Origin of the sequence: Bradyrhizobium betae, from assembly GCF_008932115.1 — a bacterium.
Taxonomy (GTDB): Bacteria; Pseudomonadota; Alphaproteobacteria; order Rhizobiales; family Xanthobacteraceae; genus Bradyrhizobium; species Bradyrhizobium betae.
In genome coordinates, this window is sequence record NZ_CP044543.1 from 1191072 (window position 1) to 1248742 (window position 57671).

Annotated in this window: 52 protein-coding genes (2 of these 52 cut by a window edge); 18 read left to right on the plus strand and 34 right to left on the minus strand. The window is 64.5% G+C overall.

The genetic code is table 11. The features are described from left to right. The 9 genes from F8237_RS05795 to F8237_RS05835 all read right to left on the minus strand — a co-directional run. Positions 1-825, minus strand: the 5' portion of a protein-coding gene (locus F8237_RS05795; RefSeq protein ID WP_151642824.1) for a sugar phosphate isomerase/epimerase family protein. It extends 39 nt beyond the left edge of the window; only the first 825 of its 864 coding nucleotides appear in the window; its start codon is at positions 823-825; the stop codon falls past the left edge of the window. After that, the gene (locus F8237_RS05800) at positions 825-2015 is read right to left on the minus strand and encodes a dihydrodipicolinate synthase family protein (protein ID WP_151642825.1); all 1191 of its coding nucleotides are present in this window, start codon (positions 2013-2015) and stop codon (positions 825-827) included. The genes F8237_RS05795 and F8237_RS05800 overlap by 1 nt, the downstream gene beginning before the upstream one ends. Before the next feature lie 10 nt (positions 2016-2025). Next, positions 2026-3177, minus strand: coding sequence for a Gfo/Idh/MocA family protein (locus F8237_RS05805; RefSeq protein ID WP_151642826.1), 1152 nt, complete (start codon positions 3175-3177; stop codon positions 2026-2028). Continuing rightward, entirely contained in the window at positions 3174-4523 is a 1350-nt protein-coding gene (locus F8237_RS05810; protein WP_244626078.1) for an enolase-like domain-containing protein, read from the minus strand. The genes F8237_RS05805 and F8237_RS05810 overlap by 4 nt, the downstream gene beginning before the upstream one ends. 51 nt (positions 4524-4574) lie before the next feature. Continuing rightward, on the minus strand, positions 4575-5420 hold the full coding sequence (locus tag F8237_RS05815; protein ID WP_151642828.1) for an ABC transporter ATP-binding protein: 846 nt from the start codon (positions 5418-5420) through the stop codon (positions 4575-4577). A 151-nt stretch (positions 5421-5571) separates the two neighbouring features. Continuing rightward, on the minus strand, positions 5572-6564 hold the full coding sequence (locus tag F8237_RS05820; RefSeq protein WP_162005887.1) for an ABC transporter substrate-binding protein: 993 nt from the start codon (positions 6562-6564) through the stop codon (positions 5572-5574). Positions 6565-6616: 52 nt separating this feature from the next. Further along, positions 6617-7426, minus strand: coding sequence for an ABC transporter permease (locus tag F8237_RS05825; RefSeq protein WP_151642830.1), 810 nt, complete (start codon positions 7424-7426; stop codon positions 6617-6619). A gap of 313 nt (positions 7427-7739) precedes the next feature. Beyond that, positions 7740-8399 (minus strand): TetR/AcrR family transcriptional regulator, encoded by a 660-nt coding sequence (locus F8237_RS05830; RefSeq protein WP_151642831.1) that lies wholly within the window; start codon positions 8397-8399, stop codon positions 7740-7742. 271 nt (positions 8400-8670) lie between these two features. Beyond that, positions 8671-9519 (minus strand): VOC family protein, encoded by an 849-nt coding sequence (locus F8237_RS05835; protein WP_162005888.1) that lies wholly within the window; start codon positions 9517-9519, stop codon positions 8671-8673. A gap of 202 nt (positions 9520-9721) precedes the next feature. Between F8237_RS05835 and F8237_RS05840 the strand changes: the two genes are divergently transcribed. Then, on the plus strand, positions 9722-10615 hold the full coding sequence (locus F8237_RS05840) for a sugar kinase (protein WP_151642832.1): 894 nt from the start codon (positions 9722-9724) through the stop codon (positions 10613-10615). Between the two features lie 18 nt (positions 10616-10633). Next, positions 10634-11551, plus strand: coding sequence for a ribokinase (rbsK, locus tag F8237_RS05845; protein ID WP_151642833.1), 918 nt, complete (start codon positions 10634-10636; stop codon positions 11549-11551). Here rbsK and F8237_RS05850 read toward each other — a convergent pair whose 3' ends face one another. Beyond that, positions 11552-12772: an NAD(P)/FAD-dependent oxidoreductase gene (locus tag F8237_RS05850; protein ID WP_151642834.1), complete on the minus strand. Its 1221-nt coding sequence runs from the start codon at positions 12770-12772 to the stop codon at positions 11552-11554. It lies immediately after the preceding gene. Positions 12773-13024: 252 nt separating this feature from the next. On the opposite strand from F8237_RS05850, the gene F8237_RS05855 reads away from it, so the two are divergent. Both F8237_RS05855 and F8237_RS05860 read left to right on the plus strand, forming a co-directional pair. Beyond that, on the plus strand, positions 13025-13819 hold the full coding sequence (locus tag F8237_RS05855) for an enoyl-CoA hydratase/isomerase family protein (RefSeq protein WP_151642835.1): 795 nt from the start codon (positions 13025-13027) through the stop codon (positions 13817-13819). A 5-nt stretch (positions 13820-13824) separates the two neighbouring features. Beyond that, complete coding sequence (locus tag F8237_RS05860; RefSeq protein WP_151650466.1) at positions 13825-14397, plus strand: histidine phosphatase family protein; 573 nt, start codon at positions 13825-13827, stop codon at positions 14395-14397. Positions 14398-14417: 20 nt separating this feature from the next. Here F8237_RS05860 and F8237_RS05865 read toward each other — a convergent pair whose 3' ends face one another. The 4 genes from F8237_RS05865 to F8237_RS05880 all read right to left on the minus strand — a co-directional run bounded on the left by F8237_RS05865 (position 14418) and on the right by F8237_RS05880 (position 19271). Beyond that, positions 14418-15758: a TRAP transporter large permease gene (locus tag F8237_RS05865; protein ID WP_151642836.1), complete on the minus strand. Its 1341-nt coding sequence runs from the start codon at positions 15756-15758 to the stop codon at positions 14418-14420. Then, positions 15755-16333, minus strand: a complete 579-nt coding sequence (locus tag F8237_RS05870; protein WP_151642837.1) for a TRAP transporter small permease — start codon at positions 16331-16333, stop codon at positions 15755-15757. Before F8237_RS05870 ends, F8237_RS05865 begins: the two co-directional genes overlap by 4 nt. A 156-nt stretch (positions 16334-16489) precedes the next feature. Next, positions 16490-17497 (minus strand): TRAP transporter substrate-binding protein, encoded by a 1008-nt coding sequence (locus tag F8237_RS05875; RefSeq protein ID WP_151642838.1) that lies wholly within the window; start codon positions 17495-17497, stop codon positions 16490-16492. Between the two features lie 55 nt (positions 17498-17552). Then, positions 17553-19271, minus strand: coding sequence for an IlvD/Edd family dehydratase (locus tag F8237_RS05880; RefSeq protein ID WP_162005889.1), 1719 nt, complete (start codon positions 19269-19271; stop codon positions 17553-17555). 175 nt (positions 19272-19446) lie between these two features. On the opposite strand from F8237_RS05880, the gene F8237_RS05885 reads away from it, so the two are divergent. Beyond that, positions 19447-20127: a GntR family transcriptional regulator gene (locus F8237_RS05885; protein WP_151642840.1), complete on the plus strand. Its 681-nt coding sequence runs from the start codon at positions 19447-19449 to the stop codon at positions 20125-20127. Positions 20128-20206: 79 nt separating this feature from the next. Beyond that, a complete protein-coding gene (locus F8237_RS05890; protein WP_151642841.1) occupies positions 20207-20890 on the plus strand; it encodes a nitroreductase in 684 nt (227 codons plus the stop codon). Between the two features lie 149 nt (positions 20891-21039). Here F8237_RS05890 and F8237_RS05895 read toward each other — a convergent pair whose 3' ends face one another. Beyond that, the gene (locus F8237_RS05895; protein WP_151642842.1) at positions 21040-21864 is read right to left on the minus strand and encodes an NAD-dependent epimerase/dehydratase family protein; all 825 of its coding nucleotides are present in this window, start codon (positions 21862-21864) and stop codon (positions 21040-21042) included. 89 nt (positions 21865-21953) lie between these two features. On the opposite strand from F8237_RS05895, the gene F8237_RS05900 reads away from it, so the two are divergent. Beyond that, positions 21954-22931, plus strand: coding sequence for an SMP-30/gluconolactonase/LRE family protein (locus tag F8237_RS05900; protein ID WP_151642843.1), 978 nt, complete (start codon positions 21954-21956; stop codon positions 22929-22931). A gap of 193 nt (positions 22932-23124) precedes the next feature. On the opposite strand, the gene F8237_RS05905 is transcribed toward F8237_RS05900, so the two are convergent. Further along, positions 23125-24555 (minus strand): aldehyde dehydrogenase family protein, encoded by a 1431-nt coding sequence (locus tag F8237_RS05905; protein WP_151642844.1) that lies wholly within the window; start codon positions 24553-24555, stop codon positions 23125-23127. Between the two features lie 267 nt (positions 24556-24822). After that, the gene (locus tag F8237_RS05910; protein WP_151642845.1) at positions 24823-27186 is read right to left on the minus strand and encodes a transketolase; all 2364 of its coding nucleotides are present in this window, start codon (positions 27184-27186) and stop codon (positions 24823-24825) included. Between the two features lie 132 nt (positions 27187-27318). Here F8237_RS05910 and F8237_RS05915 point away from each other — a divergent pair, with 132 nt between their 5' ends. Continuing rightward, complete coding sequence (locus F8237_RS05915) at positions 27319-27780, plus strand: Lrp/AsnC family transcriptional regulator (protein ID WP_151642846.1); 462 nt, start codon at positions 27319-27321, stop codon at positions 27778-27780. A 90-nt stretch (positions 27781-27870) separates the two neighbouring features. Continuing rightward, on the plus strand, positions 27871-28791 hold the full coding sequence (gene ppk2 / locus F8237_RS05920; protein ID WP_151642847.1) for a polyphosphate kinase 2: 921 nt from the start codon (positions 27871-27873) through the stop codon (positions 28789-28791). 55 nt (positions 28792-28846) lie between these two features. Here ppk2 and F8237_RS05925 read toward each other — a convergent pair whose 3' ends face one another. The 11 genes from F8237_RS05925 to F8237_RS05975 form a co-directional block, all read right to left on the minus strand. Further along, the gene (locus tag F8237_RS05925; RefSeq protein ID WP_151642848.1) at positions 28847-29926 is read right to left on the minus strand and encodes a zinc-binding dehydrogenase; all 1080 of its coding nucleotides are present in this window, start codon (positions 29924-29926) and stop codon (positions 28847-28849) included. A 60-nt stretch (positions 29927-29986) separates the two neighbouring features. Further along, positions 29987-30928, minus strand: a complete 942-nt coding sequence (locus F8237_RS05930; RefSeq protein WP_162005890.1) for a DMT family transporter — start codon at positions 30926-30928, stop codon at positions 29987-29989. Between the two features lie 199 nt (positions 30929-31127). Then, positions 31128-31967, minus strand: a complete 840-nt coding sequence (locus tag F8237_RS05935; protein ID WP_151642850.1) for an aldo/keto reductase — start codon at positions 31965-31967, stop codon at positions 31128-31130. Between the two features lie 8 nt (positions 31968-31975). Next, entirely contained in the window at positions 31976-32872 is an 897-nt protein-coding gene (locus tag F8237_RS05940; protein WP_151650467.1) for an SMP-30/gluconolactonase/LRE family protein, read from the minus strand. Positions 32873-33104: 232 nt separating this feature from the next. Continuing rightward, positions 33105-35810, minus strand: coding sequence for a nitrate reductase (locus F8237_RS05945; protein ID WP_151642851.1), 2706 nt, complete (start codon positions 35808-35810; stop codon positions 33105-33107). A gap of 1 nt (position 35811) precedes the next feature. Then, positions 35812-37029 (minus strand): NAD(P)/FAD-dependent oxidoreductase, encoded by a 1218-nt coding sequence (locus F8237_RS05950; protein WP_162005891.1) that lies wholly within the window; start codon positions 37027-37029, stop codon positions 35812-35814. Positions 37030-37039: 10 nt separating this feature from the next. Beyond that, on the minus strand, positions 37040-37468 hold the full coding sequence (locus F8237_RS05955; RefSeq protein ID WP_151642853.1) for a globin family protein: 429 nt from the start codon (positions 37466-37468) through the stop codon (positions 37040-37042). Positions 37469-37590: 122 nt separating this feature from the next. Beyond that, positions 37591-38970: an MFS transporter gene (locus tag F8237_RS05960; protein WP_151642854.1), complete on the minus strand. Its 1380-nt coding sequence runs from the start codon at positions 38968-38970 to the stop codon at positions 37591-37593. A gap of 325 nt (positions 38971-39295) precedes the next feature. Continuing rightward, the gene (locus tag F8237_RS05965) at positions 39296-40090 is read right to left on the minus strand and encodes an ABC transporter ATP-binding protein (RefSeq protein WP_151642855.1); all 795 of its coding nucleotides are present in this window, start codon (positions 40088-40090) and stop codon (positions 39296-39298) included. 13 nt (positions 40091-40103) lie between these two features. Further along, positions 40104-41000: a nitrate ABC transporter permease gene (gene ntrB, locus F8237_RS05970; RefSeq protein ID WP_151642856.1), complete on the minus strand. Its 897-nt coding sequence runs from the start codon at positions 40998-41000 to the stop codon at positions 40104-40106. A gap of 60 nt (positions 41001-41060) precedes the next feature. Then, positions 41061-42380, minus strand: coding sequence for a CmpA/NrtA family ABC transporter substrate-binding protein (locus tag F8237_RS05975; protein WP_151642857.1), 1320 nt, complete (start codon positions 42378-42380; stop codon positions 41061-41063). A gap of 674 nt (positions 42381-43054) precedes the next feature. Between F8237_RS05975 and F8237_RS05985 the strand changes: the two genes are divergently transcribed. Both F8237_RS05985 and F8237_RS05990 read left to right on the plus strand, forming a co-directional pair. After that, positions 43055-43894 (plus strand): formate/nitrite transporter family protein, encoded by an 840-nt coding sequence (locus F8237_RS05985; protein WP_151642859.1) that lies wholly within the window; start codon positions 43055-43057, stop codon positions 43892-43894. 60 nt (positions 43895-43954) lie between these two features. Beyond that, on the plus strand, positions 43955-45691 hold the full coding sequence (locus tag F8237_RS05990; protein WP_162005892.1) for a bifunctional protein-serine/threonine kinase/phosphatase: 1737 nt from the start codon (positions 43955-43957) through the stop codon (positions 45689-45691). A gap of 26 nt (positions 45692-45717) precedes the next feature. Here F8237_RS05990 and F8237_RS05995 read toward each other — a convergent pair whose 3' ends face one another. After that, positions 45718-46386, minus strand: coding sequence for an NAD(P)-dependent oxidoreductase (locus F8237_RS05995; protein WP_244626079.1), 669 nt, complete (start codon positions 46384-46386; stop codon positions 45718-45720). 90 nt (positions 46387-46476) lie between these two features. Next, positions 46477-47346: an SDR family oxidoreductase gene (locus tag F8237_RS06000; RefSeq protein ID WP_151642862.1), complete on the minus strand. Its 870-nt coding sequence runs from the start codon at positions 47344-47346 to the stop codon at positions 46477-46479. Positions 47347-47449: 103 nt separating this feature from the next. Between F8237_RS06000 and F8237_RS06005 the strand changes: the two genes are divergently transcribed. Then, positions 47450-48343: a LysR family transcriptional regulator gene (locus F8237_RS06005; RefSeq protein ID WP_151642863.1), complete on the plus strand. Its 894-nt coding sequence runs from the start codon at positions 47450-47452 to the stop codon at positions 48341-48343. A 25-nt stretch (positions 48344-48368) separates the two neighbouring features. Here F8237_RS06005 and F8237_RS06010 read toward each other — a convergent pair whose 3' ends face one another. Continuing rightward, on the minus strand, positions 48369-49286 hold the full coding sequence (locus tag F8237_RS06010) for an intradiol ring-cleavage dioxygenase (RefSeq protein ID WP_151642864.1): 918 nt from the start codon (positions 49284-49286) through the stop codon (positions 48369-48371). A gap of 164 nt (positions 49287-49450) precedes the next feature. Here F8237_RS06010 and F8237_RS06015 point away from each other — a divergent pair, with 164 nt between their 5' ends. Next, the gene (locus tag F8237_RS06015) at positions 49451-50725 is read left to right on the plus strand and encodes a serine hydrolase domain-containing protein (RefSeq protein ID WP_151642865.1); all 1275 of its coding nucleotides are present in this window, start codon (positions 49451-49453) and stop codon (positions 50723-50725) included. 155 nt (positions 50726-50880) lie between these two features. Here the strand turns inward: F8237_RS06015 and F8237_RS06020 are convergent, their stop codons facing one another. Further along, positions 50881-51114, minus strand: a complete 234-nt coding sequence (locus tag F8237_RS06020; protein WP_151642866.1) for a hypothetical protein — start codon at positions 51112-51114, stop codon at positions 50881-50883. Positions 51115-51252: 138 nt separating this feature from the next. Between F8237_RS06020 and F8237_RS06025 the strand changes: the two genes are divergently transcribed. Further along, positions 51253-51597, plus strand: a complete 345-nt coding sequence (locus tag F8237_RS06025) for a DUF1236 domain-containing protein (RefSeq protein WP_151642867.1) — start codon at positions 51253-51255, stop codon at positions 51595-51597. Positions 51598-51891: 294 nt separating this feature from the next. Continuing rightward, the gene (locus F8237_RS06030) at positions 51892-53400 is read left to right on the plus strand and encodes a sensor histidine kinase (protein ID WP_151642868.1); all 1509 of its coding nucleotides are present in this window, start codon (positions 51892-51894) and stop codon (positions 53398-53400) included. A 17-nt stretch (positions 53401-53417) separates the two neighbouring features. On the opposite strand, the gene F8237_RS06035 is transcribed toward F8237_RS06030, so the two are convergent. Both F8237_RS06035 and F8237_RS06040 read right to left on the minus strand, forming a co-directional pair. Beyond that, the gene (locus F8237_RS06035; protein WP_151642869.1) at positions 53418-54149 is read right to left on the minus strand and encodes a cytochrome c biogenesis CcdA family protein; all 732 of its coding nucleotides are present in this window, start codon (positions 54147-54149) and stop codon (positions 53418-53420) included. Between the two features lie 206 nt (positions 54150-54355). Continuing rightward, positions 54356-54703, minus strand: coding sequence for a hypothetical protein (locus F8237_RS06040; protein ID WP_244626080.1), 348 nt, complete (start codon positions 54701-54703; stop codon positions 54356-54358). Between the two features lie 389 nt (positions 54704-55092). On the opposite strand from F8237_RS06040, the gene F8237_RS06050 reads away from it, so the two are divergent. The 3 genes from F8237_RS06050 to F8237_RS06060 all read left to right on the plus strand — a co-directional run. After that, complete coding sequence (locus F8237_RS06050) at positions 55093-56139, plus strand: LysR family transcriptional regulator (protein WP_151642871.1); 1047 nt, start codon at positions 55093-55095, stop codon at positions 56137-56139. 29 nt (positions 56140-56168) lie between these two features. Beyond that, positions 56169-56540, plus strand: coding sequence for a helix-turn-helix domain-containing protein (locus F8237_RS06055; RefSeq protein ID WP_014497036.1), 372 nt, complete (start codon positions 56169-56171; stop codon positions 56538-56540). Positions 56541-56973: 433 nt separating this feature from the next. Continuing rightward, positions 56974-57671, plus strand: partial view of a L,D-transpeptidase family protein gene (locus F8237_RS06060; protein WP_151642872.1) — the 5' portion only. Its footprint extends 652 nt past the window's final position; 698 of the gene's 1350 nt are visible here — the first part of the coding sequence; the start codon lies at positions 56974-56976; its stop codon lies off the right edge, out of view.

Genomic DNA, 57671 nt, shown 5'->3' on the forward strand with positions numbered 1-57671 from the left:
CACTTCGTCCATCGGCTTGCCCCACCAGTCGTTGGAAAAGATCTCGATCTCCGAATAGCCGGCATAGCCCTGCGCTTCGACCGCTTGGCGTACCGATTTGATGTCGATGACGCCGTCACCCATCATGCCGCGGTCGTTGAGGATGTCTTTTGTCGGCACCATCCAGTCGCAGACGTGGAACGCGAGCAGGCGATCCTTTCCGGCACGTGCGATCTGGCTCAGTAGGTCCGGATCCCACCAGATGTGATAGACATCGAGCGCAACGCCGAGCATGCCGCTGCGGCCGGGGTCGAGCCGGTCGCAGATGTCGAGCGCCTGCTTTGTCGTGTTCACGCAGGCACGGTCGGCGGCATAGGCGGGATGCAAGGGCTCGATGGCCAGCGGCAGCTTTGCCTGCTTCGCATAGTCGAGCATGTCGACAAGGGCTTCCTCGACCTGCCCGCGCGCGGCCACGATATCCTTCGACGCCTCGCTGCCCGGCCGCGAATATTGCGGCAGGCCGCCGGCGACCAGCACGATGCAGGACGCGCCGAGCGCCTTGGCTTCGTCCACACAGCGCCGGTTGTCGTCACGCACCTCGCCGCGGCGCGATGCGTCCGAGGTGAACATGCCGCCGCGGCAATAGCCTGACAGATCGAGGCCTGCGTCGCGCACGGCGCGAGCTGCGCGCTCGAGACCAACGCTTGCGACCTGATCGCGCCAGGGGTCGATGGCGCGGACGCCGTGCCGCACGCAGGCGTCAATGATCTCGATGAGATCGCCCTGTTTGCGGACCGTCGCCGTGTTCAGCGATAGCCAGCGATGGTCGGAGGAAAAATCGCGCATCAGGATTCGATTCCGTGCGAGGCCAGCACGATCTTCATCCGCCGCGTCGCCAGCTCTGGATTGGCGAGCAGCCCGGCCCGATCGGCGAGCCGGAATAGTTCGGCCAGATGCAGCATCGATCGCGTGCTCTCCTGGCCACCGACCATGGTGAAATGATCCTGGTGGCCGTTCAGATACGCCATGAACACGACGCCGGTCTTGTAGAAGCGCGTCGGCGCCTTGAAGATGTGGCGCGACAGCGGCACGGTCGGCCCCAGCACGTCGTGGAAGCCGGCTTCATCGCCCGCTGCCAGCCGCGACAGCGCGTAGGATGCCGCCGGCGCGATCGCATCGAAGATGCCGAGCAGCGCGTGGGAAAAGCCCTGTTCGTCGCCGGCGATCAGCTCCGCGTAGTTGAAGTCGTCGCCGGTATACATCCTGATGCGCTTGTCGAGGCGGCGGCGCATGTCGATTTCGCGCTGCTTGTCGAGCAGCGAGACTTTGACGCCGTCGACCTTCGCTGCATTGGCGTTGATGATGGCAACCGCCGTGTCCATCGCCTTGTCGAGGTCCCTGGTGCCCCAATAGCCCGTCAGCGCCGGATCAAACATGTCGCCGAGCCAGTGGATGATGACGGGCTCGCGGACCTGCGACAGCACGCGATCGTAGACCTTGGCGTAGTCATCGGCGTTGCGGCCGAGTTTTGCGAGCGCGCGCGACGCCATCAGGATGATGCGGCCGCCGACCTTCTCGACCGCCGAGATCTGCTCCTCATAGGCGCGGATCACGTCGTCGAGGCTTCTGGCGTCCTCGACGGCCAGGTGATCGGTGCCGGCCCCCGAGAACACCAGCGCGTTGCGTCGCTTGGCGGCACCGACCGAGCGCGTGATCAGGTCCAGCGAGGTCGGCCAGTCCAGGCCCATGCCGCGCTGCGCGGTGTCCATGGCTTCGGCAACACCGAGGCCGAGGTCCCAGACGTGTTCACGGAAGGCGATGGTCTTGTCCCAGTCGACGGCGGCGGAGAGCCAGGGATCGTTGTCGGCGAAGGGATCGACCACCGTGTGCACGGCCGAGAACGCGATGCGGTTCAACGGGCCTTCGAGCTTTTCGGGGAACGTGCGCGACGCCGCGAGCCGGTAAGTCTCGATCGAGCGATCGGCCTTCGGCAGCTTGAGCGACAAGGAGGACATCGGCAGGACGGGTTTGTTCATGTGCCCCTCCTCAGACCTTGATCGGGGCGACGTCGATCCAGCGCCGTTCCTTCCAGCTCTTCAGCGCGCATTCGGCGAGCTGCACGCCCTTGACGCCTTCGAGCAGCGTGAACTTGTAGGGCGCATCCTCGTAAACGTGGCGGATGAACATCTCCCACTGCTCCTTGAAACCGTTGTCGTAGGTGACGTTGTCCGGCAGCTTCTGCCAGTCGCCGTAGAAATCATGCAACCGCTTCTCATCGGGATTCCACACCGGCCTCGGGGTTGCCTGCCGCGCCTGGATCATGCAGTCGGTGAGGCCTGCGACCGCCGAGCCATGGGTGCCGTCGACCTGGAAGGTGACGAGATCATCGCGATAGACGCGGGTGACCCAGGACATGTTGATGTGGGCGATGACGCCACCTTCGAGCTGGAAGGTCGCGTAGGCGGAATCGTCGGCGGTCGCCTTGTACTTCCTGCCCTGCTCGTCGAAGCGCTCGGGAATGTCGGTGTTGCCGATACAGACCACGCTCTGGACGTTGCCGAAGAGATTGTCGAGCACGTAGCGCCAGTGGCAGACCATGTCCAGGATGATGCCGCCGCCGTCCTCGTCGCGATAATTCCAGGATGGCCGCTGCGCTTCCTGCCAGCCGCCTTCGAACACCCAATAGCCGAACTCGCCGCGCACCGAGAGGATGCGGCCGAAGAAACCGGAATCGCGCAGGAAGGCGATCTTCTTCAGGCCGGGCAAGAACAGCTTGTCCTGCACCGTGCCGTGCTTGACGCCCTTGGCGTTGGCGAGCTTGACGACTTCGAGCGCCTCCTCGAAGTTCGTCGCGATCGGCTTTTCGCAATAGACATGCTTGCCGGCATTGATGGCCTGGGTCAGCAGACCGGGCCGGGCCTGCGTGGTCGCCGCATCGAAGAACATGGTGTCGTTCTTGTCGGCGAGCGCGGCGTCGAGATCGGTGATCCAGCGCGTGATGTTGTAGCGCCTGGCGAGTGCCTCGACCTTCTCGGCGCTGCGGCCGACCAGGATCGGATCGGGCATGACGCGGTCGCCGTTCTTCAAGCGGACGCCGCCCTGCTCGCGGATCGCGACGATCGAGCGGATCAGATGCTGATTGAGCCCCATGCGGCCGGTGACGCCGTTCATGATGAGGCCGAGGCGTTGCGTTGTCATGCCAATTGCTCCTGAAGTGATCCTGGCTGTTCGAGCGGGCGCAATGCCGACCAGTCCGGATGGACAGACGTCGCAAAGCCCGCAGCATGAAGCGATCCCGTCAGGAGATCGCCGTCGTGAATGTTGAGCCGGACGCCCTGTCCGGCATCGGCATAGAGATCGGGATGCGCGGCTGCGAAGCCCTGCGCCTCGGCGGCAGGCGTCTCGCCAAAGCCGTCGACATAGTGATGGCCGTTGCGTTCGGCATGGGTGATGCCGAGAAAGGCGCCGAGCGCGAGATCCTGCTGCACCGCAAGGCCGGCCTGGCAGGTCAGGTCCTCGCCGGTCACGAAGAACCGCGCGCCGCCCGCGCTCCATTTCGCCGCGCGCGTCGCGTTGACGATGGACTTGTAGAGCCCCTTGCACGATTTCGACGAGATGCCGCTATAGCCGAGCGCCCGCGCCGACGGGAACGCGTCGTAGGAATCGTCGGCTTCGTCGATGATGAAGCCGCGCGCGGCCAGCGAGCCGAGCGGGGATTGCCGGGTGATGTCGCGCGGCATCGGCTGTTCGACATAGAGCAGACGCGACGCGATCGGTCGCAATGCGGTATCATGATCGAGCCGATCCATCAGCGCGTGCAGTCCGGCGAGATCGGCGTATTGCTCGTTCGCATCGAGCGTCACCTTGGTGGCGCGTCCGATCGCATCGAGCTCCCGGCCGATGCGCGCCAGCCGCGCCGCATCGTGAGCGGGATCGCCCGCCAGCTTCAGCTTGAAATATTTCGCACCGGCGTTCTCGTGCGCATCCGCAACACCGCCCTCGCCTTCGACGGTATCGTCGAGGCCGACGGTATGCCTGATCGCAACGCGCGGCAGCGGCTTTCGACCTGAGAGGAACTGGGCGATATCCGCGTCCATCAGGTCGGGCGACAGTCGCGCATCGATGCCGGCGACATTCCCGGCCATGCCATCGAAGAAATTGGTCTCCACGGCGCGCAGCAGCGCGTCGAGGATCGCCTTGTCGATCTCCGCCGGACCATAGGCTGCGGCAAGCGACGGGATGTTCTTCTTCGCGCAGGTCGCAACCTGGGCACCGATGCAGGATGCATGCAGGTCGAACGCCGTGAGGAATCCGTTCCGCGCCAGATAAAGACCGCGCGCGATCGCCAGCGAGCGGCGCAGGCCGTCGACCGTCTGTGCCGGCGACAGCTCCGGCCGCTTGTCGAACCATTTCGGCACCAGCAGCTCGGCGCTGGCGCCGACGGCGGTGCCCCGCCCCTCGACCTCGATCTCGACCCGCACGAACAGCTGCGGCGTCGCGTTGATGGTAACCGCGCCAAAGCGGAACGGCCGCGCGAAATGCACCGGGCGTTCGAAGAAGGCAATGTCTCGCAGCTTCAGGCGGGGGCCATGGTGTTAGTCCAATGCACCTTGCGAGAAGAAATGCTTGCGGATGCGTTGCACGAGCTCGGTGAAGACGGGGTCGGCCATCACGTCGAGCGAACGCGGGCGCGGCAGCGGCACGTCGTAGATCGCCGCGACCGCACCGGGACGTTCCGTCATCACCAGCACGCGGTCGGCGAGGAACACGGCCTCGGGGATCGAATGTGTGATCAGCAGCACCGTCTTCCTGGTCTCGCGCTGTATCCGCATCAGCTCGACATTCATGCGCTCGCGCGTCAGCGCGTCGAGCGCGCCGAACGGCTCGTCCATCAGCATGATTTTGGGATCGTGCACCAGCGCGCGGCAAATCGAAGCTCGCTGCTGCATGCCACCGGACAACTGCCAGGGCAGCTTGTTCTCAAAACCATCGAGCCCGACCATCTTCAACAGCGCCTTGGCGCGATCGAGATATTTTTGCCGCGGCAGCCGCTTCATGTCGATCGGCAGCATCACGTTGGACAGGATGTTGCGCCACGGCAGCAGCAATGCGTTCTGGAACACGATGCCGACATTGCCGTGCGGCGTCGTCACCTTCTCACCCTCGACCAGGATCTCGCCCGTGCTCGGCGGCAGCAGTCCCGAAATCAGCTTGAGCAGGGTGGACTTGCCGCAGCCGCTGGGGCCGACCACGACGAAGAACTCGCCGTCGTTGATGTGGAAGTCGAGCGGCCGCAGCGACGGCACATCTCCGTCGCGCGTCCGGTAGGTCTTGGAAACGCCCGACAGCTTGATGCCCGACGCGTCGTTGCCGGCCCGGTCGCGCACCAGTCTCAGATGCGCGGCCGGCTGCATGTCGATTGGTCTGGTCGCAGGGTTCATCGCGGCTCTCTCCCCACGTCGTCCCTGCGAACGCAGGGACCCATACGCCGTGCCGGCGCGTTGGAGTACGCGGCTAGAGACCTTCCCGAACAATCAAGGCCGGTGGTTATGGGTCCCTGCGTTCGCAGGGACGACGGCGAATATTTGTCGCTCACGAGCCACTCTTCGGCAGGTAGTCGTTGGTGTAGAACGCCTTCGGGTTGTCCTTGGCCTTGGCGTCCAGCCCGCCATATTCGACCATCAAATTGACGCTGTCGGTCATGTTCTGGTCGGTGACCTGGAACGGGCGCTTGCTCTTGGTCTCGGGCGTCCGGTAGAGCGGAATGGTCAGCTCAAAGCCCTGCGTCAGCGTGTCGATCTTGCCGCCCTTGGGGTTGGCATCGAGGATCGACTGCGCCGCGGCCTTCGGCTCCTTCTCGGCGGCCTCGACCGACTTGGTCGTCGCCGACATGAAGCGGCGGACGAGGTCGGCATTGGCCTTCACGTAATCCGAGTTGGCGATGATGCCCGAGGAGACCATGTTGATGCCGTAGTCGGAGAACTTGATCGGGAACACGTCCTTGCCGGTGGCGTCCTTGATCTTCATCGACTGGTCCATGACGTAGCCGAGCAGCAGATCGGCCTGGCCGTTGATGACCGCGTTGAGCTTGGTCTGGCCGTCACCGGCGACGGTCTGGAAATCGCTTTCCTTCAGGCCGGTCTTCTTCAGGAACAGCGGCCAGATCTGGGTCATGGAATCGGCCGGCGTGATCGCCACCGTCTTGCCCTTGATGTCCTCGGGCTTTTTGATGTTCTTGTCGGCGAAGCCCATGGCGGACATCGGGCTGGTCTGGAGCAGCACGCCGGTCGCAACCACAGGCGCGCCCTTGATCGCTGCGCGCATCATGGTGGGAACGTCGACATAGCCGAAGTCCGCGGTCTTGGCGGCAACGGCCTGCGTGGTCGCCGCCGAGCCGCGGCCTTCCTGGATCTCGAGGTCGATGCCTTCGGCGGCATAGATGCCCTTGGCCTTGCCGTAATAGAACGGCGCGTGCTCGCCATAGACGTACCAGTTGAGCATCAGCACGACCTTGTCGGCGGCTTGCGCCGGCATGGCCGCGAACACCATCAGCGCCGTCGAGACAGCTCCAATCCACCGCTTCATCGTCACTCTCCCTTTGTCGTTATGTCTCGGTCGTTGGTGGCCGTTGCTTAAATTAAGATGCGAAAATCACGTCTTCGCGCTGGCTGACATGCCAGGGAATGACCAGCTTCTCGATCCGGTCCACGATCCAGAACAGGATCACGCCGAGCAGCGCCAGGATGACGAGCGCCGCGAACATGGTCGGCAGGTCGAACGTGCCGATCGAGCGCTGCATGACGTAGCCGATGCCGGAATTGGAGCCGACGAACTCGCCGACGACGGCACCGACCACGGCGAGTGTCACCGACACCTTGAGGCCGGAGAAGATCGCCGGCAGCGCATGCGGCAGGTTCACCGCGAGGAAAACCCGGAACCGGCTGCCCTGCATGGCGCGGGCGAGATCGACCATGTCAGGGTCGACCGATTTGAAGCCCTGTACGGCCGAGACCACCACCGGGAAAAAGCCGAGCAGGAACGCCGATATGACCTTTGGGATAATGCCGAAGCCGAACCAGACCACGAACAGCGGCGCAATCGCGATCTTTGGCACGGACTGCGAGAATACCAGCAGCGGATAGACGTAACTCTCCACCGTCTTCGAACCCGCAATCAGCATCGCGACGGGAATGCCGAACAGCGCCGACAGCAGGAAGCCGCAGACGGTCGCGTAGGTGGTCGGCCAGGACTGACGCAGCAGTTCCGGCCATTCGGTGCGGAGCACGGTGACGACGTCGGCCGGCGCCGGGATCTGGTAGGCGGGAATCCTGAACACACGGATCGCGAGATCCCAGGCCACCACGATGAAGACCAGAAACAAGAACGGCCGGATCCAGGCCGCATTCAGCATCTTGGACACCGCGCCTTGCGGCTTCACTTCAGCCACGTCTCACTCCCGGCATTCTTGTTCTTCGGGGGAGAAATTAACCCGTTGGATAAATACTGTCCAGAGGATTCCCTGTGACGTTTTGTGCCGGTTCCGGTTGGCGAAAGGCATGATGGCGGTGTGGCAGGATCGCCGCGCCCCACCCCCGCTGTCATTCCCCGCGAAAGCGGGGAATCCAGTACGCCGCAGCTTCCCCGAATTTCACCGGCGTCTCTGGAATACTGGATCGCCCGATCAAGTCGGGCGATGACAGCGGAGATTGAGGGGACAGTGTCGTAGCCCGGATGGAGCGAAGCGAAATCCGGGCTACGGACTAAACCACCTGCGCCACCGCGGCTCGCGGCTTCGGAGCCTTCGCGATCTCCAGCAGCTCCGACGACCGCCCCGTCAGCGCGGCCAGCACCAGGCCGGCCATGTGCGCCAGACGCTCGTCCTTGGCTTTCTTGTCCAGGAGGTCGCGACCGAAGATCACGCTGAGCGTGGCCGAGTTGGAGAGATAGAAGAAGCTGAGCGCCGCGATCGAGATGTAGAGCTGAACCGGATCGACCGCGACCTGGAAGTCGCCGCTCTCGACGCCGCGCCGCACCACGGTGCGGATCATCTCGACGAACGGCGAGTGCATCGACTTGACCTTGGCCGAGCGCTTCAAATGCTTTGCGCGCGCGAGGTTCTCGGTCTGGAGCAGCGACAGGAATTCCGGGTTGCGGAGAAAGTAATTCCAGGTGAACTCGATCAGGCGCCGGATCGCCTTGGGCGGATCGAGATGCTCGAGGTCGAGACCCCGCTCCTCGCTGCGGATCTTGTCGTAGGCGCCTTCGAGCACCGCCAGATAGAGCTCGTCCTTGTTGCCGACGTGATAATACAGCATGCGCTTGTTGGCGCCGGCCTTGGCGGCGATGCGATCGACCCGCGCACCGGCGAGCCCGTGGGTCGAAAACTCCTGCTTGGCGGCTTCGAGAATTCGCAGCCGCATCCCCTCGGGGTCACGCTGCCATTTCAGAGTTCGCTTTGCCGTTGCCTTCGCCAATCGGGTGCTCGCTGGAGTGCTGGTAACACGCGTGTATCACGCGGGCGGGCGTTTGAGAACGATCTCGTACCCCGGACGCAGCGCAGCGCTCTTCAGCGGTGCGCTGCAGAGCCGGGGCCCATCTCTCAGAGTGAGAGGTCGCAGCCTTCTGGGTCCCGGCTCCGCGCAGCAGCGCTACGCGCCGCAGCGCGTCCGGGACACGACACTTTATGTGCCTTCACTCCGCCGGCTTCGGCGAGCGCTCCAGCAGCACAGTCTGGATGCCGCAGGTGCCGCTCCGCACCGTCATGATCCGCGTGCCGGGCTTGCGGCCGTTGCGCACTTCGGTGACGTCGAGGCCGGCGGCGATCAGGCGGGCGCGGGTGGCGTCGATGTCGGCGACGCGCCAGCTCAGGCCCCAGAGGCGGTCGTGCAGGGAATCGCCACCCGCCACGGGACGGCGCACCACCTCGACGATGAGGTCGCCGCAGCGGAAGAACATCAGCTGGCCCCAGTCGTGATGGGAGCGGTCGAGTGCGAGATCGAGCCCGAGCCGCGCGCCATAGAGCGCGGCGGCGCGGTCGGAATCCTCGGTGGTGATCACGACGTGGTCGAGCGCGTCGATCGGCGCGATGTCGGTCACGGCCGATTTGGGGCGCTCGTCGGCCAGTTCGAGGAAGAACATCCGCACCCCGCGCGTCAGCTCGGTGGCGGCACGCGTGCGCTTCCAGTGAAGCACCGCACCGGATTCGGCATCGCTGCTTTCGACCTCGGTGACCGGGTCCGGCTTCAAGGCCACCCGGTCCAGCCGCCGGTGCATCTTGCCCATGTCCGCGACGCGAAAGCACAGGCTCGCGAGCACGCCTTCCTGGTCGTCGAGCAGCGCGCGCATGCGGTCGGCGGTCACGCTGAAGCCGCTCGGCGCCATCAACTCGATCGTCATGTTGTCCAGGGTGAAGAGCACGCGGTCGGCGCCCTCGCCGGCATTCTGCCATGCGGGCGCTCGCCCAAGCAGCGTCTGATAGGCCGCCTTGGCCGCACCGATATCCCTGACCAGAGCGACGACGTGATCGAGGCCGGTGATCATGTTCCCTCCCTTCCGAATCCGGAACCGAAACGCCCCTGACAAGCCCTGGGGGTCGTTGGCTCTGCCACGGTCGTATTCCGGCCCCTGATCGACCTCAAGCACCTATCGTCATGGGATTGCGAATATTTTTGGCGTTCCTCCTGCCGAAGCGGTGCTAAGGTAAGCTGCCGGCCGGGACCACCCAGCGCATCACGGACAACCAATGCAGGCTCTCTTTATCGGACAGACCTATATCGACGTCGTCTTCATCACCGACCACATGCCGACCGGCGACGAGAAGCACGTGGCGACCGACTACGCGGTCTCTTTCGGCGGCAATGCGGTTACGGCGGCGTTCTGCTGCGCCAAGCTCGGCATCGTGCCCGATCTGATCGCCACCGCGGCCAATGACTGGCTCGGCCGCATGTTCATGGACATGTGCGCGAAGTACGGAATCTCGCTGCATGGGCGGAAGGTGAATCAGTCCTCGCTGTCCTTCATCATGCCCAAGGACGGCAAGCGGGCCATCGTCCGCTGCCGCGACGACGATCACATCCACCCCTTTCCGATGCTCAATCTCGGCGGCTGCCGCGTGCTGCATGTCGACGGCCATCAGCCGGATGCCGCGCTCCACTACGCAAAAGTCTGCCGCGAGGCCGGTATCCTGACCTCGCTCGACGGCGGCGGCCTGCGCACCAACACGCATGAGCTGCTGGAATTCATCGACGTCGCCATCGTCGCCGAGCGCCTGTGCGAGCAGATGGACCTGACGCCGGAGAAGATGCTCGACTATCTCAAGGGCCGCGGCTGCAAGATCGGCGGCGTCACCATGGGTGAGAAGGGCCTGCTCTGGTACAACGAAACCGGCGCGGTCGAGATCATGCCGGCGATGCCGATCCCGCGCGAGCGCGTGATCGACACCAATGGCGCCGGCGACGTCTTCCACGGCGCCTATGTCTATTCCTACCTCGCCCATCCCGGCAAAAGCTGGCGCGAACATTTCGATTTCGCTCGCGCCGCCTCGACCTTCAAGATCCAGCGGCTTGGCAACGAGGCGGGACTTCCAACCCTTGTGGACATCGCCAAAGTCAGGCACGAGTTCGAAGTCAGGGTCTGAGCTTCGCAAAGGTGGGTCATGGGGCGCGTCTTCGTCGCCGGCAGCATCAACATGGATGTGGTGGCGACCGCCGATCGCCACCCGAAAGTCGGCGAGACCGTCGCAGGCCGGCAGGTATTGTATTTTCCGGGCGGCAAGGGTGCCAACCAGGCGGTGGCCGCGTCGCGGCTCGGCGCGCAGACTACGCTGATCGGCCGGCTGGGCAAGGATTCCTTCGGCGCTGAACTGAAGGCCTTCCTCGGCGATCAGGGCATCGATCTCGGCTATCTCCAGGAGACGGCCGAGGCACATACCGGGACCGCCATCATCACGGTGGCCGCGTCCGACAACACCATCGTCGTCATTCCCGGCACCAATGCGCTGGTCGGCGCCGACGACGTCCGTGTCGTCCCGCTGCTGAAGGGCGACGTCGCGGTCAGCCAGTTCGAAATCCCGCTGCCGACGATTGCCGCGTTCTTCCAGCGCGCGCGCGAGGCCGGCGCCACGACGGTGCTCAACCCGGCGCCGGCGCAGGCCATGTCGCGCGAGCTGCTCGCACTCGTCGACGTCCTCGTACTGAACGAGACCGAGCTCGGCTTCCTCGCCGGTGTGGAGCTTTCGGAGGACGACAGCGCTGCGCGCATCATCGAGGTGGCGCGACAGCTTCAGGCGCGCGCGGACCAGACCATCTGCGTCACGCTCGGCAAGCGCGGCGTGCTGGCGCTGGCTGCCAGCGAGGAATTTGCCGTGCCCGGCCGTGCGGTGAAGGCGGTCGATACCACCGGCGCCGGCGATTGTTTCGTCGGCGCGCTCGCGGCGCAGCTGGCTGACGAGGTTGCTTTGCGCGCCGCCCTCGCCTTCGCCAATGCCGCCGCCTCGATCTCGGTGCAGCGCATGGGCGCCGGGCCGTCGATGCCGACGGCCGCGGAAGTGGCGGCGGTTCTCAACGCAGGCTGATCACGCCAGCGCGCTCTTCAGGTCGAAGCTCTCGTCCGCCGCCTGCTCCGGCGTGATCGAGCGGTCCATGGCCTGCAAGCGGCGGCCGAACATGTGATCGCCGGCCCGGTTGACGGACTCGATGCCGAGCAGTTTTTCACCTTTGTAGCAGAACGCCGAGAACGCCTTGTTCGCTGGATTTCCGCGCAGCACGACGCGGTCGTAGCCGGTGGTGAGCCCGGCCATCTGCAGCTTGTCGTCGCCCTGATCGCTCCAGAACCAGGGATGACCGTCATAGGGCTTCTTGTCGCCGGTCAGCCGCGCCGCCACGCAGCGGGCGTGGTCGGTGGCGTTCTGCACCGATTCCAGCCGCAGCGAACCTCCGAAGCGCGGGCTGGCGAACAGCGCGCAATCGCCGATCGCGGAAATATTGGGATCGGAGGTCGCAAGATATTCGTCGACGATGATGCCGGCGGCGACGGGTAGCCCCGCCTCCGCTGCGAGCTCGATGTTCGGCAGCACGCCGACGCCGACCACGACGAGGTCGGCGGGCAGATGCCGGCCGTCGCTCAGGGAGACGCCGGTCACCTTGCCGTCCGCAGCCTCGATGGACGTTGCCTGCACGCCGAGGTGGATGCGGATGCCGGCCTCGCGATGCCGCTGCTGGAAGTATTCCGAGACCTCCGCCGTCACCGCGCGCGCCATCACGCGCGGTGCGAGCTCGAGCACGTCGACCTCGAGCCCCTTGATGCGCGCGGTGGCCGCGAATTCGAGGCCGATGAAGCCGGCGCCGATCACCACCACCCGTGTCTTCGACGGCATGATCTGGCGCAGCGCCTCGCTCTCGTCGAGGATGCGCAGATATTTCACGTCGGGCAGGTTGGCATTGGGCAGGTCGAGCAGGCGGTTGCGCGCGCCCGTCGCCAGGATCAGGTGGCCGTAGGGCAGCGCCTCGCCCGAGGCGAGCAGCACCTTGCGCGCCGCGCGGTCGATCGACACGGCGTGGCCCGCGATCAGCTCGATGATCTGGTCGTGGTAGAATTTCTCCGGCCGGAACATCAGGCTCTCAGGTCCGGCCGAGCCCTTGATGAAGGCCTTGGACAGCGGCGGCCGCTGATAGGGCAGATGCGCCTCGTCATTGATCAGGCAGATGCGCTCCGAAAAACCCGCCTGGCGCAGCGATGCCGCGACCTGGTAGCCACCATGGCCGGCACCGACAATGATCACCGGACCGTCCGTCATCGGACAGCCCATTTCCGCAAGACACGAGCGTAACCCATGTCGTCTCCTCTCGTACTGATCTCGGCTTGCTTGCCCAGGAGGAGCCGGCGCTCGTGTCCGTCCCTTGGCGAAGGCGCCCTATTTGATCCCATCGTTCCGCCCTGCGCAAGAGTGGTGCGCGGGACACTGGCCGGGGCTGGCGGCCAGGGATTGTCACCCCTCGCCATCTGCGATTTAGTTGCAGCAACCACCTCATGCCGGGGACTTCCAAAAATGCCTGCTCCCGTTTCCCACCCAGATGATCCCGCCCTGCTGCGGATCGACGGCCCGATCGCGACCATCACCCTCAACCGCCCCGCCGCGTTCAACTCGGTCAACCTGGCCATCGCGCAGAAACTCGAGCAGCTCGCGACCTATGTCGAGGCCGACGACGCCATCAGGGTCGTGGTGATCGAAGGCGAAGGCCGCGCCTTCTCGGCCGGCGGCGATCTGCAGACGATCGGCGCTGCCGCCGAAGCCAATACGGTGACGCCGGTCGTCGGCGAGCTCCTCAAGCACTATCACGCCTTCATCGAGATCATCCGGCGCATGCCGAAGCTGTCGCTCTCCAGCGTGCACGGCTCGGCGGCCGGCGCCGGCATGGGCCTCGCCTTCGTCACCGACCTCTGCATCGCCGCAGAGGACGCCAAATTCACGCCCGCCTATGCCAAGATCGGCGTCTCGCCGGATGGCGGCTCGACGGTCGGCATCGTCGGTACGGTCGGCTCCCGCCGCGCGCTGCAGATCTTCCTGGCCGAGGACAATTTTACCGCGCAGCAGGCCCATGAATGGGGCCTCGTCGCCAGGATCGTCCCGGCGACCGAGCTGAAGGCCGCGACACGGCAGCTCGCCGAGCGCCTGGCGCAAAACCCGCCGGCCGCCATCGCAGGCACCAAGTCGCTGGTCTATTCGGCCGCCACCACGCCGGTGAAGCAGCAGCTCGACGCGGAAGAACACAAGATCATCATGGCGATGAACACGGAGGAGTTTCGCACCGCCGTGAAGAAGTTCACGAGCAAGGGCAAGTGAACGCGATGACGCCCTCGCGGTCGTTCTGCGGCCTGCGCCACGGAGCCACCGACTGGAATCGCGAGGGGCGCTTCCAGGGCCGGACCGACAACCCGCTGAACGCGGACGGCCTGCGGCAGGCGCACGAGGCGGCCAGCATGTTGCGCGGCATCGGCATCAGCCGGATCGTCGCAAGCCCGCTGGTGCGCGCAGCGCGAACGGCCGAGATCATCGCCGACGCGATCGCAGTGCCGCTCAGCATCGACGAGCGCATCATCGAATTCGACTTCGGAAGCCTGGAGGGTCTCCCCGTCCGCGACGTCATGGTGAAGCACGGCGTCACATCGGCGACGGGCCTCGTCTCGATCCTGCCCGCGGACGGCGAGAGCTGGGACGACATGACCGAGAGGTCGCTGGCTTGCGTCTCCGCCTGGCTCGACCGTCATCCCGACGACGACGTCCTTTTCGTCTGCCATGACGCCGTGATGCAGGGGATGGCGAACGCGCTGTGCGGCACCTATTTCAAGAACAGCCACGGCATACCTTTCCGCTACACCCGCGACGACGCGCAATGGCGCGTCGAGCAGCTCGTCACTTAAACAAGATCACTTGATCAAGATTACTTGGGGCAGATGTAGCCCGTCCCCGCCGGCGACTTGAAGCAGCCGACCGATTCCGGCAGCACATGCTGCGGCAGCCACAGCACGACGCTCGGGAAATAGATCGCGAACGCGATGGTGGCCAGAAACACGACGTAAATCGGCAAAGCGGCGCGTAACGCCTTGGCGAAACTGACGCCGACGAATTTCGACGCCATCAGCAGCACCAGGCCGTAAGGCGGCGTGATCAGGCCGAAGGCGAGCGTCGCGATCAGCACCACGCCCATGTGCACGGCGTTGATGTCGCCGGCCTCGGTGAGCGTATTCACCAGCGGCATGAAGATGATGATGGTCGGCACCGGCTCGATGAAGTCGCCGACCACGGTGAACAGCAGCACCATCAGCAGCATGATCAAATGCGGATCGTTGCCCGCGATCGAGGTGATCACATCGGCGATGTAGCTGGCGCCGCGCAAGTAAGCGAGCATCCAGCCGAACGCATTGGCGGCGCCGATCGTGATCAGCGGCAGCGAGAAGATCAGCCCGGCGAGGCAGAAATCGTAGGGAATCTTCCTGATGTGCCCGCGATTGAGCGCGGGGATCACCACCAGGATGATCCAGACCACGGCGACGACGCCGGCTTCCGTCGGCGTGAACCAGCCGGTGAGAATGCCGCCCAGCAGGATCACCGGGATCATCAGCGGCAAAGCCGCATCGCCGGCGGCGAACGCCACCTGCCGCAGCGGCGCGCGCGGCTTGCGCAAGCCCGAGGGGCCGAAGAAGTAGCAGTAAATCATCAGGCCGAAGCCGATCATCAGGCCCGGCACCACGCCTGCCATGAACAGGCCGGCGATCGAGACGTTGCCGACCGCGCCATAGACCACGGCCGTGATGCTCGGCGGCACCAGCGCCGCGATGGTCGAGGCCGACGCGATGATGGCGGCGATGAAGGCGGGCTCGTAGCCTTCCCGTTTCATCGGACCACCCAGCGCGCGGCTCATCACCGCGACGTCGGCCGTGGTCGATCCCGACATTTCAGAGAAGAACATGCTGAAGACGACGACGACCTGCGACAGCCCGCCCCTGATGTGCCCGACCAGCGACACCGACAGATTGGCTATTCTGACCACCACATTGGCCGAGCTCATGAGCTCGCCGACCAGCAGGAAGAACGGGATCGCCAGCAGCGCCTCGGAATCGACGCCGTCGAAGATCTTCTGGATGATGGCGGCGAGCGAGACATCCGACAGGATCGCGCCGATGAACACGCCAGCCATCAGCGAGAACGGCACGGGCACGCCGAGATAGCCGAACGACAGGAAGCAGATCGACATCAACGCCAGGACGACGGGTGCGCTCACGGCTGCGCCCTCATCTGTGCGTCGGCGACGACAGGTGCAGCGTGGTCTTCCGGCGGCTCGGGATGGTCAAAGCCGTTGCGCAGGCCGTTGACCAACTGCTCGATGGTAAACAGGCCGACCAGCACGCCAGACAGCGGGATGATCGCGTAGAGCGAAGCGATCGGCGTGCCCGACGGCAGGCGGAAGCTGCCGAAGCCGCGGAGATAGTTCTGGTAGCCATACCAGATCAGGCAGAACGCGACGCCGAGCACGACGAGACGGATGATCACCTCGACGATGATCCGCGGCGTGCCGTGCATCGCCTCCGAGATCGCGGTGAGATAAAGGTGGTCATTGCGCCGGGTCGCGGCCGCCGTCCCGACGAAGATCGCATAGATGAACAGCGTCGAGGTGACCTCCTGCAACCACAGCCAGGGATGGCCGATGGTGCGGGTGACGATGTCGGCGGTCACCGACAGCGAGAAGCCGAAGCAGAGCAGGCCGCACAGGATCATCAGCGCAAGCTCGAGCCAGTCGAGCCAGCGCCATTTCAGGTGTCGCTGGCGCTGAACGAGCAATTTGTCGGCGATGGGCATCTATCTCTCCGTCGTCCCGGCGAAAGCCGGGACCCATACCCCCGAATGGGAATTGCTGCGCGAGCTGGCGACTCCGAGTCTTCGCCAAACTCAATCCTGTGGTTATGGGTCCCGGCTTTCGCCGGGACGACGCATGGAGAGAATGGAGACCGCGGCTTAATTAATCGCCCGGATCAAATTCTTGACCTTCTCGGCGTGCGGGCCGAGCTCCTTGGCGAGCTTGTCGAGATAGGGGTCGGCAATCCCCGTGAAGCTCTTCTTGTCGACGTCCGTGACGACCTTGACGCCCATCTTCTTCAGCTTCTCGGCCGCACTGCGCTCGAGCTCGAACGCCTTCGCCGGTTCCTTCGCGCTGATCTCGTTCGCGGCCGTCTGCACCCAGCCCTTCTGCTCCGCAGACAGGCTCTGCCAGAGCTTGTCCGAGATGAACACCAGCGCGTTGTTGGCCTCGTGCTCGGTGATGTTGAGGACCGGGGCGACCTCGTAGTGCTTGTTGACGAGGTAGACGTTGATGCTGTTCTCGGCGACCTCGACCACACCGGTCTGCAAGCTCGTGTAGACGCTGCCGAACGGCATGTGCACGGTCTGGGCGCCGTAGGCCGGGAACATGGTGTCCTCGGTCGCGGTGGCCTGCACGCGGATCTTCAGGCCCTTGATATCAGCCACATTGTGAATCTCCTTCTTGGAGTACATGTGGCGCACACCCTGCGAGCCCGTCGCGATGACGTGCAGACCCTGCGTGGTCTCGTCGATCATGGTCTTGAGCGCTTCGAACACTTTCGGATCGGCCAGCCCCTTGATGACGTGGTTCTCGTCGCGGAACAGGAAGTGCAGCGACATCACGCCGGCCTGCGGCGAGATGGTCGCGGTGTTGGCCGAGGAGATGATCGCGAATTCGATATCGCCGGCCTTCACGAGCTGCAGCAATTGCGGCTCCTGGCCCAGTTGCGCGCCGGGGTACTGGTCGATGATCATGGTGCCTTTGCTCAATTCCTTGAGCTTGTCGGCAAACAGGTCGCCCGCGATGGAATAGCCGGTGTTGCGCGGCTGGTCATAGGCGAAGCGATAATGCTTCACCTCCTGCGCCCCGGCTCCGGTGACGAGAAGCATGGCGGCCGCAGCCGCCAAGCCATGCAAGAATCTTGGCATGGATCGCGCAATCATCGTTTCCCCCTGTTTTATCGCCCGCCGCTTGTGCGGTCTGGGCGCTCGTTGTTTGTCAGCCTGTCTCGGTCTTCTTCCCAGTCCTCTGCATGAAATCGAAGTCGCAGCCCTCATCGGCCTGCATGATGGTCTCGTTGAACAGCCAGGCGTAGCCGCGCCGCGCCTCGTCGGGCGCAGCGGCCGGCTTCAACGCCGCGCGGCGCCGCTCCAGCTCGGCGGCATCAACCAGCAGCTCGATGCTGCGCTTTGCAACATCCAGGCTGATCATGTCGCCGTTCTTCACCAGCGCCAGCGGCCCGCCGACGGCGGATTCCGGGGTGATGTGCAAAACGATGGTGCCGAACGCGGTGCCGCTCATGCGCGCGTCGGAAATGCGCACCATGTCCTTGGTGCCACCGCGCGCGAGCTTCTTCGGGATCGGCAGATAGCCCGCCTCGGGCATGCCGGGCGCGCCCTTGGGGCCGGCATTGCGCAGCACCAGCACGTCGTCGGCGGTGACGTCGAGATCAGGATCGTCAACCCGCAAGGTCATATCCTCGACGGATTCGAACACCACGGCGCGCCCGGTATGCTTCAGCAGCTTCGGGCTAGCGGCGGATTGCTTGATCACCGCGCCGCGCGGCGCGAGATTGCCGTGCAGGACGGCAAGGCCGCCCTCCTTCTTGATCGGATTGTCGCGCGACCGGATCGCGTCCTGACCGGGCACATCCTCCGCATTGGCGACGACATCGCGCAACGTCTGGCCTGAAATGGTTTTCGCATCGAGATCGACGAGGTCGCCGAGCTGCGCCAGCAGTTTCGGCACGCCGCCGGCGTGATGGAAATGCTCCATGTAATGTTCGCCCGACGGCTTCAGATCGATCAGCACCGGCACCTCGCGGCCGATCTGGTCGAATTCCCCGAGATCAAGCCGGTGCGGTGAGCGATGCGCCATCGCCGTCAGATGGATCAGGCCGTTGGTCGAGCCGCCGATCGCCTGCAGCACGACCTGCGCGTTCTTGAAGGAAGCCGGCGTCAAGAGCTCGCTCGGCTTCGGTCCCTTGGTCTTGGCCATTTCGGCCGCGACGCGGCCGCTCGCCTCGGCGAGGCGGAAACGCTCGGCATGCGGCGCGGGAATCGTCGCGCTCATCGGCAACGACAGACCCATGGCTTCGATCATGCAGGCCATGGTCGAGGCCGTGCCCATCACCATGCAGGTGCCGACCGACGGCGCGAGACGGCCGTTCACCGCTTCGATCTCGACATCGTCCATCTCGCCGGCGCGATACTTGCCCCAGAGACGGCGGCAGTCGGTGCAAGCGCCGAGCACCTCGCCCTTGTGGTGGCCGACCACCATCGGCCCCACGGGAATGACCACGGTCGGCAGATCGGCGCTGATCGCGGCCATCACCTGCGCGGGAAGCGTCTTGTCGCAGCCGCCGATCACGATCACCGAATCCATCGGCTGCGCCCGGATCATCTCCTCGGTGTCCATCGCCATCAGGTTGCGCAGATACATCGAGGTCGGATGCGCAAAGCTCTCGGCGATCGAGATGGTCGGGAATACGAACGGCATCGCGCCAGACAGCATGACACCGCGCTTGGCGGCTTCGATGATCTGCGGGACGTTGCCGTGGCAGGGATTGTAGTCGCTATAGGTGTTGGTGATGCCGACGATCGGGCGCTCCAGCGCGTCGTCGGAATAACCCATGGCCTTGATGAACGCCTTGCGCAGGAACAGCGAGAAGCCGGCATCGCCATAGCTCGTCAGACCCTTGCGCAAACCACTCGTCATCACACCGCTCCTTCTCGCTTGCCATTGTGCTACAGTCTGCCCCCTGATTGTCAATAAGATTGGGCCGGATCGGGTCGGCTTCTACTCCTAATACCGCCCACGGACACAAATTATTGACAATCTGGCCTCGTCCTGCTCCCTAAGAGCGGACCGGCAGGCGCCGGAGGCCGAGGGCATGTCCGACATTCGCACCGCAGACGCCATTTCTATCCGGCGCGACGATCCGGATGACGTTGTCGCGCGGCTGGAGGAGGATATCATCTTCGGCCGCCTCGCCCCGGGTGCGCGGCTCACCGAAGACGCGTTGATGTCGGCTTACGGCACCTCGCGGCACTTCGTGCGCCAGGCGCTGGTGGATGCCGAGCGGCGCGGCATCGTCCGCCGCGAGAAGAATGTCGGCGCCACCGTGCGGTTCTACTCGGCCGAGGAGGTCCGGCAGATCTACGAAGTCAGGGAGATGCTGACGCGGCAGGCCGCGCTGATGATCCCCCTGCCCGCACCGCAAGTCCTGATCGACGAGCTGACTGCGCTGCAACGCGACTATTGCGCCAAGGCCGACGTCCGCGACCTTCGCGGCATCCATGAAGCCAACGACGCCTTCCACGTCGCGCTGTTCTCGGCTTGCGGCAATCCCTATCTGGTCCGCTCGCTGCAGGATTATATGAGTTTGACGCTGCCGATGCGCGCCAAGAATCTCGCCGACCGCGACGGCCTAGCGCAATCACGCCGCCAGCACGAGCTTATGATCGAATTGTTGAAGGGCCGCGACAGCTGGGCGCTGGCGCAGTTGTGCGTGGATCATATGCAGTTCAGCAAGGCGGATTATCTGGCAAGGATTGCGGGAGAGCAGAGCTAACGATCGAATTTGCTGGGCTAGACACGATCAAAACTCTGAGGGACAACGCAGCATCACGCCAATTCAGGAAACCCGCAAGATGGAATTTGATGATGTCATTCTCGGCCGGCGAAGCATTCGCGGTTACAAGCCCGATCCTGTCCCGCCGGAATTGATCAAGGAAATTCTAGCGCTAGCGATGCGCGCGCCATCGTCGATGAATACCCAGCCGTGGAATTTCTACGTCATCACCGGAGAACCGCTGGATCGGATCCGGAGGGGCAATACCGAGCGCAATCTGGCGGGCGTGCCGCACTCGCGCGAGTTTCGAACCGGCCAGGCATTCGAGGGAGTGCATCGCGAACGCCAGATTGGCGTTGCCAAGCAGTTGTTCAGTGCAATGGGAATTGCGCGAGACGACAAGCAGCAGCGGCAGGACTGGGTTCTGCGCGGCTTTCGCCAGTTCGACGCGCCTGTCTGCGTGATCATCACATACGATCGCCAGTTGGCCTCCAGTGACGATACGGCCTTTGACTGCGGCGCAGTGGCGACCGCGCTCGTCAACGCGGCCTGGTCGCGGGGGCTCGGGGCCGTGATCAACAGCCAGGGCATCATGCAATCCCCCGTCGTGCGCGAGCATGCCGGGATTGCGGATGATCAGGTGATCATGAAAAGCATCGCGTTGGGCTGGCCAGATCACAGCTTTCCTGCCAACGCCGTCATATCCGAACGCAAGTCAGTCGATGAAGCGACGACTTTCGTTGGATTTGCGAGCGGGGCCTAGAGGCAGACTGATCTCGTGCGGCAACGGCGATCAGGCGACTTTTGCCAGCGTCCGGCAACGCGTCATTGCGAGCGCAGCGAAGCAATCCAGAGTCTTTCCGCGGGGGGATACTGGATTGCTTCGCTGCGCTCGCAATGACGTGAGGAAGGCTACCGCTTATTCCAGTCGATAATTCGGCTGGCGTCACCATCGAACTCGAGGCTCGCGAACGCGCCGCCCTGATAGTGATCGCCGATCGGATCGGGCTTCAGCTTGGCCTGCTCGGCCATGGCGTGCGCGACGTGATCCTCGGAGCGGCCCGTGGGGCGATAGCCGAACGCATAGGCGCGACTGTTGTCCCACCAGGCCCGCTCGTTCAGGGACACACCGTAGAACACCTCGAAATGGATGTCGGGATGCTCGAGCCCGATCTGGCAGAGTTGCACCAAATCCTCCGGCTTCAGCCACATCGCGATGCGACGATGGTCGAGCGGACGTTCGTCGCAATTGCCGATCCTGATGCAAGTCACCTTCAGCCCGTGCTTGTCGGCGTAGAGCGAACCGACCGCCTCGCCGAACACCTTGCTGACGCCATAGCGGCCGTCGGGGCGCACGGTGACGTCGGTGCCGATCTTGTGGTGGCGCGGATAAAAGCCGACGACGTGGTTGGACGAGGCGAACACCACGCGCTTGACGCCCTTGCGGTAGGCGGCCTCGAACAGATTGTAGCCGCCGATGATGTTGGCCTGGAGGATGTCGTCCCACGGGCCTTCGACCGAATAGCCGCCGAAATGGATGATGCCGTCGACGCCCTCGCAGAGCGCCTCGACCTGCGCGAGGTCGGACAGGTCCGCGACCTTGAACTGCTCGTTGGGGCCGAGGTCCTTGGGCTCGCGGATGTCGGAAAGGAGCAGGTCGGGATAGATCGGCGGCAGCAATTTGCGCAGGCGCGTTCCGATTCCGCCCGAAGCTCCCGTCATCAAGATGCGCGGCATGTCTTCCCTCGTCGTTGGTGACCGATTTGCCGTCACGTGTCTCCAATGATAGCAGCATTGTCCAGAGGGAACGAAACGAGAGAACCGACATGAATGAGGCATCGTCCCACACCCAGGAGCGGTCAGGCTGGCGGCCGGCGAGCTACTATCCCGATCCGGCCATTCACGCGCTCGATCCCCGCTTCGAAAAATACTGGCTGAAACTGTCGGCGGTGGAGCGGCTGACGACCGGCCTGCGCTGGGCCGAGGGGCCGGTCTGGTTCGGCGACGGACGCTATCTCTTGTGCAGCGACATCTCGAACCAGCGCATCCTCAAATGGGAGGAGGAGACCGGCGCCGTGTCGGTTTTCCGCAAGCCCTCCAATTTCGCCAATGGCAACACGCGCGACCGGCAGGGCCGACTCGTCACCTGCGAACACGGCGGGCGCCGCGTTACCCGCACCGAATACGACGGCAGCATCACCGTGCTGATGGACTCGTTCAATGGCAAGAAGCTCAACTCGCCGAACGACGTCGTGGTGAAATCCGACGGCGCGGTCTGGTTCACCGACCCCACCTTCGGCCTGCTCGGCAATTACGAGGGCTACAAGGCGGACTCAGAGATCGATCCGAATGTCTACCGGCTCGATCCCGCGACCGGCAAGGCGAGCATCGTCGCCGAAGGCGTGCTCGGGCCGAACGGGCTGTGCTTCTCGCCCGACGAGAAGATCTTGTACGTCGTGGAATCCCGCGGCGTACCGAACCGGAAAATCCTCGCCTATGACGTCTCGGCGGACGGCACCACCATCTCCAACAAGCGCGTCTTCATCGATGCAGGCCCCGGCACGCCGGACGGCATGCGCTGCGACATCGACGGCAATCTGTGGTGCGGCTGGGGCATGGGCGATCCCGAGCTCGACGGCGTCGTCGTGTTCGCCCCCGACGGAGTCATGATCGGCCGCATCGCGCTGCCCGAGCGCTGCGCCAATCTCTGCTTCGGCGGCGTCAAGCGCAACCGCCTGTTCATGGCGGCGAGCCAGTCGATCTACGCGCTGTATGTGAACACGCAGGGCGCGGTGGGGGGATAGGCGCAGGCTCTATCCTCCGTCATTCCGGGGCGCGCCGTCTTCGGCGCGAGCCCGGAATCCATCATGCGACGGAGTCTGTTGCCAAATGGATTCCGGGCTCATCGCTTCGCGATGCCCCGGAATGACGACGGAGCAAAACAAAAACGCCGGAGCGATTTCCCGCCCCGGCGTCATTCTGTTTAGGCGATGAAACTTACGCCGCGTTGAAGCCGGCGACCGCCTTCACTTCGAGGAAGTCCTCGAGGCCGTACTTGCCCCACTCGCGGCCGTTGCCCGACTGCTTGTAGCCGCCGAACGGCGCGCTCCGGTCGTTGGGCACGCCCTGGAGGTTGACGTTGCCCGCGCGTATCTGCCGTCCGACGCGCTTGGCGTCCTCGACCGAAGCGCCCGAGACATAGCCGGCGAGACCGTACGGCGTGTCGTTGGCGATATGCACGGCTTCGGCTTCGTCCTTGGCACCGATGATGGTCAGCACCGGTCCGAAGATTTCTTCGCGGGCGATCGTCATGTCAGGGGTGACGTCGGCGAAGATGGTCGGGCGAACGTAGAAGCCCTTGTTGACGCCCTCGGGCAGGCCCGGGCCGCCGGCAACGAGCGTCGCGCCCTCGTCGATGCCCTTCTTGATCAGGCCCTGGATCTTGTCCCACTGACCGCGGTTGACGACCGGGCCGATGGTGGTGCCTTCGGCGCGGGGATCACCGGCCTTGGTCTTGTCGGCGACCGCCTTCGCGATCGCGGCGACTTCCTTCATCTTGGACAGCGGCACGATCATGCGCGAGGGCGCGTTGCAGGACTGGCCGGAGTTGTTGAACATGTGCATCACGCCGCCGGTCACCGCCTTCGTGAGGTCGGCACCTTCGAGGATGACGTTCGGCGACTTGCCGCCGAGCTCCTGGCTGACGCGCTTGACGGTCGGCGCCGCGCGCTTGGCAACGTCGATGCCGGCGCGGGTCGAGCCGGTGAACGAGATCATGTCGATGTCGGGGTGCTCGCTCATGGCGGCACCGACCTCGGGGCCGAGACCGTTGACGAGATTGAACACGCCCTTCGGCACGCCGGCTTCATGGAGGATTTCCGCGAAGATCAGCGCCGAGGTCGGGGTGAATTCCGACGGCTTCAGGATCATGGTGCAGCCGGCGGCGAGCGCGGGCGCGACCTTGCAGGCGATCTGGTTCAGCGGCCAGTTCCAGGGCGTGATCATGCCGACCACGCCGATCGGCTCGCGCAGCACCATGGCGGTGCCGACGGGCTCCTCGAAATGATAGTTCTTGAGCACGTCGAGCGTGGTCATGAGATGGCCGAGGCCGGCGCCGGCCTGGAGCTTTTCGGCCATCGGCAGCGGGGCGCCCATCTCGTCGGACACGGCGGCGCCGATCTCCTTGAGACGGCCCTTGTAAATTTCGATCACCTTGGTGAGCAGCGCAACGCGCTCTTCACGGCTGGTCTGGGAGAACGTCGCAAAGGCGCGCTTGGCGGCGGCGACGGCCTTGTCCACGTCAGCCTTGGAGCCCAGCGCAACCTCGTACATCGCCTCTTCCGTCGCGGGGTTCACCACGGCGGTGGACTTCTTGACGGCGGGATCGACCCAGGCGCCGTCGATGTAGAATTGCATGCGATTGACCATCGTTAACCTCTTCTTGGGGGCATGGTGGGGGCGTTTCGGCAGGCATCCTTGCACGAAAGCGCCGGCAATTGAACCCGCCATATGCGGGGCCAGCGTTGCGGCGGACGGGGCCTATATGAGCCGATGGCGGGAGGGTGGCAAGGCTCCCTCAGCCGTCATTCCGGGGCGCGCCCCTTGGCGCGGGCCGGAGTCCATAACCACGATCGGGAGTATGGATTCCGGGCTCGACGCTACGCGTCGCCCCGGAATGACAGCCAGTTACCTCGACTACACCGCCATCTTGCGATGCACGATCGGCGCGCCAGCGGTGAGGCTTTCCGCCGCATCGATGATGGCGTTGGCGTCGATGCCGTAGTGGCGATAGAGGTCGGCGATGGTGCCGGTCTGGCCGAACTGCTCGACGCCGAGCGCCTCGACGCGGTGGCCGCGGACGCTGCCGAGCCAGCCGAGCGTGGCCGGGTGGCCGTCGATCACGGTCACGATGCCGCAGTCGCGCGGCAGCGGCGCCAGCAGTTTCTCGATATGGCTGAGATGCTGCACGCCGCGACGATCTCGCCGCAATTTCCGCGCGGCGGTCCAGCCCGCATGCAGGCGGTCGGCTGAGGTGATCGCGAGCAGACCGATGTCGCGCCGGCTCTCACCGATGAAGCCGGTCGCCTCGATCGCTTCGGGCGCGACCGCGCCGGTATAGGCGATCACGAGTTCGGCATTGGGGCCCGGCTTGCGCAGCCAATAGGCGCCGTCGGTGATGCCCTGCTCCAGTTCCGGCGTCATGATGCGCTGCGCCTGCTCGATGCTGCGCGTCGACAGGCGCAGGTACACGGAACCGCCCTCGCCCGGATCGCGCTGCATGTGCTCGAAGCCCCACCCCATGATCACGGCGAGCTCGTCGACGAAGGCCGGCTCGAACGAGGCGAGCCCGTCCTGCGCCATGCCGATCAGCGGCGTTGCGATCGACTGATGCGCGCCGCCTTCGGGCGCGAGCGTGATGCCGGATGGCGTCGCCGCCACCATGAAGCGGGCGTCCTGGTAACAGGCATAGTTCAGCGCATCGAGCCCGCGCTCGATGAAGGGATCGTAGAGCGTGCCGACCGGCAGCAGCCGCTCGCCGTTGATCTGGTGCGACAGGCCGAGCGCCGAGAGCATGATGAACAAGTTCATCTCGGCGATGCCGAGCTCGAGATGCTGGCCCTTGGGCGAGAAGTCCCAGTTGAACGTGGATGGAATTTTCTCGCTGCGGAATAAATCCGCCTTCTCGCCGCGCGCGAACAGGCCGCGCCGGTTCACCCAGGGACCGAGATTGGTCGAGACGGTGACATCGGGCGAGGTCGTGACGATGCGCTGGGCGAGCTCGCTGTCGCCGCGGGCGATCTCGTTGAGCACGAGGCCGAAGCCCTGCTGGGTCGACATCTGCGGCGACGGCTTGAATGCGAGCTGCCGGGGGACCTCGACGACGGGCGCGGTGAGCCGGCGGCCATCCTGATTGAAAGGCACGCGCGCGAGGAAGGCGTCGAGTTCGGCAGCGTCCTGCGCCAGGCCCTCGTACTTGTCCCATTCGTGGCCGGGGCGGATGTTCTGGCTCTCGCGATATTTCTCCATCTGCGCGACCGTCATCAGGCCGGCGTGGTTGTCCTTGTGGCCCTGGAACGGCAGGCCGACGCCCTTGATGGTGTAGGCGATGAAGCAGACCGGGCGGTCGTGGTCGATGGATTCGAACGCGTCCAGCATGCTCGCCATGTCGTGGCCGCCGAGGTTCGACATCAGCGCCAGCAACGCCTCGTCGCTGCGCTTGTCGATCAGTTTTGTAATTGGCCCCTGATCGCCGATCTCGTCGTGCAAATGCTTGCGGAAGGCCGCACCACCCTGGAAGCACAGTGCCGCATAGAGCGCGTTCGGACAATTGTCGATCCAGCGCTTCAGCGCCTCGCCGCCGGGCTCGGCGAATGCCTCGCGCATCAGGCGGCCGTACTTCACGATGACCACGTCCCAGCCGAAGTTGCGGAACATGGTCTCGAACTTCTCCCAGAGACCTTCGCGCACGACGGCATCGAGCGACTGGCGGTTATAGTCGACCACCCACCAGGTGTTGCGCAGGCCGTGCTTCCAGCCTTCCGCGAGCGCCTCGAAGATGTTGCCTTCGTCCATCTCGGCGTCGCCGACCAGCGCGATCATCCGCCCCTCGCGGCGGTCCGTCATCCAGCCATGCGCCTTGACGTAGTCCTGCACCAGCGAGGCGAACAGCGTCTGCGCGACGCCGAGGCCGACCGAGCCGGTGGAGAAGTCGACGTCGTCGACGTCCTTGGTACGCGAGGGATAGGACTGCGCGCCCTTGAAGCCGCGAAAGTTCTCCAGCTTCTCGCGGCTCTGCCGGTCGAACAGATACTGGATGGCGTGGAACACCGGGCTCGCATGCGGCTTCACCGCGACGCGATCCTCAGGCCTCAGCACGTGGAAGTACAGCGCCGACATGATGGTGGCCAGCGAGGCCGACGAGGCCTGGTGGCCACCGACCTTAAGGCCGTCCGAGTTCGGGCGGATGTGGTTGGCGTGGTGGATGGTCCATGACGACAACCACAGCGCCTTGCGGGCCAGTGCTGTCAGGGTTTCAAGGCGAGCGGACTCAACGGGCATGGCGATGCTCCGGAAAAATAAGGCCGATCATACCCCTGCGGGCCGCGCCAGATTTCTCAATTTTTCGCGTCATACCCTCGGATATTGGGATATCATACTAAGGAGCGCCCATAAAATACAGGATTCATTCCAATGCCCGAGCTCGACGCCATCGACCGCAAGATCCTCGGCTACCTCCAGAACGACAGCCGGCTGACCATGCAGGAGCTCGCCGACAAGGTCGGTCTCTCGGTCTCGCCCTGCCACCGCCGGGTCAAGCTGCTGGAGCAGCGCGGCGTCATCTCGCGCTACATCGCGACAGTCGACCAGAAGGCGCTGGGCCTGCATGTCAGTGTCTTCATCTCGATCAAGCTGGCGCGGCAGAAGGAGGAGGATCTCAACCGCTTCGCACGCGCGATCTCGAAATGGGACGAGGTGCTGGAATGCTATCTGATGACCGGCAACCGCGATTATCTGTTGCGAGTCGTCGCGGCCGACCTCGCCTCCTACGAGACCTTCCTGAAGACCAAGCTGACCCGGCTCGATGGCATCGCCTCGATCGAGTCGAGCTTTGCGCTCAGCCAGGTGAAATACTCGATCGCGCTGCCGGTGTGATGGCCCCGCCCGCCCACTGGTGTCACATGGACGCAATAAACCCCGCCGATGGTCGTGCGCGACAGGCATCCAAGCTCCCGAGAAGGACCCATGACCGCAGCCGACCGCACCTCTGAAGCCGCCATGCGCGAGCGCATCATCCGCGAGATGGCCGACGATCTCGACGAGGAGTTGGAGATGGAGCTGGATGATGCCCGTCTCGACGAGTTGCTGGACGAAAGCGGCACGCTGGGCCCGACGGTCGATCGCAAGCTCTATTTCCGGGAACTGCTTCGGCTCCAGGGTGAGTTGGTGAAACTTCAGGACTGGGTGCAGAGCGAGAAGAAGAAAGTCGTCGTGCTGTTCGAGGGCCGCGACTCCGCCGGCAAGGGCGGCGTCATCAAGCGCATCACCCAGCGGCTCAATCCCCGCATCTGCCGCGTCGCCGCGCTTCCGGCGCCGAGCGAGCGCGAGCGCACGCAATGGTACTTCCAGCGCTACGTCTCGCACCTGCCGGCCGGCGGCGAGATCGTGCTGTTCGACCGCAGCTGGTACAACCGCGCCGGCGTCGAGCGCGTGATGGGCTTCTGCTCCGAGGACGAGTACCAGGAGTTCTTCAAGACGGTGCCGGAGTTCGAGCGGATGCTGATCCGCTCCGGCATCATCCTGGTCAAATACTGGTTCTCGATCACCGACGACGAGCAGCAGTTCCGCTTCAGCATGCGCATCAGGGACCCGCTCAAGCAATGGAAGCTGAGTCCGATGGACGTCGAGTCGCGCAGCCGCTGGGAGGCCTACACCAAGGCCAAGGAGACGATGCTGGAGCACACCCACCTGCCGGACTCGCCGTGGTGGATCGTCGACGCCGTGGACAAGAAGCGCGCCCGGCTCAACTGCATCGCGCATCTCTTGACCCAGATGCCGTACCAAGAGGTCGCACGCGTGCCGGTGGTGCTGCCGCCGCGCGTCCGCAATCCCGACTATCACCGCGGCCCGATCCCGCCGGAGATGTACGTGCCTGCGAAATACTGAAAAGGTCTCGTAGGGTGGGTTACGCCTTCGGCTAACCCACCCTACGAAGTGAAAACTACTTCCACGGCTGCACGATGATCTTGGTGTGCGCCTCGGGATTGGCGAGGTCGGCAAAGGCCTTTGCGACGCCGTCGAGGCCGACCTCGGCGGTGACCATCGCAGCCGCATCCACCTGCCCTTCCGCGATCAGGCGCAGCGAGGCCGCGAACTCGTCCGGCGTGTAGCCGAGCACGTACTGGACGTTGAGCTCCTTCATGATGCCGAGCATGGGCTCGGTTCTGTCGGTCTCCATGCAGACGCCGACCACGACGATCCTGGCATCGCGCGGCGCGCCTTCGAACACCTGCTGCAACAGGCCCGGCACGCCGACGCATTCGAAGATGATCGCGGGCTTCAGCGCCGGCAGCATCGCCTGCAACGGCGGCCGCGCCGCCTTCTCCGCCTCCGACATCTGCGCGTGCTCGGCCCAGGTCGTATAGGGCTGCGACACCTTGGGATCGACCACGATATCGGCACCGAGCTTTGCAGCGAGCGCGCGCCGCGCCGGCGAATAGTCGGCGGCGACGATCGGATGCAGCCCCTTGATCCTGAGCGCGGCGATCACCGCCAGGCCGACCGGCCCGCAGCCGATCACGAGCGGCACTTCGCCGCCCCGGATATTGGCTTTGGCGACGGCGTGGACCCCGACCGCGAGCGGTTCGGTCAGCGCAGCATGTTCGGGCGCGAGGCCGTTCGGCACTTCCAGCAGCAGTGCTTCACTGAGCAGCATCGCTTCGGCGTAGCCGCCGACATTCTCGTTGGAATAGCCGATGCCCTCGATGCCCTGCGGCGTCAGCAGCGCCGGCAGCGAGCAGACGCGGGTGCCGGGCTTGAGCTTGCGCACCGTGCCCGGGCCGTAGTCGACGATCTCGCAGCAGAACTCGTGGCCGAACACGACGTCGCGGGCGAGGTCCATCGGCTTGCGCCCGACCTTCTTCGACATCTCCACCATGCGGTGGGCATGCTGGCGCGCATGCAGGTCGGAGCCGCAGATGCCGCAGGCGAGCGTCCTGACCAGCACCTGGCCGGGGCCCGGCTTCGGTTCGGCGAGCCCGTCGACGACAATCTCACCGTTCCTGAATATCGCGGCGCGCATCCGGCTCCTCCCCTGTTGTTGGAGCCGTTGATAGCACAGAGTGGACGCTGCGAACTTGCGTCAGGGGTTCGGGGAACGCTCTTCCAGCACCAGGAGCTGGGCACGGCGGATGCGCTCGCGATGGGCGATGTAGAGACCGCTGGCGACGATGAAGGCCGCGCCAGTGACGGTCCAGACGTCGGGCAGCTCGCCGAACAGGAAGAAGCCCAGAATACTGACCCAGAGCAGCTGCGTGTAGGAGAACGGCGCCAGCACCGAGGCATCGCCGTAGCGGTAGGCGAGCACGACGATCCACTGGCCGACGGTGGAGGCGATGCCGATCACGATGCCGAGCCCGATCGCGGTCCAGCTCGGCGTGACCCAGACGAACGGCACCATCAGGCTGAGAATTGCAACACCCGTGAGCGCCGAATAGGCCATCGTGGTGAGGACGGCTTCGCGTCCGCTCATCATGCGCGTCAGGATCAGCGCAGCGGCCCAGCAGAACGCCGAGATGATCGGGAAGAACGCAGCGACGTGAAACGCGTTCGAGCCCGGCCGCAGGATGATCAGCACGCCCATCAAGCCGATCGCGGTCGCGATCCAGCGGCGCATGCCGACCTTCTCGCTCAGGAAGATGATCGACAGCGCGGTGACGAACAGCGGCGAGACGAAGCCGGTGGCGGAGGCTTCCGCAATCGGCAGATAGCGCAGGCCGGCAATGAAGAACAGCGAGGAGCCGAGCAGCGCAGCTCCGCGCATCAGCTGCAGGCCGAGACGCTCGGTGCGCATCGCATGGAGCGGCGAGCCCGGCAGCATCACCGGCACGAACATCAGCGCGAACGTCACAAAGCGGATCCAGGTGATCTCGATCGAGGGCAGACTCGTCGACAGATATTTCGCGGTGACGTCGGAGCAACCGAGAAACACCGTCGACAGCAGCACCAGCGCGATGCCCTTGAAGGGATGATCGACGCGCGCAGGCGCACGGCGAACCTTCTGCTTCTTCTCGGGCATGGGCATGGGAATACTGTCGAGCCTTGCGGCTGCGGCGGGCGGCGGGGTCACGGCTGGAACCTGGGAATAATGCGATTCGGGAACGGTCGTAAAAAACGACAAAAGCGCCGCTTTCACAACTTCCGAAAACAGGATGCCGATATGCGCTCAGGTCCGCGCGCGTCAATGCTTCATTAAGAATGCGAGCAACACGCGTTTTGCTGCACTACAGCATGGGCAGGCCACGCGGCTTCGGACCGCGCGGAAACGCCGCATCGAGCGCCGAAATCTCATCCTTCGTCAGCGCCAGATCGCCGGCCGCGGCATTCTCGCCGGCATGTTCCGCCGACGACGCCTTCGGGATCACAAACACCGTAGTCGCAGGGGTGAGGAAGCTCAGCGCGACCTGACGCTGCGTCGCGCGACGCGCCTCGGCAATACGCGCGAGCACCGCGCCGCCCTTGCTGTTGCTTGCAGGAAAATCGTCGTGACCGAACGGCGAATAGGCGACGACCGCGACATCATGCGTCTCGCACCACGGGATCACCGCATGCTCGATCGCGCGCTCCTTCAGATGGTAGAGCACCTGATTGCAGGCGATGCGGCCCTCGCCCGCGACATCGAGAATTTCGTCGAGATCGTCGGCGTCGAAATTCGAGACGCCCCAGGATTTGATCTTGCCCGCCTTCACCAACTCCTCGAACGCGGCGACGGTGTCTTCCAGCGGATACGAGCCGCGCCAGTGCAGCAGATAGCAGTCGAGACGATCGGTCTTCAGCCGCTTCAGCGAGCGCTCGCAGGCCGTGATGGTGCCGCGACGCGACGCATTGCTCGGCAGCACCTTCGAGACGAGGAACACTTCATCGCGCCGTCCCGCGATCGCATCCGCGATGACGAGCTCGGCATCACCATACATCTCGGCGGTGTCGACATGCGTCATGCCGAGATCGAGCCCGCGCTGAAGCGCCGCAACCGCGCGCTTGCGATCGCCGTGGTCGAGATACCAGGTGCCCTGCCCGATCACGGAGACGTTGGTGCCGGTCTTGCCGAAGGGGTTTGATTTCATGTCAAAGCTCACAATCCGCTGATGTCCGCGACCAGCACGCTACCGGTCCCGGACTCCGTGATATAGAGCCGATCCTTCTTGGCGCCACCGATCGCGACATTGGTGCAGTTCGTGCCCGCGCACGACTTGATGCGCGCGATCAGTTCGCCGTTGGGCGCGAACACGAAGACGTGGCCGAGCGAGGCGTGGCCGACGAACAGGCGGCCGGCCGCATCCATCGCCATGCCGTCGGGACCACTGGTGCCGAACAGCGAGCAGAAGCGCCCGACCTTCGACACGCTGCCGTCCTGCATGAACGGCAGCCGCCACACCGAATTGTCGCGCGTCATCGCGACGAACAGCACGGTTTCGCTGGGATCGAGCACCAGGCCGTTCGGGCTGATGCCGGTGTCGATCAGGCAATCGAGCCGGCCGCTCTGCGTCAGCCGATACACGCGTCCGCTCGGATCGTGCAGGCCGGTCTGGCCCTGGTCGGTGAAGAAGATGTCGCCGTTGGAGGCAAGATGCAGATCGTTGCAGCCGCGGAACGATTCCGAGTTGCGCGCGGTGAGGATCGGCTTGATGCGACCGGCCTTGGCGTCGAGCTCCATGATGCCGTGCATGTAGTCGGCGACCAGGATGCGGCCGTCAGCGGCGATCTTCAGCCCGTTCGGCCAGCCCTCATATTCAATGACCAGCGACCACTCGCCGTCGGGCGCGATACGGAAGATGCGGCCGAATGGAATGTCGACGATATAGAGATGGCGGTCCTTGTCGAAGGAGGGTCCTTCGATGAAACTGTCGGTCGGCACACCCGGCCGGTTGGCGTCGGCCCAATCGGTCCGCTCGCTTTTGCGGCGGAACTTGTCGGGCATGGCGGAGAATATCTTGGCTTCGATCAGGCGCGGCGGCGTTTCCAGGTACATCATTGTTGTTATGCGTGTTGAGGGGGAGAGCGCGGCACCATAGGACACAATGAGAGGCGCGTCGATTGTGCGGAGGGCATGGCGCCCCGCCCCCGCCGTCATTCCCCGCGAAGGCGGGGGATCCAGTACGCCGTGACCTCACCGTTTGATCACAGATGCCTCGGCGTACTGGATCGCCCGGTCAAGCCGGGCGATGACGGCGGAGCGTGAGGCGACGACCCGAGAAAGTGCCTTACCCCGCAGCGCCCGCGACCCTCGCCTGCTTTGCCGGCGTCACCTCCGTCGTCGCGATCAGCCGCTTCAGCTCGGGAATGCAGGAGCCGCAATTGGTCCCCGCCTTGAGCTTGGCGCCGATCTCGGCGGCCGTGCGTGCGCCGGCGGCGATGGTGTCGCAGATGATGCCGCGGCCGACGCCGAAGCAGGCGCAGACGACGGGACCGGTCGAGGCTGCACCTTCGCTCGATTTGCCCGACAGCAGCATGCGACGTTGGTCGTCGGTGACGTAATCGGCCACGAACAGGCTCTTCACCACCTCCCAATCGCCGGCATCATGGGCGGGGCCGACGAACAGGCAGGTCTCGATGCGGTCGCCCGCGAACGAGGCCGCGCGATAGACGCCGCCGCCGAAGTCGCGATAGTCGGCAACGTCTTCGCCGGCGACGCTCTCGAGCCAGGCCGGCCAGCGCGACAGATCGGCATTGTCGGCGAAGAGATAACCGAAGCCGCCGGCAACCGTGACGCGGGTCCACAGCAGGTTCGGCGGCAGGTCGAGCTGTTTTCGCGACAGCGCAAAGCCGCGGAAGACGTATTCATACGGCGCAATCGCCGCCGGCGTCGCCTTCGACTCCGGCTGCCCTGAGAACGGATCGGTGAACGATGCCGCCAGCGCGCCGACGCGGCCATGCGAGGCGTTCATCGCACTCCAGTGGATCGGCGCGAACAGCATGCCGCGCTGCTGCCGGTCGCTGACGACGACCTTCAGGATGCACTGCCCGCAATCGGTGGTGATGCGGGCATAGCCATCATGGGCGATGTTGTACTTGTTGGCATCATCAGGGTGGATCTCGACGAACGGCTCGGGCAGATGCGCGCCGAGCCGCTGGCTGAGGCCAGTGCGCGTCATGGTGTGCCACTGGTCGCGGATGCGCCCGGTGTTGAGCCGCAGGGGGCGCGACGGCCCGGTTTCGCCGCGCAGCGACGGCACCTCCGGCGCGACGAAGCGGCCCTTGCCGTCATTGGTGAAGAACCCGCCGCTCGCGAAGAAGCGCTCGCCGGGCACCTCGCCTTCGCGCGCCGGCCATTGCACCGGCTTCAAGGCATCGAAGGCGTTGTCGGACAGCGAGGTCAGCGCACCGATGTCGAAATCGCGGCTGCCGTTGTTCTCGAACGCCGAGAGCGCGGCGTGCTCGCGGAAAATGTCGGCGGCGGATTTGTAATTGAAGCTGCCCCCGAAACCGAGACGCTTTGCGGTCTCGCTCAGGATCCACCAGTCCGGCCGTGCCTCGCCCGGCGCGGGCAGGAACGAGCGCTGGCGCGAGATGCGCCGTTCGGAATTGGTGACGGTGCCCGACTTCTCGCCCCAGGCGAGCGCCGGCAGCAGCACGTGCGGACCCGCCTCGACGGTGTCGTTGGAGAGCACGTTCTCGGAGACCACGAACAGCTCGAGCTTCTTCAAAGCCTCGCGCACGAAGTCGGCATCGGGCAGCGACACCGCCGGGTTGGTGCCCATCACCCACAGTGCCTTGACCTCGCCGCGGTCGATGGCCTCGAACAGTTGCACCGCCTTCAGCCCCTCATGGGTGGCGATGCGCGGCGCCTTCCAGAACCGTCTGACACGATCGATGTCCGGCGGCGTGAAGTTCATGTGCGCGGCAAGCTGGTTGGCGAGACCGCCGACCTCGCGGCCGCCCATCGCGTTGGGCTGGCCGGTGAGCGAGAACGGCGAAGCGCCCGGCTTGCCGATGCGCCCGGTGGCGAGATGGCAGTTCAGGATCGCGTTGACCTTGTCGGTGCCTTGCGCCGACTGGTTGACGCCCTGCGAATAGAGCGTGACCACACGCTCCGTGTCACGGAACATCTTGAAGAAGGCCGCGACGTCCTGCTCGGTGAGGCCCGTGGCGAGCGCGGTCGCGGTAACGCTGCCGGCGATGTTGCGCGCGCGCGCCAGCGCGTCGTCGAAGCCCGAGGTGTTTTGCGCGATGTAGTCCTGATCGAGCGCGCCATTGTCGGCGAGGTGGACGAACAGGCCGGAGAACAGCGCCGTGTCGGTGCCGGGCTTGAGGCCGAGGAACAGATCGACATCGCTGGCGGTATCGGTGCGGCGCGGATCGATCACGATCATGCGCGCACCCCGCTCCTGCCGGTTCTTCACCATGCGCTGGAACAGCACGGGGTGGCACCAGGCGGCGTTCGAGCCGACGAAGACGAGGAGGTCCGCCTGGTCGAGATCCTCGTAGCAGCCGGGCACGGTATCGGCGCCGAAGGCGCGGCGATGGCCGGCGACCGAGGACGACATGCAGAGCCGCGAATTGGTATCGACATTGGCGGTGCCGACGAAGCCCTTCATGAGCTTGTTGGCGATGTAATAGTCCTCGGTCAGGAGCTGACCCGAGAGATAGAACGCGACAGCATCCGCGCCGTCACGCGCGATGATGTGCTGCATGCGGTGGGCAACGTGGTCGAGCGCATCGCTCCAGGCGACGCGCTCCAGCACGCCTTTGCAGCGGATCATCGGATAGAGCAGCCGGCTTTCCAGCCCGACGGTCTCGCCGAGCGCCGAGCCCTTCGAGCACAACCGGCCGAAATTGGCGGGATGATCGGGATCGCCCGCGATCGCGGCCCCGCCTTTTCCGTCAGGCGTTGCGAGCACGCCACAGCCGACGCCGCAATAGGGGCAGGTCGTCCTGGTGGCGCGGAGCGAGGGATCGATCACCGTCATATCAAGCGGCCTTTGGCGGAAGCGCGAGCGCGCGGCCGAACATCATGTCGGTGCGGATCGCGGTGACCTTGTCGCGGTTGCGGATCAGCTCGAGATACCAGAGCGCATCGGCGGTATCGCCGATCAGCACGGCGCCGGTGAGCCGGCCGTCGGCGATGACGAGCTTCTTGTAGCTACCGCGCCGGCGATCTGACAGCACCAGGCTCTCGCTGCCCTCCCCGCCCATGAAATCGCCGGCGGAGAACACGCTGACGCCAGACACCTTCAGATTGGTCGAGACCACGCTGCCCTGATAGGCGGCCGGACGGCCGGCGAGATGCCGCGCCAGCACGCGCGCCTGCTCGTAGGCCGGTTCGACCAGGCCATAGCAGGTGCCACGATGCTCGGCGCATTCGCCGAGCGCGTAGATGTCGGGCGAAGCCGTCTGCATCTCGTCATTGACGACGATGCCGCGATTGACCGCGATGCCGGCATCCCTCGCCAGCGCGACATTGGGCCTGATGCCAGCAGCGAAGATCACGGCATCGGCCTCGACGCGGCTGCCGTCGGCGAGCTCGACAGCTTCGACATGGCCATCGCCATGAATGCATTTCGTGCTGGCATTGAGCAGGATGCGGATGCCCTTGCGCTCGACCAGCGTCTCGAGCAGGTCGGCGGCCGGCAGATCGAGCTGACGCTCCATCAGCCGGTCCATCAGGTGCAGCAGCGTCACCGGCGCACCGGCCTTGGCGAGGCCGTAGGCCGCTTCCAGCCCGAGCAGGCCGCCACCGACCACCACGACACGCTTCTTGCCGGCGGCGAGCGCCAGCAGCAAATCGACGTCGCGGGTGTCGCGGAAGGTGTGGACGCCGGCGAGATCGGCGCCGGGGACGTTGAGCCGCAACGGCGTCGAGCCGGTGGCGAGCACGAGCTTGGAATATTCCATGCTCTCTTCGCCCTCGATCTTGAGCTCGCGGCGGCCGGTGTCGATCTCGGTGACGCGGTAGCCGTAGCGGACGGTGACGCCGCGATGGCGCCACCAGTCCGCCGGCCGAAGCTCGATCTCGTGCGAGCCAGTCTCACCAGCCAGCACAGAGGAGAGCAGCACGCGATTGTAAGCGAGCCGCGGTTCCTCGCCGATCACCGCGACCGCGTAGCGGCCGAGCGAGGTCTTGGCGAGCTCGTCGACCAGACGAGCGGCCGCCATACCATTGCCGACGATGACGAGCGGTTCACTCACAAGGCATCTCCTATTCAGCGGCCTGCGACTGCGCGCCGTAGGCCTCGGAAATCATGAAGCCGGACAGCACGCCGTAGGCGTCGGTCCAGGCCGTGGCGAGTTCAGGCGTCCAGGCTTCGCCAAGGCCCTTCTCCAGGGTCCACAGCAAGGTCGCGCCGACCACGGGATAGTGCTCGGCCTTGGCGCCGTAGGCGACGTGACGCTTGGCGAGCGCGGAGGCCGCCGGAAGAATCGTCTCGAGGTTCGACAGGCCGCCAACCACGGCGACGAGCATGCCCATCAGCTTCTTGCGCTGCTCGGTCATGTCCTCGGGAAACATCGCGCGCACGGACGGCGCCACCTCGAACAGGCGGTCGTAGAACAGCACGGAGGCTGCTTCGGAAATCGGCGCGACCTTGGAAAAGCTCTGCTGGACGAGGGTGATCTGTTCGGGCGTCATGATGTAATCCTGTCTGTTTCGGTTTGCCTTGGTGCGCGCCGTTGCGAACAAGGTTCATGAGTCAAACGTCATCAGCGGGACTTCTCCCCGCGTACGGGGAGAAGCGAGTTTCATACCAAGTGTCAGACCCTGGCCTCGGCGAGGCTTGGCGCGCCCTCACCCTGCGGGCTGCGACGCAGGTAGAACCACCAGGTCAGCGCGAGGCAGGAGGCGTAGAAGGTCAGATAGATCGCCAGCGCGAGCTGCGGGCCACCGGTCAGCGCGATCGACTTGCCGAAACCGCTCGGGATCAGGTAGCCGCCGACGGCCCCGATCGCGCCGATGAAGCCGACCGCCGCACCGCTCTCGATGCTCGCCGCCTTCAAGGCACCCGCCCGCGCCGCATCGCCCTTGCCGCGCACCCTGAACAGGTTCTGCTCGCGGAAGATCGAGGGGATCATGCGGTAGGTCGAACCGTTGCCGATGCCCGTCGTCACGAACAGGATCAGGAACATCGCAAGGAAGCCGGTGAAGTCCTTGTGCCCGACGAAATAGAGCACGCCGACCGTCGCCGCCGCCATCGCCATGAAATTCCAGAAGGTGAGGATCGAGCCGCCGATCCTGTCGGCCAGCAGGCCGCCGAGCGGACGCGACAGCGAGCCGACCAGCGGCCCGAGGAACGCGATGGAGATCGAGACCGTCGGAAACTGCGTCTTGATCAGCAGCGGAAACGCCGCGGAGTAGCCGATGAAGGAGCCGAACGTGCCGATATAGAGATACGCCATGATCCAGGTGTGCTTGCGCTTGACCACCGCGAGCTGGCTGCTGATCGACGACTTCGCCGTGGTGAGGTTGTTCATGAAGAACACCGCGCCGAACACCGCGATCGCGATCGGCAGCACCCACATCAGGCCGGCGTTCTGCAGGAAGACGCCGTCGACGGGGCTTGCCTGGAACAGGTTGATCACGGCGAGCGTCATCAGGATCGGCGTCAGCAACTGCACGCTGGAGACGCCGATGTTGCCACCGGCCGCGTTCAGGCCGAGCGCCCATCCCTTCATCCTGTCCGGAAAGAAGAAGGAGATATTGGTCATGCTGGAGGCGAAATTGCCGCCGCCAAGGCCCGCGGTCGAGGCGACCAGCAGCATCAGCCAGAACGGCGTGTCGGGCTGGCTGACGAACCAGGCCAGCGACAGCGTCGGAATGAACAGGATCGCTGCGCTGAAGATGGTCCAGTTGCGGCCGCCGAAAGTCGTGACCGCGAAAGTATAGGGAAAGCGCATCAATGCGCCGATCAGCCCGGGCACTGCGACGAGCTGGAACAGCTGGCCGGTGGTGTAGTGGAAGCCCGCCTGCGGCAGCTTGGTGGTGACGATGCTCCAGATCAGCCACACCGAGAAGCCGATATGCTCGGCGACGATCGACCAGATCAGGTTGCGCCGGGCAATGGTCTTACCGCCCGCATTCCAGAACGCCTCGTCTTCCGGGCGCCAGTCGGAAATCCAAGTTGGATTCTTCGTCATTGCTTATCCCTTCCAGGCTCACCGCTGCTTCGTTGCAGGCTCAGCCTCCACGCGGAGGCGCGCGCCGAGGCTTTGGCCCCGGTGGCGAGTTCACGATGCTGATTGATGATGTTGAGGGACGTCGTCGTTGGCGTCGGACAAAGTGGTTCAATTTCCGTGCCAACTGCGCGCGATCGGGAAATACAGGGAATTCAGCGACTTGTTCGAATTGCCCGAAAATTTCGCAGGGCCCTTTCGCACGCAAATTTTGCGATTCGCTCAATCCCTGTGCGGCGCACAAGGATTGAGCTTGATGACTCCGAATTGGGCGCGCTGCGTCACGCGTCTACGCGGCCTCGACGAAGCGATGACGCTCATAGAGGAATTCGAGCACGCGCTGGCGGCACTTCAAATATGTCGCGCTGGTCGCGAGCTCGAGCCGCTTGCGCGGCCGCACCAGCGGCACCTCCAGCACTTCGCCGATACGCGCAGACGGCCCGTTCGTCATCATCACGATGCGGTCGGACAGCAGCACGGCCTCGTCGACGTCGTGGGTGATCATCAGAATGGTGTTGCCGAGCTTCTGATGCAGCGCCATCACCGAATCCTGCAGATGCGCGCGGGTCAGGGCGTCGAGCGCGCCGAAGGGCTCGTCCAGCAGCAGCACTTTCGGCTCCATCGCCAGCGCCCGCGCGATGCCGACGCGCTGCTTCATGCCGCCGGAGATTTCCGAGGGGCGCTTGTCCCGGGCATGGGCCATCTGCACGAGGTTGAGATTGTGCATCACCCAGGCCTCGCGCTCGGCCCTGGTCTTGGTCCGGGCAAAGACCTTGTCGACGCCGAGCTTGACGTTCTCGAACACGGTCAGCCACGGCAGCAGGCTGTGGTTCTGGAACACCACGGCGCGATCGGGGCCCGGCGAGTTGACCTCGCGGTTCTCCAGCAGCACGCCGCCGGTGGTCGCGGTGGTGAGCCCGGCGATGATGTTGAGCAGGGTCGACTTGCCGCAGCCGGAATGGCCGATGATCGAGACGTATTCGCCCTTCTCGATCGTCAGGTTGATGTCCTTCAGCACCTCCGTGCTGGCGGCGCCGCGGGTGAAGATCTTGTCGATATGGTCGAGCTTCAGATAGGCGGTCATGTGCGTTTCTCCCTCAACCCAGCGCCGTGCCGCGGGTGACGATCCTGCCGAGGCCCGCGATCAGGCGATCGAGCACGAACCCGATGATGCCGACATAGAACAGCGCCAGGATGATCTCGCTGATATGCGAGGAGTTCCAGGCGTCCCAGATGAAGAAGCCGATGCCGACGCCGCCGATCAGCATTTCCGCGGCCACGATCGCGAGCCAGGAGAGGCCGATGCCGATGCGAAGGCCAGTGAAGATGTAAGGCGCCGCCGCCGGAATCATGATCTTGGAGAAGAACTCGAGCGGATTGAGCTGCACCACCGCGGCGACGTTGCGATAGTCCTGCGGAATGTTGCGGATGCCGACCGCGGTGTTGATGATGATCGGCCAGATCGAGGTGATGAAGATGACGAAGATCGCCGAGGGCTGGCCGTCGCGGAAGGCGGCGAGCGAGAGCGGCAGCCAGGCGAGCGGCGGGATGGTGCGCAGCACCTGGAACAGCGGGTCGAGCCCGCGCATGGCCCAGACCGATTGTCCGACCAGCACGCCGAGCGCGATGCCGGCGATGGCGGAGAGCGAATAGCCGAAAGCGACGCGCTGGAGGCTGGCGGAGAGATGCCAGAACAGGCCCTTGTCGATGCCGCCATGGTCGAAGAACGGATCGACGATCAGCTCCTTGGTGTCCTTGAAGACTTTTGACGGCGGCGGCAGCGCCGAGCCGGCGCGGCGACAGACCAGCTCCCATACCAGTGTCAGCAGCGCGATCACCACGAGCGGCGGGATCACGCGCACCGCGGTCTCCCGCGCCATCCGCGCATAAGCCTCACTGCGCGGGGCACGCTTCGGCGTCATCGCAACGACCGGTGCTGCCGCGCCAGCGGGCTTCGCGGTCTCAACATCCAACTTCGTGGCAGGCATGTTCATCGCAATATCTCTCCGGCTTCAAAAGACGATGCGGCCGCCTCGCGGCGGCCGCTGGCTCCATCAGACTTCGACGCGCTTGATCGCGAGCGACTTCAGATAGGCCGCCGGATTTTCGGGATCGAACACCTTGCCGTCGAAGAAAGTTTCCTTGCCGCGCGAGGTGGAGGTCGGGATCTCGGCCGCCGCGACGCCGAGCGTCTTGGCCGCGTCACGCCACATGTCTTCGCGGTTCACCTTGCCGATCAGCGCCTTGGTGTCGAAATTCGCCTCGTACTTGCCCCAGCGAATATCCTCGGTGAGGAACCAGAGATCGTGGCTCTGGAATGGGTACGAGGCGAAGTCGCGCCAGTACTTCATGATGTGCGGCGAGTTCTCGACCACCTTGCCGGGAATTCCGTAGTCGAACTTGCCGGCGGAGCGGTCGAGCACGTCTTCAACCGGGCAGTTCATCCACTGCCGCTTGCCCATGATGGCGGCAAGCTCGGCCTTGTTCTCGGCCTTGTCGGACCATTGCTGCGCTTCCATCACCGCCATCAGCAGCGCCTTGGAGGCTTTCGGATATTTGTCGACGAAGGCCGCGCGCATGCCGAAGGATTTTTCCGGATGCCTGTTCCAGAGCTCACCGGTCGTGATGGCGGTGTAACCGATGTTCTGGTGGATCAGTTGCAGATTCCAGGGCTCGCCGACGCAGAAGCAATCCATGGTGCCGACCTTCATGTTGGCCACCATCTGCGGCGGCGGCACAACGATGGTCTCGATGTCCTTGTCGGGATCGATGCCGCCGGCGGCGAGCCAGTAGCGAATCCAGAGATCGTGGGTGCCGCCGGGGAAGGTCATGGCGGCCTTCACCGCCTTGCCGGAGGCCTTCTTCTTCTCCAGCGCCGCCTTGAACGGCGTGGCATCGACACCGAGCTTGAGGTCGGCATATTCGTTGGCCACCGAGATGCACTGGCTGTCGAGATTGAGCCGGGCCAGGATGTACATCGGCGTCGGCTGGTTGTTCTGCGTCACCTTGCCGGCCGAGATCAGATACGGCATCGGGGTGAGGATGTGCGCGCCGTCGATGCCGTTGCCTTCGGAGCCGAGCACGAGGTTGTCGCGCGTGGTGCCCCAGGAGGCCTGCTTCTGCACGTCGACGTCCGGCATGCCGTATTTGGCGAACAGGCCCTTGTCCTTGGCGACGAACAACGGACCGGCATCGCTGAGCGCGATGAAGCCGAGCTTGGCACCCTTGACCTCGGGGCCAGCATCCTGCGCGAACGCGCCGGCGGGGAAATTCAGCCTGGCGGCGGCGAGAAGAGCGGCGGTGCCGCCGGCGGCTTTCAACACTTGACGGCGGCTGAGGCCAGTATCCGAAGGCCGGCGAATGCGCTTGGTCATGGGCGGTGTCGTCCTTTGCGTCGTTGCGATGATTGCGTCAGTTCGCACGAGCAGCCCGTCCGTCCGTGGCGCCCGAAAAAGGCGCGTGCGAACACGCGACGGGGGAACCCCCGTCTGGTGGCGTCAGCAAATTCGGATGAGAAGTCTCGCGGGACGGCTTCAATGGCGTCGGCTTGGAACCATTCAAGCTTCGTGCCAAGCATCGCGCATCGGAAAACGCCACATATTCAATGCGTTACATGCCCCGCGCCAGACTGCCGCAGGCGATTTCCGCACGCGAAATTTGCGAACTGCTCACTTCTTGTGCGACGCACAAATCTTATGCAATCGCCTAAGCTAGAGGCCGCAGAGTTCCCGAAAATCAGATCCAAGCGCGCGCCATCCAATTGATATCGCTCGCTTTTTCTAACGCCACGGCCCGGCACGCGACTTGCATTTCCCTTGGCGTCAACGAAGACTGCGGCTTGCCGCATTGATGCAGCCTCTGGCGGCTGCATCCCGGAAGCTCACCTGCTTCGCGGCCTTTCCCGGCTCGGTCGTCGTGACGCGATTCCCAAGGCTTCCAGACCTCCCATAGCCCTCGTGCGCGGCAATCGGCCCGCACGGCCCATCACGTTCAGCCGCCCTCTCTCGAGGGGCGAGGCGGTCTCACTTACGAAGCAAAGGAACCATTGATGTCGTATCTCGCGCCTTCGGAATTCGTCACCAAGATGGTGGATGCAGGCGAGTCCAAGATCTTCATGTCCACCCGGGATACCATCATCCGGGCCTATATGGCCGGTGCCATCCTCGCTCTCGCCGCCTGGTTCGCCGTCACCATCAACGTGAACACCGGCCAGCCGCTGGTTGGAGCGCTGCTGTTTCCGGTCGGCTTCGTCATGCTCTATCTCTTGGGCTTCGACCTCCTGACCGGCGTGTTCGTGCTCTCGCCGCTCGCCCTGATCGACAAGCGCCCCGGCGTTACCTTCGGCGGCGTGCTGCGCAACTGGGGCCTCGTCTTCGTCGGCAACTTCGCCGGCGCCTTTACCGTCGCCTTCATGATGGCCTTCGTCACGACGTTCGGCTTCACGCAGGATCCCGACAAGGTCGGCGCCGCCATCGGCAATATCGGCGAAGGCCGAACGCTCGGCTATGCCGCACATGGTGCCGCCGGCATGGCGACTCTGTTCATGCGCGGCATGCTCTGCAACTGGATGGTCTCGACCGGCGTCGTCGGCGCCATGATCTCGACCTCGGTCCCCGGCAAGGTCATCGCGATGTGGATGCCGATCCTGGTGTTCTTCTACATGGTGTTCGAGCATTCCGTCGTGAACATGTTCCTGTTTCCGTCGGGCCTGATGCTGCACGCGAAATTCTCGATCATGGATTACCTGATCTGGAACGAGATCCCGACCGTGCTTGGCAACCTCGTGGGCGGTCTCGCCTTCACCGGATTGACCCTCTATGCCACGCACGTCATGACCCAGCCGAAGCGCCAGGCCGGCAAGACCGCGCCGCCCCGCGTCGCGGCCTGATCGAATACGTCTCGACAGGGGAGCCTCGCCCGCCCAGGGTGAGGCTCCCCTCGCCCGGTGATGACCATGACTCGCGGACTCCAGATCTCGGTCGGCCAGCACTCCGACAAGGGCCGCAAGCCCGTCAACCAGGATTTTCACGGCGTCCTGATTCCGGAGGAGCCGCAGCTCAGCCTGAAGGGCATCGCAGCGGTTCTGGCCGACGGCATCTCGAGCAGCACGGTGAGCCAGATCGCCAGCGAGTCCGCGGTCAAGAGCTTCCTGATGGACTATTACTGCACGTCGGAATCCTGGACGGTGAAGACCTCCGCCCGCCGCGTGCTGGACGCAACCAATTCCTGGCTCCATGCGCAGACGCGCAAGAGCCAATATGCCTATGATCGCGACAAGGGTTATGTCTGCACGCTCAGCGCCATGGTCATCAAGGCGACCACCGCGCACATCTTTCATGTCGGCGACTGCCGCATCTACCGCGTCGCCGGCAAGGCGCTCGAGCAGCTGACCGAGGATCACCGCATCATCGTGTCGTCGGAGCAGACTTATCTCGGCCGCGCGCTCGGCATCAATCCGCAACTCGAGATCGACTACCAGATCGTCGAGATCGAGGCCGGCGACACCTTCCTGCTCGCCACCGACGGCGCCTACGAATTCGTCGATCATCGCTTCATCATCAGCGCCATCAACGAGCATGCGGCCGAGCTCGACGGCGCGGCCAAGGCGATCGTCGAGGAGGCCTACCGGCGCGGCAGCGACGACAACATCACGGTGCAGATCCTCCGCATCGATGCGGTGCCGCAGCGCGAGCCCTCAGGCATCTTCAACCAGACCGCCGAACTGCCGCTGCCTGCTTTGCCGGAGCCGCGCGCGCTCTTCGACGGCTACAGGATCATCAGGGAGATCCACGCCAGCAGCCGCAGCCACATCTATCTCGCCGTCGATACGGAGACCGACGCGCCGGTCGCGCTCAAGCTGCCGTCGATCGATCTGCGCGACAACGCCGCCTATCTCAAGCGCTTCCTGATGGAGGAATGGATCGCGCGCCGGATCGACAGTCCGCATGTGCTCAAACCGCTGTCACAGTCGCGGCGGCGCGGCTACCTCTACGTCGCGACCGAATTCATCGAAGGACAGACGCTGCGGCAGTGGATGACGGACAATCCCCGGCCCGACCTCGAAACCGTCCGTGGACTGGTCGAGCAGATCGCCGCGGGCCTGCGCGCCTTCCACCGCATGGAGATGCTGCATCAGGATCTGCGGCCAGACAACATCATGATCGACAAGACCGGCACCGCGAAAATCATCGACTTCGGATCGGTCCGGGTTGCCGGCGTCACCGAGGCCGCGCCGCAGGACGAGTCCGGCGACATACTGGGGACTGTCCAATACACGGCGCCGGAGTATTTTCTTGGACAAGGCGGCTCGCCGCGCTCCGACATGTTTTCGCTGGCGGTGATTTGCTACCAGATGCTCACGGGCAAGCTTCCCTATGGCGCCCAGATCGCGAAGATCCGGCGCAAGGCAGATGCGCGGAGGCTGCAGTACCGCCCGGCCGACGACGACCGCAACGTGCCCGCCTGGGTCGATGGCGCGCTCCGGCGCGCGCTGCATCCCGATCCCTACAAGCGGCACGAGGACCTGTCCGAATTCGTCTTCGAGCTTCGCTCGCCCAATCCGGCCTATCTCGACACGCGGATCACGCCGCTGCTGGAGCGCAGCCCGCTGATGTTCTGGAAGCTGACCTCGGCCGCGCTCGCCTGCGCGGTCATCGTGCTGCTGGCGCTGCTGCACGCGCGGTAGCGCGTGTCTCCGTTAGCGCGCCGAGATCACCACGCGATCAGCGGAGACCGATGCAGCCAGGCATCGTCACGCACTTGATCCAGAGCGAACCGCGCAACGGCGTCGCGCGAGATGGTGCCGCCATGAAAGCCGGAGAGCTCCGTCAGTGCCCGGATCGTGCCGCGGCCCGGCTTGTTGCTCAGGACGGAGGGGCGGACCAAAATCCAGTCGAGCCCGCTGTTCCTGACGATCGCCTCCTGCCGGTCCTTGTCGGCGTACACCTTGCGCAGCAGAAGCGGGAAGATCAGCTTGTCGAACAGGAAGCCGCCGTGCCCGGCGCTGTCGCCGGCGCCCATTCCTGTGATGCAAACCAGGCGGGAGACCTGCTCGGCCTTCATCGCGCTCACGAGCGCGCGCGTGGCGGTCGACAGCAGCGTCACCTCGCGGAACGGGCTTGCCGCTGTGCCGAGCGCACTGACGACGGCATCCCGGCCCCTCAGCGCCTCGCGCAGCGCGGCCGCGTCGCGCGCATCTCCGATGATGAGCTTCGCTCCCTCGAGATCACGCGCCTTGTCGGCGGAGCGCACCAGCGCTGTAACGTCGTAGCCGCGCGCCACCGCCTGGCTGACGATGAGGCGGCCGGTGGCGCCGGTCGCGCCGAGGACCAATATCTTCGGCTGGGTGGTCTTGACGTCGTGGCTTTGAGAATTCTGCATGGAAGCACCAGGGAAAGCGGGGCGCCTCGCAAGAGGCCGTCCCATGATTGATGTGGGTTGACGGAGTTGTTTTGAGAATGGCCGCGGCCCTCAGGCTGCCGCCGTGATCTCGGCGACGAAGTCGCGATAGGAGCGCAGGGGGCGGCCCAGAAGATCGGTCAGACGCTTGACGTCACCGGCCTCCGGAATCATGCCCTCGGTGAGGAAGCGCTCGCTCATCACGCGCATGTCGAAGGCCATCCAGCCCGGCATGAACTGCCTGAGGTTTTTCTCGAAACCTGCGGTGTCGTCACCGCCATAGGCAATCGTACGGCCCAGCACCTCCGACCAGATCGCGGCGGCCTTGGTGCCGGTCAACGTATCGGGACCGACGAGATTGATCCGGTCGAGCTGAAGCGGCGCGGCGGAGGTCTCGCGGCGGATCAGCTCGATGGCCGCGATCTCGCCGATGTCGCGTGCATCGATCATCGCCAGCCCCTTGCTGCCGATCGGCATGGGGTAGACACCGTATCCGGTCACCACATCCTTGATCGTGATCTCGTTGTTCATGAAATATGCCGGGCGCAGGATGGTGGCCTTGAAGCCCATCTGCTCGATCATCCGCTCGACGCCGAACTTGCCCGCGAAGTGCGGCACATTCACGTAGAGATCGCTGTGGATGACCGACAGGTAGACGAACCGCTCGATGCCGGCCTCGCGGGCAAGGTTGAGCGCCGTCAGCGCCTGGGTGAATTCATCCGGCACCACGGCGTTGAGCAGGAACAGCGTCGAGACGCCGGAAAGCGCGTTGCGCAACGAGTCGACATCGAGCAGGTCACCCTGGACGACGGCAACACCTGCCGGGAAGCTGGCCTTGGCGGGATCGCGGACGAGCGCGCGCACGTCGGCGCCACGCTTGACGAGCTGTTCGACGATTTGGCGGCCGACTGTGCCGGTTGCGCCGGTAACAAGGATGGTCATGGGGATCACTCCGGGTTGGGTCCAAAGACACCTCGGAAATTAGTGATCCACATGCGAGCCGATAGACGCTATGTTTGGACATACCGTCTCACTGGTGAAACAGATGGATTTGCTTGCCCTCGCCGACTTCAACCTCGTCGCCCGCCACGAAGGGTTCGGAAAGGCCGCGCGCGCCGCGGGACGCCCGAAAGCGACCTTGTCCCGGCGAGTTGCCGAACTGGAGAGTGGTCTTAACCTGCGCCTTTTCGAGCGCGGCGGACGCGCGCTCAAACTCACCCAGGAAGGCCGGGCGCTGTACGAGCGGACAGGGGCGCTGCTCACCGAGCTCGACGAAACAGCCGCGGCGATTGCCTCGGGCGGCGACAAGCCGCGCGGCAGGTTGCGGATCAGCGCGCCTCTGCTGTTCTCGCAAACGGCGATGGGCAGGCTCGCAGCCGGCTTTGCGCTGAGACATCCGCAAGTCCGGCTCGAAGTCACCACGGAAGATCGGGCCGTCGACATGATCGAGGAAGGATTTGATCTCGTGATCCGGGTCAATCCGGATCCGGATGAAAGCCTGGTCGGACGCATCTTTCTGCGCGATCGATTGATCGTCGTCGCAAGCCCTGAGCTGAAACGGCCGAAGGGCCATCTCACCGTTCCGGCTGTCGTGCGCGGAATGGCCGACGAGGCTGCGGCCTGGGACGTCAGTCGACCAAGCGGCACATCGCGTATCGCCGTCGATCCCGTGCTTCGTCTGTCATCGCTGGTGATGGTTCGCGACGCCGTCCGGGCAGGCGTCGGCGCCGCACGTCTTCCCGTGTCGCTCGTCAGTCACGATCTTGCCGCCGGCACCCTGGTGCGTTGGGGCGATGTCGACGGGCCCGACATCGCCCTGTGGACGCTCTATCCGTCGCGGCGATTACTGAGCGCGCGCGTGTCCGCCTTCCTCGATTATCTGAAGGAAGCCTTTCCGAAGGGCACGCCTGACGAGCTGGCGGCTTACATCGGAGGATGAACGTACGCTCAGCGACAGAGGACGCTCACGCCGGCTCGGCCGCCTTCGTCCCCAGCGGTTTCGGCGCCATGCCGCCGCCCGGCTTGAGGTGGAATTCGTAGGTCATCAAATGCCACGGCCCGTTCGCCTTGGTGCCGTCGGGCATCGCCGGATCGTTGCGCGGCTCGACCTTGGCGATGAGGTCGTCCTTGACGCCAAACACCACGTCGGAATCGAGATATTTGTCGCCGTCCATGAAGACGTGAGTGATCAGCGGCTCATAGCCCTTGGCATTGACCAGGAAGTGCACATGCGCAGGGCGCATCGGATGCCGCTTGGTCTGCACGATCATCTCGCCGACCGGGCCATCGGTCGGGATCGGATAGCTGCACGGCAAAATCGTGCGGAAGAAAAAGCGGCCGTCGCTGTCGGTGATGAAGCGCGCCCGCGCCGAGGCGCCGACCTCGTCGTAGTTCGGCTTCTGGGAATCGTAGAAGCCGTCATCGTCGGCATGCCAGACGTCGACGGGGACGCCCGCGAGCGGCTTGCCCTTGAGGTCGGTGACGCGGCTCTGCACGAACATCCGATCGCCGGTCTGGTTGTTCGGCGAGATGTCGGTGCCGTGGGCCGTGACCTTGTGCTCGCCGACATAGAACGGGCCGAGCACCGTGGTCTGGGTGGCGCCTTCGCGATCGCGGTGGTTGACCGCGTCGACCAGCATGGAGACACCGAGCACGTCCGACAGCAGGATGAATTCCTGGCGGGTATCGGTGCATTTGTGGCCGGTGCGGGTCAGGAAATCGATGGCGTATTCCCATTCCTCGAAGGTAAGACCGGTCTTGCTCACGTAATCGTGCAGCGACTTCACCAATTCCTGCAGCAGGAATTTGGCCCGCGGATCCGGCGTGTTGTCGAAGCTCTGGACGACGGCTTCGGTGAGTTCGGTCTCGTTGAACTGGGTCATATGCGTTTGCCCTCGCGTTTTTCTCGTTGGCCCGGATGGGCTCCCTGGAGGCGTTCCAGGCTGGAGCCTACACCAGTCGGCGGGGCCGCGTTAAGCGCAACCGGCTTGGAATGCGACCGCCATTTCGGTATCAATTTTCCGGCAAAACGCCCCGGAGGAAACTGATGCTCGCCCCTACCCCCGCCTCGCCCGAATCCGTGGGCATGTCCAAGGCCGCGCTCGACCGCGTCGATGCGCATCTGAAGAGCCGGTACATCGATGCCGGCCGTTTTCCGGGCACGCATCTGCTGGTCTATCGTCGCGGCAAGATCGCCCACAGCTCGGTGCAGGGCTTTGCGGACATCGAGCGCAAGGCGCCGGTCAAGGACGACACCATCTACCGCATCTATTCCATGACGAAGCCGCTCACCAGCGTTGCCTTCATGATGCTGGTCGAGCAAGGCCTCGTCGCGATCGACGAACCCGTCTCCAAATACATTCCGGAATGGAAGGATCTCGGCGTGTTCGTCGCCGGCACCGCGCCTGCCTTCCTGACCCGGCCGCCGACCCGGCCGATGCTGATCGTCGATCTGCTCCGCCACACCTCCGGGCTGACTTACGGTTTCCAGCAGCGCTCCAACGTCGATGCGGCCTATCGCGCCGAGAAGATCGGCGAGGTCGAGAAGTCAGGCACGCTGCAGACCATGATCGAGAGCCTTGCGAAAATCCCGCTGGAGTTCTCGCCGGGCGAGGCCTGGAATTATTCGGTCTCGACCGACGTGCTCGGCTATCTCGTCGGCAAGATTTCGGGCATGCCGTTCGAACAGTTCCTCAAGGCACGGATCCTCGATCCGCTCGGAATGACCGACACCGATTTCCACGTGCCGGCTTCCAAGGCACACCGCTTCGCGGCCTGCTATTCAGCTGACCCCGGCGGCGGATTGACCTTCCACGCCGGCCAGCGCCGCGAGGGCCTGACGCTGCAGGACGACCCGACCAGGAGTTCGTTCCTGTCGCCGCCCTCGCTCATCTCCGGAGGCGGCGGGCTGTGCTCGACGATGGCCGACTATCTCACCTTCTGCCGTGCGCTGCTCAATGGCGGCGAGCTTGGCGGCGTCAGGCTGCTCGGCCCGAAGACGCTGGCGTTGATGACGAGCAACCACATTCCGGGCGGACGCGCGCTCCCCGAAGTGTCGCGCTCGATGTTCGCGGAAGCCGCCTATAACGGCATCGGCTTCGGTCTCGGCTTCGCCGTGACCATGCGCCCGGCGGAGACGCTGGTCGCCGGCAGCCCGGGCGAATACAATTGGGGCGGCGCGGCCACGACCTCGTTCTGGATCGATCCGGTCGAGGAACTCGTGACCATCTTCATGACGCAGGTGCTGCCGTCGAGCGCCTATCCGATCCGGCGCGAGCTGCGCAGCATGGTGTATGCGGCGATCACCGAGAGCAATCTGTAGGATCGCAAGCGCTCGTGTCACGGGGCCCCGCGACGGATCGCGGGGCCCCGTTGTTGTTCCGCTCAGTGAAAATGACCGATCAGATAGACGCCACCGCCGATCACGAGCACGGCCGGCACCGCCCACAAAATCAGAATTGGCATGTGTCATCCTCCTCAGTTTGACGTGCAGACCTTGACGGTCTTCATGCCGCTCTCGGCCTCGGTGCGCGACTTGTAGACCGTGCCCGACGGGCTCACGACGGTCATGGTCGTCTCCGTCGGCTTCTTGTCGACGATTGTGCACTTCTTCGTCTTGACGTCCTGGACGACGTAGAACTCGTCGGCCGCGAACGCGGGCAGGGAAAATGCAGCAATCATCAGCGCGGCAGTCGCAATCTTCATCTTCATTTCGTTCTCCTCCAATTGCCAGGCGTTCCTGCCTGGTCGATTCACAAACGGGAAAAAGCGGTAATTTGTTCCTGAGTAGAGGGAACGCCGTCTGCAGTGGGCGGTTGACGCCGCACTTATTCCTGTGAGGAGAACAAGATGAAGAAGCTGTTTCTGCTTTCCGCCGCGGCGGTGATGATCTCGACTGGCGCGTTCGCCCAGTCCACTGTGGTGACCACCACCGGAACCGGTCACGCCGCCGTCGTTCAGATCGAGCCGGAGTACCGGACCAGGATCAAATCCTACGTCACCGAGCACCGCGTGCGGCCCGTCATGAAGAACGAGAAGATCATCGTCGGCGCGACGGTTCCAGGCGACGTGGAGCTCGAAGCTGTTCCGTCGGACTGGGGTCCGTCCCTGACGAAATATCGCTACGTCTACGCCGGCGAGCGCGTGATGCTGGTGGATCCGGCCACGCGGACGGTCGTTCAGGAAATCGATTGATCAAGACGTGATGGATGGCGGTCGCCTCAAGGCGGCCGCCTCCCGGAGGCGACCATGACATCGCATCGAGAGGCCCGGATCGCCGGTCTCAGCCTAGCGGCCGTTTACGCCGTATGCCTGTTACTGACCGCGATCGGCATGATTTGAGGCACGGACGCCGGCGACCGCGCTGCAAAATCCCTTTTTCTGAACGGCTCGCCGAATGCGAAAATCATGGCGCAGCGCAAGTCCTGCCCGTATGGTCTGGCAAAATCATAATCCGGCGCAAATGCGCTGGAACCGGGACGTTCGCGTTTGCCAAAATTCACCTTGCCGGCCCGACTCGCTCTCCTGGTCGCGGGAACGACGCTGCCACTGATCGTGTTTGCGGTCGGCCTCGCCTACGCCAACTACCGCCAGGACCGCACCGACGCCACGCGCCGGGTGCTGGAGACCGTCCGCAGCATGCGCCTCGTGCTCGACGCCGAGGTGCAGCGAATGACGGGCGGGTTGCAGGTGCTCGCGCTCAGCGATTCCTTGCGCAGCGGCGACTTCGACGGCTTCCGGCACCTCGCCGCGGGTTTCATCAACCAATATGGCGAAGACAGCATTCTTCTTCTGGCCGACCGGTCCGGGCATCAGCTCTTCTCGACCGTGACGCCCGACACGGCGAGCCTGCCGCCGCGCAACAATCTCGAGATCGTCGAGCGGGTCTTTGCAAGCAAGGCGCCGCAATATTCCGATCTGTTCATAGGTTCGACCAAGAAGCGTCCGATCGTGACGGTCGAAGTTCCGGTGCTGCGCGACGGCGAGGTCATCTACACCCTTTCCTTCAGCCCGCCGCTCGACATCTTCCAGCAACTGGTCGACCGGCAACGGCCGGACGGGCAGTGGACGGTGTCGCTGCTGGACAGCAAGGGCTTCGTGTTCGCGCGCGCGCCCAATCCGAGCGAGACGTTCGGCAAGCAGGCGTCTCCCTCGCTGTACAACGCGATGTTTCGCGCGCCCGAGGCCGCATTGTCGACCGTCTCGCTCGAAGGCGTTGCGCTGGCCTCGGCCTACACGCGGTCGCGGCTGACCGGCTGGACCGTCGCGGCCGGTGTCGCCGAGAGCTCGTTGATCGCGCCGCTCTGGCGCAACATCGCGATCACCAGCCTGATCGGCGGCGTGCTGCTGTTGATCGGCCTCACCTTCGCGGTCAGGATGGCAACCACGATCGCGCGCGGCGACATGCTGCACAATCTGCTAATCGACGAGCTCAACCATCGCGTCAAGAACACTTTAGCGCTGATGCAGGCGATCGCGGTGCAGACCTTCCGCAGCGCGAGCCGCGACGAGCGGATTAAGTTCGAGGGCCGCCTCGGCGCACTCGCCGAGGCGCACAATCTCCTCAGCCAGGAGAAATGGCAGGGCTCCGAGCTGAAGGACGTGATCGCGCGGGCGCTCCAGCCGTTCCTGCTCTCCGGCCCCGAACGTATCCGCATGACCGGCCCCACCGTACCGCTGTCACCGCGGCTCGCCGTTGTGCTGTCGATGATCGTGCACGAAATCGCCACCAACGCCGCGAAATATGGCGCGCTCTCCAACGAGACCGGGCGGGTCACGCTGGAATGGGAGGTGATCGCGGACACGCCAAAACCGCGGCTGCGGCTGATCTGGACCGAGACCGGCGGCCCGCCGGTGACCGCTCCAGTGCAACGCGGCTTCGGCTCGCGCCTGATCGAGCGCAGCGCGCGCGACCAGCTCGGGGGCGAGGCGACGGTGGATTTTCTGCCGCGCGGCGTGGTCTGCACGGTCATCTGCGCGCTGGACGAGACGCGCTAGCCGCAACGCGGAGGAATCTACCCAATCGTCTGCAGTGCCGGGAACGTCTCCAGCAGCCAGATGCTCACATTCGAGACTGCGCCGGTGAGGAAGCCGATGCCGGTGATCACCATCAACACGCCCATGGCGCGCTCGACATTGACGAGATGGCCCTTCATGCGCGCGAACAGGGTCGAGAATTGCTCGATCATCAGCGCTGCGATCAGGAAGGGAATGCCGAGGCCGGCCGAATAGACCGCGAGCAATCCCGCTCCTTTGGTCACCGTCGCTTCGGCCGCGGCGATCGAGAGGATCGCGGCGAGGATCGGGCCGATGCACGGCGTCCAGCCGAAGGCGAAGGCGAGCCCCATGAGATAGGCGCCCCAGAGGCCGACGGGTTTGGGAATCGGCAGCCGTCCCTCGCGCATCAGCAGGCCGATACGCGTCAGTCCGAGGAAATGCAGGCCCATGACGATGATGACGATGCCGGCAAGGATCGACAGCTCGGCCGACCAGGCGCGGATCAGCCCGCCGACCAGCGAAGCGCTGGCGCCGAGCGCCACGAACACCGTCGAAAAGCCGAGGACGAACAGCAGCGCCGACATCATGATGGCGCGCTTGGAGGCCGAGGCCGGCTCGTCGCTCTCGACATGCTCGATCGTCGCGCCCGTCAGATAGATCAGATAGGGCGGAACGAGAGGCAGGACGCAGGGAGAGAGGAAGCTGACGAGGCCGGCAATCAGCGCCGCCGGGATCGAAACATTTTGCATGATGCAGTCGGAGCCATCTCAGGCCCTTTGGCCGCGCACTGGGAGTGCGCGTACACCGGAGCCGAACCGGCACTGGTGTAGCCGATGCCGGAAAATGCGCAACAGAGGCGCACAAAACCAGGGCTCCTCCCGATGCCGTCTGCGATCACAGATGCGGCACCGGGACGCGCACAAATCTCGCCAAAAAGCGAAATTCGGCGGCGCGGCTACTTCACCACGCGGAGCAGCGGACGCCGGGGCTGGTCCTGCGTCTGCTTGGAGGGGGACTGCGGATCGCTGGCAGCGCTCCGCAGCATTTCGTCGCACAGTGCCTTGAGATCGGCACCGTCAATTCCTTTGAGCTTCATCCGCACGTCGAGAATGACGACGGACAGCAGTTCGGCCGACTCACGGCTGTTGATCTCGTTGAGGACCTTGCGGCACCCCTCGAGCGTTTCCAGTACCGACTGCAACTGTTCGTCTGAATGCGACACCGGCGTTCTTTCCGTTGGTTCGGCCTGCGAGATATAGTTGTGGCGATCCCCTCGGCCCCCATGGAGCGGCGAGGATAGCATGAGGCGTCTGCGCCTCCGAACATGATTTCGAAGTGTTTCTGCGCACTTCCAGCTGACATTGCCCCGCTGCGCGGTTGGCCACGATCATGAGTGTCAGGAGAGGAACGCCTGGAGATATGCGATTGATCCATCGCGCAAAGCCGCAGCACTCGGGCGAGGACGCCCGTCATAGACGACGCCGACAATCCCGTAGCCATTTCAAGGCTCGCAACGGAACTCACGCGACACCCCTCACCCGGGCGATAGGTTGCCCGATTCCCAGCCCTTGGCGGCATCCAGATACCGTCAACGAGGTGATAAGGATGGCGTTCAAAACTCGCCGATCCCCAACCCGTCGTGGTTGTGGTTTGCCCCATATTCTGCCAGTTTAGCGACCCGAAGGGACTTGTATGCACTCCTTGGCGGAAAGGGGCGTTCCACTGGAGGAACGCCCAAAGATTAATATCAGCGGCCTCTCTGATTGGGATGCGGCTCGCATCTTCTTGGAAGTCGTTCGGTGCGGCAGTTTCCGCTCGGCGGCCGAGCGCCTGTCTCTATCGACCAACGCCGTCCGCCGCCGGATCGACGATTTCGAGCGCCAGACCGGCACCACCCTGTTCACCCGCGACGTTCACGGCACCCATCTGACCGATGAGGGCGCCCTGGTGGTGTCAGCCGTGGAACGCATGGAGGCCGCGGCGTTCGACGTCCTGCGCGCCAGCGATTCGACGGCCAATGCCTTGTCCGGGGAGGTCCGCGTCGCCGTGACCGAGGGATTGGGGACGTTCTGGCTCGCCCCGCGGCTGGTCGAATTCCAGCAGGCCTATCCGAAAATCCTGGTCGACCTGCATTGCGCGATGCGCTCGGCCGACGTCTCGCGCCACGAGGCCGACGTCGCCATCCACCTGTCGCGGCCTTCGGCGCTCGACGTCAAGCTGGTGCGGCTCGGCCGCATGCATCTGATGTTCTGGGCCTCCAAGAGTTACGTTGAGAAATATGGCGCGCCGCGCTCCGCGGCGGAGTTGATCAAGCACCGCCTGGTGCTGCAATTCGCCGACCAGATCGCCGCCAAGGAAACCTTCGAGAGCTTCTTCCCGGGCGTACCGGAACGTGACCTTCTGGTCATGAAGACCAACGTCTCAAGCGCCAACTACTGGGCTGTCGCGAATGGAGCCGGCATCGGCGTATTCCCGAGCTATGCCATTGCGCTTGGCGGGAAGTTGATTCCACTGGAGGTCGAGCTGAACCGACCGCTGGATATCTGGTTGTCCTACCACCCTGGTAGCGGCCGGATTCCCCGCGTGCGGCACATGATTGACTGGCTGATCGATGCTTTCAATCCGGCGCGCTTCCCGTGGTTTAAGGAAGAATTCGTGCACCCGCACGAATTCAAGGACTCGTATATGGGCGAACCCCTGACCCAGCTCTTCGGGGGGTTTTCAACCGAAGAACGATGAGAAAAAGTATGAAGACAGCGGCGAAAAGAATGAAGCAGCGCAGTGCCGGCAAGCCGGACATTGAGCTTGGCAAGCGGATCCGTCTGCGGCGCGTCGAGATGAAGATCTCGCAGGCCGAGCTCGGCGAAAAGCTCGGCGTCAGCTTCCAGCAGGTCCAGAAATACGAGAAGGGCGTCAATCGCGTCGGCGCGGCTCGGCTTCAGCAGATCGCCACCGCCCTCGATGTGCCCGTGACCTTCTTCTATGACGGCGACAACAAGGCGCGCGAAGTCGAGAGCCTGCTGTTCCTCGACTCTGCGTTCAGCCTCCGCCTGCTGCGCGCCTACAGCAAGATCAAGGATCAGACGGTGCAGCGTCAGCTCGTCTCGCTGATGGAATCGATCGCGGCGAACGAAGCCTGATCGATCGACGGTCTGGCCTCCAAGACCTGTGTTGAAGGCCGACGTCAAAGGCCGATGTTCAATCCACCGCGTCACGGGGGCGCGGCCGGATTGAACGAGGCCTGCCGGATCAGATTTGGGCCTGCGCGCCATCGGCGCGCGGCATCGGCTTTTCAGGGCGGCTTCGCCGCCCTTTTTCTTGGCCGCCCTTTTTCCTGGCCGCCTGCCGGCCATTCGTCGCGGATTTCGCGAACCGATCCCGCCCCTGCCGCGACCCAACCGAGAGTCCTCGCACCAACCTGCGGGGCTTTCGAATGCGGTGCTTAATGGGACCTCAACACTGGTGCCGTAATTTCCCGCCGATTTTGCGAATCGGCGCACGCCGCGCGGCGCGCCGGAATTGCCAATGCGAGCGCCCGTCAGGGCCTCGTTTCCATGGGGAAGATTGCGACACATGTCGAAACGCCATGCGATGATCATTGCCGTCGGCGTGCTCGCCAGCGCCTCCGCGTTCGCGCAGACCGAGACCATCGGACAGGCCGGTCCCAGGCCGGCGACGGCCGGCACGGTGCCGGCGGCGGCGAACCCGGCTCACGCGGCTGCGCCGAAAACCGCCACGACATCCGCGTCGACGCCGGAGAGCCGCTCGGCAGCGGCGCTCGCGCTGACGCACGAGCCGACTTATGACGAAGGCAGCGCGCAAAGGATCAAGGACGCAGCACTCAGCTATTCCGATCTTGCGGTGCGCGGCGGCTGGCCGACCATTCCCGCGGATGCCAAATTCGCGCCCGGCACTCAGGGCGCCACCGACGAGCTGCTGCGCAAGCGGCTGATCATGTCCGGCGATCTTTCCGCCGACAAGACCAGCGGCGCCTTCGACCAGGATCTCGCGGATGCGGTGAGACGCTTCCAGGCCCGTCATGGACTGGCGCCGACCGGCACCATGACGCCGCGCACGATCGCGGCGATGAACGTCTCGGTGCAGAAGCGCATCCGGCAGCTGGAGGCCTCGCTGCAGCGGCTCGAGAACATGAATTTCGGTTTCGGCCAGCGTTATGTCGTGGTCAACATCCCCGCCGCCTTTGCCGAGGCGGTCGAGAACGATGTGGTGGTGCGGCGCTATCGCGTGATCGTGGGCAAGACCGAAAAGCC

What these genes read in the sequence shown, in the direction of transcription:
- F8237_RS05860 (WP_151650466.1), top strand. Translation starts at nt 13,825, where the DNA reads ATGACGCCCTCGCGGTCGTTCTGCGGCCTGCGCCACGGAGCCACCGAC.
- F8237_RS06000 (WP_151642862.1), bottom strand. Translation starts at nt 47,346, where the DNA reads ATGACCATCCTTGTTACCGGCGCAACCGGCACAGTCGGCCGCCAAATC.
- F8237_RS05905 (WP_151642844.1), bottom strand. Translation starts at nt 24,555, where the DNA reads ATGGTCAATCGCATGCAATTCTACATCGACGGCGCCTGGGTCGATCCC.
- F8237_RS05885 (WP_151642840.1), top strand. Translation starts at nt 19,447, where the DNA reads ATGTCCGACATTCGCACCGCAGACGCCATTTCTATCCGGCGCGACGAT.
- F8237_RS05990 (WP_162005892.1), top strand. Translation starts at nt 43,955, where the DNA reads ATGACCATGACTCGCGGACTCCAGATCTCGGTCGGCCAGCACTCCGAC.
- F8237_RS06005 (WP_151642863.1), top strand. Translation starts at nt 47,450, where the DNA reads ATGGATTTGCTTGCCCTCGCCGACTTCAACCTCGTCGCCCGCCACGAA.
- F8237_RS06025 (WP_151642867.1), top strand. Translation starts at nt 51,253, where the DNA reads ATGAAGAAGCTGTTTCTGCTTTCCGCCGCGGCGGTGATGATCTCGACT.
- rbsK (WP_151642833.1), top strand. Translation starts at nt 10,634, where the DNA reads ATGGGGCGCGTCTTCGTCGCCGGCAGCATCAACATGGATGTGGTGGCG.
- ppk2 (WP_151642847.1), top strand. Translation starts at nt 27,871, where the DNA reads ATGACCGCAGCCGACCGCACCTCTGAAGCCGCCATGCGCGAGCGCATC.
- F8237_RS05870 (WP_151642837.1), bottom strand. Translation starts at nt 16,333, where the DNA reads ATGCCCATCGCCGACAAATTGCTCGTTCAGCGCCAGCGACACCTGAAA.
- F8237_RS05840 (WP_151642832.1), top strand. Translation starts at nt 9,722, where the DNA reads ATGCAGGCTCTCTTTATCGGACAGACCTATATCGACGTCGTCTTCATC.
- F8237_RS06050 (WP_151642871.1), top strand. Translation starts at nt 55,093, where the DNA reads ATGCACTCCTTGGCGGAAAGGGGCGTTCCACTGGAGGAACGCCCAAAG.
- F8237_RS06035 (WP_151642869.1), bottom strand. Translation starts at nt 54,149, where the DNA reads ATGCAAAATGTTTCGATCCCGGCGGCGCTGATTGCCGGCCTCGTCAGC.
- F8237_RS05830 (WP_151642831.1), bottom strand. Translation starts at nt 8,399, where the DNA reads ATGCGGCTGCGAATTCTCGAAGCCGCCAAGCAGGAGTTTTCGACCCAC.
- F8237_RS05960 (WP_151642854.1), bottom strand. Translation starts at nt 38,970, where the DNA reads ATGACGAAGAATCCAACTTGGATTTCCGACTGGCGCCCGGAAGACGAG.
- F8237_RS05915 (WP_151642846.1), top strand. Translation starts at nt 27,319, where the DNA reads ATGCCCGAGCTCGACGCCATCGACCGCAAGATCCTCGGCTACCTCCAG.
- F8237_RS05890 (WP_151642841.1), top strand. Translation starts at nt 20,207, where the DNA reads ATGGAATTTGATGATGTCATTCTCGGCCGGCGAAGCATTCGCGGTTAC.
- F8237_RS06015 (WP_151642865.1), top strand. Translation starts at nt 49,451, where the DNA reads ATGCTCGCCCCTACCCCCGCCTCGCCCGAATCCGTGGGCATGTCCAAG.
- F8237_RS05900 (WP_151642843.1), top strand. Translation starts at nt 21,954, where the DNA reads ATGAATGAGGCATCGTCCCACACCCAGGAGCGGTCAGGCTGGCGGCCG.
- F8237_RS05925 (WP_151642848.1), bottom strand. Translation starts at nt 29,926, where the DNA reads ATGCGCGCCGCGATATTCAGGAACGGTGAGATTGTCGTCGACGGGCTC.
- F8237_RS05985 (WP_151642859.1), top strand. Translation starts at nt 43,055, where the DNA reads ATGTCGTATCTCGCGCCTTCGGAATTCGTCACCAAGATGGTGGATGCA.
- F8237_RS05875 (WP_151642838.1), bottom strand. Translation starts at nt 17,497, where the DNA reads ATGATTGCGCGATCCATGCCAAGATTCTTGCATGGCTTGGCGGCTGCG.
- F8237_RS06010 (WP_151642864.1), bottom strand. Translation starts at nt 49,286, where the DNA reads ATGACCCAGTTCAACGAGACCGAACTCACCGAAGCCGTCGTCCAGAGC.
- F8237_RS06055 (WP_014497036.1), top strand. Translation starts at nt 56,169, where the DNA reads ATGAAGCAGCGCAGTGCCGGCAAGCCGGACATTGAGCTTGGCAAGCGG.
- F8237_RS05955 (WP_151642853.1), bottom strand. Translation starts at nt 37,468, where the DNA reads ATGACGCCCGAACAGATCACCCTCGTCCAGCAGAGCTTTTCCAAGGTC.
- F8237_RS05975 (WP_151642857.1), bottom strand. Translation starts at nt 42,380, where the DNA reads ATGACCAAGCGCATTCGCCGGCCTTCGGATACTGGCCTCAGCCGCCGT.
- F8237_RS05995 (WP_244626079.1), bottom strand. Translation starts at nt 46,386, where the DNA reads ATGCAGAATTCTCAAAGCCACGACGTCAAGACCACCCAGCCGAAGATA.
- F8237_RS06020 (WP_151642866.1), bottom strand. Translation starts at nt 51,114, where the DNA reads ATGAAGATGAAGATTGCGACTGCCGCGCTGATGATTGCTGCATTTTCC.
- F8237_RS05940 (WP_151650467.1), bottom strand. Translation starts at nt 32,872, where the DNA reads ATGTACCTGGAAACGCCGCCGCGCCTGATCGAAGCCAAGATATTCTCC.
- F8237_RS05895 (WP_151642842.1), bottom strand. Translation starts at nt 21,864, where the DNA reads ATGCCGCGCATCTTGATGACGGGAGCTTCGGGCGGAATCGGAACGCGC.
- F8237_RS05855 (WP_151642835.1), top strand. Translation starts at nt 13,025, where the DNA reads ATGCCTGCTCCCGTTTCCCACCCAGATGATCCCGCCCTGCTGCGGATC.
- F8237_RS05800 (WP_151642825.1), bottom strand. Translation starts at nt 2,015, where the DNA reads ATGAACAAACCCGTCCTGCCGATGTCCTCCTTGTCGCTCAAGCTGCCG.
- F8237_RS05910 (WP_151642845.1), bottom strand. Translation starts at nt 27,186, where the DNA reads ATGCCCGTTGAGTCCGCTCGCCTTGAAACCCTGACAGCACTGGCCCGC.
- F8237_RS06040 (WP_244626080.1), bottom strand. Translation starts at nt 54,703, where the DNA reads ATGCTATCCTCGCCGCTCCATGGGGGCCGAGGGGATCGCCACAACTAT.
- F8237_RS05835 (WP_162005888.1), bottom strand. Translation starts at nt 9,519, where the DNA reads ATGATCACCGGCCTCGATCACGTCGTCGCTCTGGTCAGGGATATCGGT.
- ntrB (WP_151642856.1), bottom strand. Translation starts at nt 41,000, where the DNA reads ATGAACATGCCTGCCACGAAGTTGGATGTTGAGACCGCGAAGCCCGCT.
- F8237_RS05880 (WP_162005889.1), bottom strand. Translation starts at nt 19,271, where the DNA reads ATGACGAGTGGTTTGCGCAAGGGTCTGACGAGCTATGGCGATGCCGGC.
- F8237_RS05805 (WP_151642826.1), bottom strand. Translation starts at nt 3,177, where the DNA reads ATGACAACGCAACGCCTCGGCCTCATCATGAACGGCGTCACCGGCCGC.
- F8237_RS05945 (WP_151642851.1), bottom strand. Translation starts at nt 35,810, where the DNA reads ATGACGGTGATCGATCCCTCGCTCCGCGCCACCAGGACGACCTGCCCC.
- F8237_RS05815 (WP_151642828.1), bottom strand. Translation starts at nt 5,420, where the DNA reads ATGAACCCTGCGACCAGACCAATCGACATGCAGCCGGCCGCGCATCTG.
- F8237_RS05820 (WP_162005887.1), bottom strand. Translation starts at nt 6,564, where the DNA reads ATGAAGCGGTGGATTGGAGCTGTCTCGACGGCGCTGATGGTGTTCGCG.
- F8237_RS05935 (WP_151642850.1), bottom strand. Translation starts at nt 31,967, where the DNA reads ATGAAATCAAACCCCTTCGGCAAGACCGGCACCAACGTCTCCGTGATC.
- F8237_RS05965 (WP_151642855.1), bottom strand. Translation starts at nt 40,090, where the DNA reads ATGACCGCCTATCTGAAGCTCGACCATATCGACAAGATCTTCACCCGC.
- F8237_RS05930 (WP_162005890.1), bottom strand. Translation starts at nt 30,928, where the DNA reads ATGCCCATGCCCGAGAAGAAGCAGAAGGTTCGCCGTGCGCCTGCGCGC.
- F8237_RS05850 (WP_151642834.1), bottom strand. Translation starts at nt 12,772, where the DNA reads ATGACGGACGGTCCGGTGATCATTGTCGGTGCCGGCCATGGTGGCTAC.